General features: G+C 32.8%; 49 protein-coding genes (1 of these 49 running past the window's edge). 19 read left to right on the top strand and 30 right to left on the bottom strand.

Features of this window, described 5'->3' with window-relative positions; all coding sequences use genetic code 11:
• On the bottom strand, positions 1-771 hold the 5' end (the start) of the coding sequence (locus tag RM697_RS10830) for a TonB-dependent receptor domain-containing protein (protein WP_311427913.1). It extends 1,638 nt beyond the left edge of the window; the window shows 771 of its 2,409 coding nt (coding positions 1-771); the start codon lies at positions 769-771; its stop codon lies off the left edge, out of view.
• A gap of 181 nt (positions 772-952) precedes the next feature.
• Between RM697_RS10830 and RM697_RS10825 the strand changes: the two genes are divergently transcribed.
• Together RM697_RS10825 and RM697_RS10820 are read left to right on the top strand one after the other, a co-directional pair.
• A complete protein-coding gene (locus RM697_RS10825; RefSeq protein ID WP_311427912.1) occupies positions 953-1,999 on the top strand; it encodes a sensor histidine kinase in 1,047 nt (348 codons plus the stop codon).
• Entirely contained in the window at positions 1,996-2,721 is a 726-nt protein-coding gene (locus tag RM697_RS10820; RefSeq protein ID WP_311427911.1) for a LytR/AlgR family response regulator transcription factor, read from the top strand. Before RM697_RS10825 ends, RM697_RS10820 begins: the two co-directional genes overlap by 4 nt.
• A 12-nt stretch (positions 2,722-2,733) precedes the next feature.
• Here the strand turns inward: RM697_RS10820 and RM697_RS10815 are convergent, their stop codons facing one another.
• The 5 genes from RM697_RS10815 to RM697_RS10795 are packed head-to-tail and all read right to left on the bottom strand — an operon-like array spanning position 2,734 to position 9,049.
• Positions 2,734-3,234 (bottom strand): YdeI/OmpD-associated family protein, encoded by a 501-nt coding sequence (locus RM697_RS10815; RefSeq protein WP_311427910.1) that lies wholly within the window; start codon positions 3,232-3,234, stop codon positions 2,734-2,736.
• A complete protein-coding gene (locus RM697_RS10810) occupies positions 3,224-3,796 on the bottom strand; it encodes a YdeI/OmpD-associated family protein (protein ID WP_311427909.1) in 573 nt (190 codons plus the stop codon). The genes RM697_RS10815 and RM697_RS10810 overlap by 11 nt, the downstream gene beginning before the upstream one ends.
• A 2-nt stretch (positions 3,797-3,798) precedes the next feature.
• On the bottom strand, positions 3,799-5,457 hold the full coding sequence (locus tag RM697_RS10805; protein ID WP_311427908.1) for a M1 family metallopeptidase: 1,659 nt from the start codon (positions 5,455-5,457) through the stop codon (positions 3,799-3,801).
• A gap of 36 nt (positions 5,458-5,493) precedes the next feature.
• Complete coding sequence (locus tag RM697_RS10800; RefSeq protein WP_311427907.1) at positions 5,494-6,849, bottom strand: M28 family metallopeptidase; 1,356 nt, start codon at positions 6,847-6,849, stop codon at positions 5,494-5,496.
• Position 6,850: 1 nt separating this feature from the next.
• A complete protein-coding gene (locus RM697_RS10795) occupies positions 6,851-9,049 on the bottom strand; it encodes a bifunctional alpha,alpha-trehalose-phosphate synthase (UDP-forming)/trehalose-phosphatase (protein ID WP_311427906.1) in 2,199 nt (732 codons plus the stop codon).
• An 81-nt stretch (positions 9,050-9,130) separates the two neighbouring features.
• On the opposite strand from RM697_RS10795, the gene RM697_RS10790 reads away from it, so the two are divergent.
• Positions 9,131-10,930: a glycoside hydrolase family 15 protein gene (locus tag RM697_RS10790; protein WP_311427905.1), complete on the top strand. Its 1,800-nt coding sequence runs from the start codon at positions 9,131-9,133 to the stop codon at positions 10,928-10,930.
• 49 nt (positions 10,931-10,979) lie between these two features.
• Here the strand turns inward: RM697_RS10790 and RM697_RS10785 are convergent, their stop codons facing one another.
• The 5 genes from RM697_RS10785 to RM697_RS10765 form a co-directional block, all read right to left on the bottom strand.
• Entirely contained in the window at positions 10,980-11,420 is a 441-nt protein-coding gene (locus RM697_RS10785; protein ID WP_311427904.1) for a DUF6265 family protein, read from the bottom strand.
• Between the two features lie 87 nt (positions 11,421-11,507).
• Positions 11,508-12,248, bottom strand: a complete 741-nt coding sequence (locus RM697_RS10780) for a DUF6090 family protein (RefSeq protein WP_311427903.1) — start codon at positions 12,246-12,248, stop codon at positions 11,508-11,510.
• Complete coding sequence (locus RM697_RS10775; protein WP_311427902.1) at positions 12,241-12,978, bottom strand: DUF6090 family protein; 738 nt, start codon at positions 12,976-12,978, stop codon at positions 12,241-12,243. The genes RM697_RS10780 and RM697_RS10775 overlap by 8 nt, the downstream gene beginning before the upstream one ends.
• A gap of 454 nt (positions 12,979-13,432) precedes the next feature.
• Positions 13,433-13,624 (bottom strand): hypothetical protein, encoded by a 192-nt coding sequence (locus RM697_RS10770; protein WP_311427901.1) that lies wholly within the window; start codon positions 13,622-13,624, stop codon positions 13,433-13,435.
• 83 nt (positions 13,625-13,707) lie between these two features.
• Positions 13,708-14,970, bottom strand: a complete 1,263-nt coding sequence (locus RM697_RS10765; RefSeq protein ID WP_311427900.1) for a nuclear transport factor 2 family protein — start codon at positions 14,968-14,970, stop codon at positions 13,708-13,710.
• A gap of 160 nt (positions 14,971-15,130) precedes the next feature.
• Between RM697_RS10765 and RM697_RS10760 the strand changes: the two genes are divergently transcribed.
• The 4 genes from RM697_RS10760 (at position 15,131) to RM697_RS10745 (ending at position 18,711) form a co-directional block, all read left to right on the top strand.
• Positions 15,131-15,781 carry a DUF4331 family protein gene (locus RM697_RS10760; protein WP_311427899.1) on the top strand — a complete coding sequence of 217 codons (651 nt, stop codon included), beginning with the start codon at positions 15,131-15,133 and terminating at the stop codon, positions 15,779-15,781.
• Positions 15,782-15,813: 32 nt separating this feature from the next.
• Entirely contained in the window at positions 15,814-16,371 is a 558-nt protein-coding gene (locus RM697_RS10755; protein ID WP_311427898.1) for a DUF4331 family protein, read from the top strand.
• 78 nt (positions 16,372-16,449) lie between these two features.
• Entirely contained in the window at positions 16,450-17,745 is a 1,296-nt protein-coding gene (locus RM697_RS10750; protein ID WP_311427897.1) for a tetratricopeptide repeat protein, read from the top strand.
• Positions 17,746-18,030: 285 nt separating this feature from the next.
• Entirely contained in the window at positions 18,031-18,711 is a 681-nt protein-coding gene (locus RM697_RS10745; RefSeq protein ID WP_311427896.1) for a DUF2441 domain-containing protein, read from the top strand.
• Here the strand turns inward: RM697_RS10745 and RM697_RS10740 are convergent.
• The 9 genes from RM697_RS10740 to purL form a co-directional block, all read right to left on the bottom strand.
• Positions 18,708-19,499, bottom strand: coding sequence for an anti-sigma factor (locus tag RM697_RS10740; protein WP_311427895.1), 792 nt, complete (start codon positions 19,497-19,499; stop codon positions 18,708-18,710). The two genes, RM697_RS10745 and RM697_RS10740, sit on opposite strands and share 4 nt — an antisense overlap.
• On the bottom strand, positions 19,496-20,026 hold the full coding sequence (locus tag RM697_RS10735) for an RNA polymerase sigma factor (protein WP_311427894.1): 531 nt from the start codon (positions 20,024-20,026) through the stop codon (positions 19,496-19,498). Before RM697_RS10735 ends, RM697_RS10740 begins: the two co-directional genes overlap by 4 nt.
• Before the next feature lie 96 nt (positions 20,027-20,122).
• Positions 20,123-21,925, bottom strand: coding sequence for an acyl-CoA dehydrogenase FadE (locus tag RM697_RS10730; protein ID WP_311427893.1), 1,803 nt, complete (start codon positions 21,923-21,925; stop codon positions 20,123-20,125).
• Between the two features lie 19 nt (positions 21,926-21,944).
• Positions 21,945-23,135 carry an acetyl-CoA C-acyltransferase gene (locus RM697_RS10725; RefSeq protein WP_311427892.1) on the bottom strand — a complete coding sequence of 397 codons (1,191 nt, stop codon included), beginning with the start codon at positions 23,133-23,135 and terminating at the stop codon, positions 21,945-21,947.
• Positions 23,136-23,139: 4 nt separating this feature from the next.
• Complete coding sequence (locus tag RM697_RS10720; protein ID WP_311427891.1) at positions 23,140-25,548, bottom strand: 3-hydroxyacyl-CoA dehydrogenase NAD-binding domain-containing protein; 2,409 nt, start codon at positions 25,546-25,548, stop codon at positions 23,140-23,142.
• The gene (locus tag RM697_RS10715; protein WP_311427890.1) at positions 25,548-26,003 is read right to left on the bottom strand and encodes a MarR family winged helix-turn-helix transcriptional regulator; all 456 of its coding nucleotides are present in this window, start codon (positions 26,001-26,003) and stop codon (positions 25,548-25,550) included. The genes RM697_RS10720 and RM697_RS10715 overlap by 1 nt, the downstream gene beginning before the upstream one ends.
• Before the next feature lie 81 nt (positions 26,004-26,084).
• Entirely contained in the window at positions 26,085-27,860 is a 1,776-nt protein-coding gene (locus RM697_RS10710) for an AMP-dependent synthetase/ligase (protein ID WP_311427889.1), read from the bottom strand.
• Between the two features lie 99 nt (positions 27,861-27,959).
• The gene (locus tag RM697_RS10705) at positions 27,960-28,688 is read right to left on the bottom strand and encodes a hypothetical protein (protein ID WP_311427888.1); all 729 of its coding nucleotides are present in this window, start codon (positions 28,686-28,688) and stop codon (positions 27,960-27,962) included.
• Between the two features lie 47 nt (positions 28,689-28,735).
• Entirely contained in the window at positions 28,736-32,413 is a 3,678-nt protein-coding gene (gene purL / locus RM697_RS10700; RefSeq protein ID WP_311427887.1) for a phosphoribosylformylglycinamidine synthase, read from the bottom strand.
• 221 nt (positions 32,414-32,634) lie between these two features.
• Here purL and trxB point away from each other — a divergent pair, with 221 nt between their 5' ends.
• Positions 32,635-33,615: a thioredoxin-disulfide reductase gene (gene trxB / locus RM697_RS10695; protein WP_311427886.1), complete on the top strand. Its 981-nt coding sequence runs from the start codon at positions 32,635-32,637 to the stop codon at positions 33,613-33,615.
• A 45-nt stretch (positions 33,616-33,660) separates the two neighbouring features.
• Here the strand turns inward: trxB and RM697_RS10690 are convergent, their stop codons facing one another.
• From RM697_RS10690 to RM697_RS10670, 5 genes are all read right to left on the bottom strand, one after another.
• On the bottom strand, positions 33,661-34,491 hold the full coding sequence (locus RM697_RS10690) for a GIN domain-containing protein (RefSeq protein WP_311427885.1): 831 nt from the start codon (positions 34,489-34,491) through the stop codon (positions 33,661-33,663).
• Between the two features lie 199 nt (positions 34,492-34,690).
• Positions 34,691-35,419 (bottom strand): head GIN domain-containing protein, encoded by a 729-nt coding sequence (locus RM697_RS10685; RefSeq protein ID WP_311427884.1) that lies wholly within the window; start codon positions 35,417-35,419, stop codon positions 34,691-34,693.
• Between the two features lie 99 nt (positions 35,420-35,518).
• Positions 35,519-37,393, bottom strand: a complete 1,875-nt coding sequence (locus RM697_RS10680) for a PspC domain-containing protein (RefSeq protein WP_311427883.1) — start codon at positions 37,391-37,393, stop codon at positions 35,519-35,521.
• Positions 37,390-37,731 (bottom strand): PadR family transcriptional regulator, encoded by a 342-nt coding sequence (locus tag RM697_RS10675; protein ID WP_311427882.1) that lies wholly within the window; start codon positions 37,729-37,731, stop codon positions 37,390-37,392. Before RM697_RS10675 ends, RM697_RS10680 begins: the two co-directional genes overlap by 4 nt.
• 80 nt (positions 37,732-37,811) lie before the next feature.
• Complete coding sequence (locus RM697_RS10670; protein WP_311427881.1) at positions 37,812-38,258, bottom strand: DUF4870 domain-containing protein; 447 nt, start codon at positions 38,256-38,258, stop codon at positions 37,812-37,814.
• 143 nt (positions 38,259-38,401) lie between these two features.
• Between RM697_RS10670 and RM697_RS10665 the strand changes: the two genes are divergently transcribed.
• The 3 genes from RM697_RS10665 to RM697_RS10655 all read left to right on the top strand — a co-directional run bounded on the left by RM697_RS10665 (position 38,402) and on the right by RM697_RS10655 (position 40,192).
• Positions 38,402-38,857 (top strand): DUF4442 domain-containing protein, encoded by a 456-nt coding sequence (locus tag RM697_RS10665; protein ID WP_311427880.1) that lies wholly within the window; start codon positions 38,402-38,404, stop codon positions 38,855-38,857.
• A gap of 168 nt (positions 38,858-39,025) precedes the next feature.
• Positions 39,026-39,850 (top strand): TIGR00266 family protein, encoded by an 825-nt coding sequence (locus RM697_RS10660; protein ID WP_311427879.1) that lies wholly within the window; start codon positions 39,026-39,028, stop codon positions 39,848-39,850.
• A 144-nt stretch (positions 39,851-39,994) separates the two neighbouring features.
• A complete protein-coding gene (locus RM697_RS10655; RefSeq protein WP_311427878.1) occupies positions 39,995-40,192 on the top strand; it encodes a hypothetical protein in 198 nt (65 codons plus the stop codon).
• Positions 40,193-40,219: 27 nt separating this feature from the next.
• Here RM697_RS10655 and crcB read toward each other — a convergent pair whose 3' ends face one another.
• Together crcB and RM697_RS10645 are read right to left on the bottom strand one after the other, a co-directional pair.
• Positions 40,220-40,585 carry a fluoride efflux transporter CrcB gene (gene crcB, locus RM697_RS10650; protein ID WP_311427877.1) on the bottom strand — a complete coding sequence of 122 codons (366 nt, stop codon included), beginning with the start codon at positions 40,583-40,585 and terminating at the stop codon, positions 40,220-40,222.
• Between the two features lie 81 nt (positions 40,586-40,666).
• A complete protein-coding gene (locus RM697_RS10645; protein WP_311427876.1) occupies positions 40,667-41,713 on the bottom strand; it encodes a GyrI-like domain-containing protein in 1,047 nt (348 codons plus the stop codon).
• 94 nt (positions 41,714-41,807) lie between these two features.
• On the opposite strand from RM697_RS10645, the gene RM697_RS10640 reads away from it, so the two are divergent.
• Both RM697_RS10640 and priA read left to right on the top strand, forming a co-directional pair.
• Positions 41,808-43,847 (top strand): dipeptidyl-peptidase 3 family protein, encoded by a 2,040-nt coding sequence (locus RM697_RS10640; protein ID WP_311427875.1) that lies wholly within the window; start codon positions 41,808-41,810, stop codon positions 43,845-43,847.
• 144 nt (positions 43,848-43,991) lie between these two features.
• Positions 43,992-46,442 carry a replication restart helicase PriA gene (gene priA, locus RM697_RS10635; protein ID WP_311427874.1) on the top strand — a complete coding sequence of 817 codons (2,451 nt, stop codon included), beginning with the start codon at positions 43,992-43,994 and terminating at the stop codon, positions 46,440-46,442.
• Positions 46,443-46,444: 2 nt separating this feature from the next.
• Here the strand turns inward: priA and RM697_RS10630 are convergent, their stop codons facing one another.
• Positions 46,445-47,140, bottom strand: coding sequence for a LytR/AlgR family response regulator transcription factor (locus RM697_RS10630; RefSeq protein WP_311427873.1), 696 nt, complete (start codon positions 47,138-47,140; stop codon positions 46,445-46,447).
• Positions 47,141-47,341: 201 nt separating this feature from the next.
• Between RM697_RS10630 and rpsF the strand changes: the two genes are divergently transcribed.
• The 5 genes from rpsF (at position 47,342) to RM697_RS10605 (ending at position 49,869) form a co-directional block, all read left to right on the top strand.
• Complete coding sequence (rpsF, locus tag RM697_RS10625; protein WP_311427872.1) at positions 47,342-47,686, top strand: 30S ribosomal protein S6; 345 nt, start codon at positions 47,342-47,344, stop codon at positions 47,684-47,686.
• 2 nt (positions 47,687-47,688) lie between these two features.
• On the top strand, positions 47,689-47,985 hold the full coding sequence (gene rpsR / locus RM697_RS10620) for a 30S ribosomal protein S18 (protein ID WP_311427871.1): 297 nt from the start codon (positions 47,689-47,691) through the stop codon (positions 47,983-47,985).
• A gap of 13 nt (positions 47,986-47,998) precedes the next feature.
• Entirely contained in the window at positions 47,999-48,451 is a 453-nt protein-coding gene (gene rplI, locus RM697_RS10615) for a 50S ribosomal protein L9 (protein WP_311427870.1), read from the top strand.
• Positions 48,452-48,535: 84 nt separating this feature from the next.
• Positions 48,536-49,396: a glycerophosphodiester phosphodiesterase family protein gene (locus tag RM697_RS10610; RefSeq protein WP_311427869.1), complete on the top strand. Its 861-nt coding sequence runs from the start codon at positions 48,536-48,538 to the stop codon at positions 49,394-49,396.
• Positions 49,397-49,398: 2 nt separating this feature from the next.
• Positions 49,399-49,869, top strand: a complete 471-nt coding sequence (locus RM697_RS10605; RefSeq protein ID WP_311427868.1) for a DUF6495 family protein — start codon at positions 49,399-49,401, stop codon at positions 49,867-49,869.
• A 24-nt stretch (positions 49,870-49,893) separates the two neighbouring features.
• On the opposite strand, the gene RM697_RS10600 is transcribed toward RM697_RS10605, so the two are convergent.
• A complete protein-coding gene (locus RM697_RS10600; RefSeq protein ID WP_311427867.1) occupies positions 49,894-51,135 on the bottom strand; it encodes an ABC transporter permease in 1,242 nt (413 codons plus the stop codon).
• Between the two features lie 167 nt (positions 51,136-51,302).
• Here RM697_RS10600 and hisS point away from each other — a divergent pair, with 167 nt between their 5' ends.
• A complete protein-coding gene (gene hisS, locus RM697_RS10595) occupies positions 51,303-53,000 on the top strand; it encodes a histidine--tRNA ligase (protein ID WP_311427866.1) in 1,698 nt (565 codons plus the stop codon).
• 4 nt (positions 53,001-53,004) lie between these two features.
• Here the strand turns inward: hisS and RM697_RS10590 are convergent.
• The coding region (locus RM697_RS10590) for a DUF8693 domain-containing protein (RefSeq protein WP_311427865.1) at positions 53,005-57,671 on the bottom strand (4,667 nt) is incomplete at its 5' end.

Raw genomic sequence — 57,671 nt, 5'->3', positions numbered from 1 at the left:
TCTATTATTAAATGATGCAGAATTGTTTATTCTGGCAAATTCACCATAGGTTAAACCAGAGGAAACTGTACCATTTACACCCAAACTTTTATCGCGTTTAAACTTTATATTTATGATCCCAGCATTACCTTCGGCATCATATCTAGAAGAGGGTTGTGTAATAATTTCAATAGCATCGATGTCACTAGATTGAATGGTTTTTAGATAGTTCACCAAATCTTGACCCCTTAAGACCGAAGGTTTGTCGTCTATGTAAACCAGAACTCCAGTTTTTCCTTCGACTATAAGATTGTCATTATTATCAATAATTACTCCTGGTGCTTTTCGTAATAACTCAAAACCAGAGTCTCCTGCTGCATTTATTGTATTTTGCACGTTAAATACTGTCTTATCTGCCAGGACTTGAACCATTGGCTTTTCAGCTTTAATAACTACTTCATCCAGGGTTTCAGATTCTGAAATCATATTTATATTCCCTAAGTCTTTAAGCGAAGATTTCACTTCAAAAACTGGAGATTGATAATCTTTAAACCCTAAACTGTTGATAGTGATAAGATATCTTCCAGCTTTAATGTTTTCAATGATGAAGCTTCCGTCATTTTCAGCAATAGCTGCTTTTATAAATCTTGATTTGTCTTCATTAAATAGTGATACAATAACTGAAGGTATTGCGTTCACTTTATCATCTAAAACCTTACCTTTTATAGTAGATTGAGAAAATGAAAAGTAAGTTGTTAAAATAATTGCGATAGTAAAAATGTTCGTTTTCATGATTCAATAATTTTATGATGCAAATATGAAGTGCTTAAGCTTTCTTATCAATTCATAATAGTTGAATGGTCCTATTGACTGATGAATTGACCAGGACCATTTATCTGCCTATAGGACCACTCGTCTTTAATAATTATATTGAGTCTACATTAATATTATATTTGATAAATTAAAGTAACTAATGAAGAAAGTAACAAGAAGCGACATTCTATTAACCTTTGTGTTTTATGCGTTTTTTTCATTATTGTATCATATTGTATTATGGTATAATAGAGGAGGCTTTAAAGATGAAGGGTTTTGGGGATGGCTCAATCCCAAAGATTACTGGTATACAGCAGGAATGGCCTATATTTTTTATTTTTTTGCTTCCTTAGCTATTTGGTTTTTTGGAGTTAAGTTATTGAAGAAAAAAAGTATTAAAATACAAATCATTGTTGTTGCATTATTAATTCCTTTGGTTGTACTTTTAGTACGCGAATGTCGATATATGGTTATAGATATAATGGAACTCGGACGTTTAAGAGGAACAGGAGAAATATGGGATTGGTATATACCTACTTTGTTTTTATTAATTCAGTTCGGTTGTTTTTTTGCATATCAATACTTTATAGAAAATCAAAAGAAATTAAAACTTGAAGGAGAGCTAAGAAATTCTGCCTTAAAAAGTGAATTATCTGCTTTAAAAGCGCAACTGAATCCTCATTTTTTGTATAACATGTTTAATACAATTAGTGCTTCTGTACCACCTAAAAATGAACGTACTCGACACCTTATAGCTGAGCTTTCAGATTTGTTTCGTTATCAATTAAAGGCTTCAAAAGTTGAACGTGTAACTTTAGATGAAGAACTCGAATTTGTGAAAAAATACTTGGCTTTAGAGAAAGAACGTTTTCAAGATCGATTAATTATTAAAATAAATGTTGACCATACTATTTTAAATGAAATGGTACCACCAATGCTTTTACAACCATTAGTTGAAAATTCAATTAAACATGGTTTATCATCATTGATTGAAGGTGGAGAAATTTCTATTTCAATATTTAAAAAAGACGATAAGCTCCATTTTGAAATTGCAGATACTGGAATTGGAGTAGAGGATAAAGCCTCTGTTTTTGATAAAGGTATTGGATTAACGAACACGAGGTTACGATTAGAAAAAATTTATAAAACAACCATGAAGCTTTCTGATAATACACCTAAGGGATTAAAAATTAGTTTCGCTATATGAAGAAAGTAATTATCGTAGATGATGAGTCTGCAGGTAGACAACTTATTAAAGAATATCTTGAGGATTTTCCTGAACTTATTTTACTTGGAGAAGCTAATAATGGTGTCGATGCTGTAAAAATGATTAATGAGTTTAAACCAGATTTGGTATTCTTAGATGTTCAAATGCCAGGAATGACAGGCTTTGACGTTTTAACTCATGTAGAAGAGTTGCCTCAGATTATTTTTTCTACAGCATATGATCAGTACGCACTTAAAGCTTTTGATGTACATGCTGTGGATTACTTATTAAAACCCTATACTAAAGATCGATTTAAAGTTGCAATAGAGCGTTTACAACAAAACACTAATAATAATGCTAGACCATTGACAGAAAGTTTATTGATGGATAAAACGCAATATCCAGACCGTATTTTGGTACAATCTCAAAATAAATTGATAACAGTTGGTATAGATGATGTTATTAGAATTGAAGCTTATGGTGATTATTCTAAGCTGATTATTAATGATAAAAGTTATTTAAGTAATTATGGAATTTCAGCTTTAGAGGAAAAACTAAATCCTAAAAGCTTTATACGAGTACATAGATCTTCAATCATCAATCTTAATAAAGTAAAAGAACTAAATAAGTATACTAAAAGTTATGACGTGACCATGCAAAATGGTGATGTAGTTCGTGTGAGCAGAGGTTATATGGATAATATAAAAAAGTTAATGTATTAGCTTCTTCTTTATTTATTGCTGTTTTAATATGGTGTAAGTATTAAGATTTCCCCTTCTAAGATTTTCGCAAACAACGAGAGCCTTATCAATTCTGGTCTGGCTGTTTTTAAATCTTGCAATGGCATAAATAATGCTGCGCTGTTTTCCTTTGGTTAAACTCTCAAACACTTTGAAAGCTTCCGCTTCGCTATCAAAAACAGCGCTTAATTCCTCAGACATATCAACACCATATTTAGAAGTATCTTCAAATAACTGTAATTTAAAATAGTCGTTTAGTAGTAAACCCAATTGTTTTTGCTTCTCCTTGCTAAACATAAACTTATAGTCATCTGTATTCTTGTCTTTTTTAACAGCAGCATAAAACTCAATGGATTTACTTTTATGCGATGCGTTGATTTTTACACGACTTTGTTTGGCTTCCGCAAATGGTCTAAAGATTTCTTCAGGAATAAATAGATGGTATTTATCTAATAAACCAACTTCAAAAATTTGACTTTTCAATTTACCAGGCATCTCTCGATTTTATATTAGCATTACACAATCTAATAATTTCTTTTATTCGTTTTTGTTTAGTTGCCTCACGTTTTGCACTATGAAGCCATGATAAATATGACTTTCTGTAACCTTTTGAGAAATTTTGATAATTTTCAAAAGCTCTAGGATTGACATCAAATGCTTTTTGCAGTTCATCTGGAATCACTCCGTTTTCAACATCATCCATTTCGGTCCATGTACCAGTTTCCTTAGCCAGATTTATAAGTTTCCAACCAGGTTCTTGAATCATACCTGTAGCTTCAAGTTCAACGATATATTTTTTGTTTAAAGCACTCCATGTACTTTTAGGATTACGATGTGTGAAATATTGAATGCGTTTTCCGCCACCAAGACTTTTTACAGTAGCATCTATCCAGCCAAAACATAAAGCTACTTTAACGGCGTCGCTCCAGCGCATGGTTAGTATTCCTGTTTCTAGCTTGTAAAAGACTAAGTAAACAGCTTTGTACTTATCATGGTTTTGTAGTAACCAGTCGTACCAATCTATATCGCGTTCAAAATAGAGTTCTGGAAATTCCAATATTATAATTGTTTAGTATAAATATAGTAATCTCTATCAACTTTAAAATCAGTACCATTAATAGGTTTTGATTGCCATTTTGCACTAGGAAAAATCCATTGGGTTTTACCATTCATGTCAACTTCAATAGGCATATCAAACCCTTTTACAATATCTATATAACGAAATTTCAACTCTCTTTTTTCAATCTTATATTCTAAAGTTGGTATGCGCGTATCACGCAAATACTGATTAAAAAACGCTGATAAATCTTTTTTTGTCCGTTTACTTATGTAATCTTCTATTTGTTTTGTAGTTACAGTTTGGTGATAGAATTCAGAATTTAGACCTCTTAAGATGTCTCGCCATAAGTCGTCATCTTCAATAAGTTGACGCAACGTGTGTAAAAGGTTAGCACCTTTATAATACATATCGCTAGAACCTTCTTTATTAACATTGTATGGTCCTATTAATGGTCTATCATTTTGTATTAATCGTCTTGTGCCAATAACGTAATCTGCTGAAGATTTTTTTCCGTAATAATAATCTAAAAATAAGTTTTCAGAATAGGCAGTAAATCCTTCATGTATCCACATGTCTGCCACATCTTTATTAGTAATGTTATTGGCAAACCATTCATGCCCAGCTTCGTGTACAATTATAAAATCGAACTTTAAACCTTCTCCAGTATCAGAAAGGTCTTTACCTAAGTAACCTTTTAAATATTTGTTACCATAAGTCACTGAACTTTGGTGTTCCATACCTAAATAAGGCACTTCAACGAGTTTAAAACTATCTTCATAAAATGGATAAGGACCAAACCAATATTCAAAAGCTTTCATCATTTTAGGAGCATCTTTAAAATGCGTTTTTGCTTTTTCAAGATTATCTTTTAAAACCCAATAATCCATATCTAAATCTCCTTTTTCGCCTTGGTAAACCTCAGAAAAATTTACATAGTCTCCTATATTTACATTAACGCCGTAGTTATTAATGGGATTTGACACAAACCACTCGTACATTTTATAGCCACCAACCTCATATTCGTAGGTGTCTCGAAGTCTCCCATTGGCAACAGCAATTAAGTCTTTAGGCACATCAATAGCAATTCGCATACTGTCTACTTCATCGTACATATGGTCTTTATTGGGCCACCAAACACTAGCACCTAAGCCTTGGCAAGACGTAGCAACAAAATATTTGCCATTATTATCTTTTTTCCAAGAAAATCCACCATCCCATGGTGCACGAACTGCTTCTCTGGGTTTCCCCGAATATTGCACATACAATTCGTTATATTCTCCAGGTATTTGATCCTTTTTAAGAAAAACAAAATATGCAGGACCAATTTTATTGTAGTTTAAATCTTCATTATCTTGAGAAATAGCAACTATTTCCATAGGTGCTTGCAAATCTATTTGTATAACATTATGCGATTTTAATACCTTATATCTAATTATATTATAACCAGCAATAAATTTTTTGTCTGGTTGTACTTTTATATTTAGGTTGTAATAGTTTAAATCCCACCACTCGCGTTCTGGAGTGATACTTCCTCTCAGTGTATCTAGCTTTGTGAATTTGGTTTTATCTTGAAGTAGTTGTGCTTCGGATATTGAAAACACAAGTAAAAAAGCTATAAGTAAAGTATGCCTCACAATTAATTGATTTTTAAATTTCATATACAATAGTTTCCTGTCTGCACAGGAATGACAACACTAATTTCTAAATATTTGATTTGGGAATACCACTAAACTTTCATGACTATTGTTACCAACAGCAGCAACTCCAAAGAAGAAGTTATCAATAACAATACCATCTAGGGTAAACTCGGTAACATCACCAACATAACGACTGTGATCCCAAGTAGGTGAGGTGGTATCTCTCCAGTAAATTTTATAACCTTTAGCACCGTCTACTTTACTCCATTGAAACTTGGCTGAAGCTTCTACAATACCTCCAATACCAACATCTTTAGGACTTGGAGGCGCAGAAGCAAGACTTGCCATTGTAATGGCGTTTACAGCTGTTAGTTTTTTGCAATACGGAAAGTTAACATGCTCAAAGGTATCGCCATATGCAATACCATCTTCCGTTCTAATATCTTGGTGCTGTTGCGTGTAGTTTTCATGCGCTTCCATGATGCGTATACCTGCAAAGCCTAGGTCACAGAAAGGTCTATGATGACCACCACGACCAAAACGATCTAAACGATATACCATCATTGGACTCATTTCTGGCATATAGGTTTTGGTTGTTTTATACACGTAACGTGCTAATTGACGCGAAATACCATCGACCTCTCCACCATAAAAACGACGCGCTCTTGCTTGTCTTGCTAATTTGGTAGCATCTGTTTCGTCAGTGGTTACAGGTTCTGAAAAGATTCTGAACGTACGATTATCGATCACACCATCTACACCTTCAATATTACCAATCATATCATTGTTTAAAACGCCAATAATGTCCCAATTGTTTTGCTTGGCGTAATTGGCTAGACCTTTACCACCATACAATCCTTGTTCTTCACCAGAAAGACCAACATAGATGATACTATTTTCAAACTTATATTTTGATAGCACTCTGGCAGCTTCTATAGCACCTGCCATTCCTGTAGCATTGTCGTTTGCTCCAGGAGAATCGTCTGTATAGTTATTGGGATCACTTATTCTTGAGTCGATATCACCACTCATTATTACAAAACGATTTGGATATTTTGTACCTCGCTGAATAGCAACCACATTTACGACCCAAACATCTCTAAAAATCCGAGCAAAAGGTTCAGTGCTTTTTTCTACTAAGTCTTTTTGATAAAATACCTCAAGACAATTATTACAATCTTTAGAAATTTTATCGAACTCCGATTTTATCCAACGACGTGCGGCACCTATGCCTCTAGTTTCTGAAAGGGTATCGCTAAGTGTATGTCGCGTGCCAAAATCTGCCAATGTTTTCACATCATTTCTTAGACGTTCTTCTGAAACAGCATCTATAATATCATAGATTTTGGTATCGGTTTGTGCAGCTGTAGAAATGGAAATCCCTAGAATAAATAGTACTATTAATTTGTTCATTTTAAATAAGTTTATTTAGTAATTCTCTTACTTTTTGAGGTCCTTTAATTTTATATTTAGCTTTAGTTTTAACATAACCAACTTTTATTGTAGTTGCAAATTCTGGAGCAGCTTCAAACATATATTCATCAGTCCAGTCATCACCCAAAACAAGCACATAGTCATAATTGTCTTTCATTAATAATTGGGAAGTTACTCTACCTTTATTAACATTACTACTCTTTATTTCTATAACTTTATTGCCTTGTAAAACAGATAATTCGTTATTTGATACCATACTGGTTAAAACTGTATTGAGTTCCAATGTTCTTATTTGAGCCAATTCTGGGTCAGCGGTTCTGTAATGCCAAGCTAATGAGTATTCCTTTTCTTCTATAAACGTTCCTGGAGTTCTATCCACAAAAGTTTCTAGAATTGGTTTTATGTTAGACATCCATTCTGTTTTTAAAATTTCTAATGGTATCCATTTTTTATTTTCTCTTATCCAAACACCATGGTCTGTAATAAGGTCATAATCTTTAAATCCAAACCAATTATTAAAAGTTGCTTTATCTCTTCCGCTAATTAAACACAATTTTGTGTTTTTTTGGTTTTCAAATTTATCAAGGATCGTATACAGTTCTTCATCTGGTTTTGCATCTTGTGGATTGTCTTTAAAACCAACCAAGGTACCATCATAATCTAAAAGGACTAAACGTTTTTTTGCATTTTTATAATGTTCTGAAATAAGATCCTCTTCTTTGTCATTCATTTTTTTTGAAATAACCACTTCTTGTAATTGGTTAGTTTCGTCTAAGGTCTTAAAAAATTCTTTTGCCCATTTTTCTACGTCATAACGCTTTAAACGTTTTTGTAAAATTTTCATTCGACTATTTTGTTCTTCTAAAGGCATCTTCAATGCCTTATTTAATGCGGTGGCAAAATCCTCAAAACTATTTGGGTTGATTAACAAGGCTTCGTTCATTTCTTTTGCTGCACCTGCCATTTCACTTAAAATAAGAACACCATCTTGGTTAGTACGTGTAGCTACATATTCTTTTGCCACTAAGTTCATTCCATCTCTAACAGGCGTAATTAAAGCAACATCAGATGAGGTGTATAAATCGATTAGATTGTTAAAAGGAAGTGATCTGTAGAAATACCATATTGGTGTCCAGCTTACTGTAGAAAATTCTCCATTAATGCGTCCAACAAGTTCATCAGTTTCACTTTTTAATTTCTGATATTGTGGTACATTAGAACGTGAAGGTACTGTAAGCATAATTAGTCTTACTTTCTCTTTATATTCAGGATAAGTATTTAAAAAATTTTCAAAGGCTCGTATTCTATTTGGAATCCCTTTGGTATAATCTAAACGATCTATAGATAGTATGAATTTTTTATCATTATCTTCATTTATATGAGTGTCTAAGCGCTTCTGAAGCTCAGATTTTTCAGTGTTTTGATTATTATGAGCCAGAGCAGCGTCATGAAATTTGTTGTAATCAATTCCCATAGGAAAAGAATCTACTTTTATTATTCTATCATAATATGTGATTTCATTAAAATTAACTTCTAGGCGCATAATTCGTTTTACCGAACTTAAGAAATGACGTTCATAATCATAGGTATGGAAACCAACAAGATCAGCACCCAACATACCTGTTAAGAGCTCTTCTCGCCAAGGAAATGTTCTAAAGATTTCATATGAAGGAAACGGAATGTGTAAAAAGAAACCAATAGTAATATCTGGCCTTACATCTTTTATAAGTTGTGGTAAAAGCAGTAATTGATAGTCCTGTACCCAAACTGTATCACCTTCTTCTACAGTATTTAATACTACTTCAGCAAATTTTTTATTGACGCGTTTGTATGCTTCCCAATGGGATTTTTCAAATTCTGTATATTCTAAAAAGTAATGGAATAATGGCCAAAGCGTACGATTACTAAATCCTAAATAATAATCATCAATATCATCTGAGCTCAATTCAACGGCTCTACATTTAGCATTTTCAATTTTGGCGTTGACTTTAGATTTTAAATCAGAATCTAAATCTTCACTTGTTATACCAGACCAACCAATCCAAATACCATTCCCTTCAGCATGAACAGATTTCATACCTGTTGCAAGTCCTCCAACACTAGGAGTTACATTAAGTTTATCTCCTTCAATTGAAATTTGAAGTGGCAACCGATTTGAAACTATTATTGTTTTATTCATACTAATATTTTGATGGCTTTTTGGATTTTCGTTAATTTAAAGAAATTAGATTTTTTATCATCATTTTTAACCTAAAAATAAATGAATAATTTAGATTACGGCATAATAGGAAATTGCCAAAGTGCAGCAATTATATCAAAAAATGGTTCTATTGATTGGTGTTGTTTGCCAAAATTTGATTCGCCATCTGTTTTTGCAAAACTCTTAGACGAAGAACTTGGAGGCACTTTTGGCTTTAAAACTGATGATAGTTATACCATTTCTCAGCATTATTTAGAGGACACAGCAATTTTAATTACCAAGTTTAGTAATGGGTTAGATTGTTTTGAGTTGCACGATTTTATGCCCAGGTATTATAAATCTCAAAATTTATATCATAAACCTCCTGAAGTAATAAGAGTGCTTAAATATGTTTCTGGTAAACCTAGTTTTAAGGTTGAGTACAACCCAAAGTTAGAATATGCTAAAGGTGTTACAGAAACCTTTATTAAGCCAGATTTTATTGTTAGTCTTAGTGAGGATGAGTCTTATGACACCTTGTTTTTGTATACTAATTTAGATTTTAACTCAGTTGTAAATGGGTCAGAAATTACTTTAGAGAAGGATGGATTTTTATGGTTTAGTTATAATGAAAAATTAGTTACTCCTAGTGCTAAGGATGCTCATAGGGAATATGAACGTACTAAAGTTTATTGGCTTAATTGGATGGAGCGCACTTCATCCTATGAACAGTATAATGATATTATTAGTAGAAGTGCTATAACTTTGAAATTATTGAGCTATGATAAAACTGGTGCAGTACTTGCAGCCGCAACTACTAGTTTACCCGAAACAATAGGAGAAGTTAGAAATTGGGATTATCGATTTTGTTGGATAAGAGATGCTTCAATGGTAATTAAAGTAATGTCTCAGTTGGGTCATAAAAATATTGCTAGACGCTATCTTAACTTTATTATTGGCTTGTTGCCAGATAAAGATGAAAAGCTTCAAATTATGTATGGAATTAGTGGTGAAAAAAAGCTAACTGAAGAAACCTTAGACCATCTTAAAGGATATCATAACTCTAAACCAGTAAGAATAGGTAACGCAGCATACAAACAAAAGCAAAATGATATTTATGGTATTTTAATGGATGTTATTTATCAATTACTTTTCAATTTTAAAAATGATGTAGAACATCGAGAAGAGTTATGGACTCTCGCCAAAGGCATAGTTTGGGTTGTAAGTAAACACTGGACAGAACCTGATAAAGGAATATGGGAATTTAGAAAAGAAGATCGTCATTTTACATTTTCTAAGATACTTTGTTGGACAGCTGTAGATAAAGCTATAAAGGTTGCAGATTTATTAGGGAAAACCTCTAAGAAAGCTCGTTGGCAATTGTTAGAGGAAACTATACACCATGATATTATGACGAATGCATGGAATGATGAAATACAAGCATTTACCCAAGCCTATGGTTTTAAAGATCTGGATGCTTCTGTTCTTTTAATGGAGTCATATGGATTCATAGATGCCAAACACCCAAAATTTGTGAGTACCGTTAAAGCTATTGAAAAAGACCTTTGTTACGAAGGCTTATTGTATCGCTATAAGAATAAAGACGATTTTGGATTACCTTCTTCCTCATTTACCATTTGCACATTTTGGTTTATCAATAGTCTATACAAGATTGGAGAAGAATCAAGGGCTATAGAAATGTTCAATACGTTATTAAGTTATAGTAATCACCTTGGATTATTTAGTGAAGATATAGATTTTAAAACGAAACGTCTTTTAGGTAATTTCCCTCAAGCTTATTCGCATTTGGCGCTTATAGAAACCGCAATTAACTTATCATCTGGTGTAAAAAAGAAAAAATTAAAGAGTATAGTTAGATAATATTTCTTTACTAAGGCTAAAGAGTGATTATTCAAAAGATTATAATGTATTAGTCTTTTTTATAATTAAATTTCATGGTTTCCGTTTTATCATTCTCTTTAATATCTACATAGACATTCATTTCTTTTTCAGATACTTTTTCGAAAGTCATACCTTCAAAAACCACTTTAGTTTTGGTGATATATTTTAAAGGGAAATCAACGGTTTCGTCTTTGGTTTCCCAACCTTTTAGCTCTCCATCAAAATGTTTGAGTTGCAGTACTAAAGAGTTTTCTATCTCTCTTATAATTTCTATTTCGTAGAATTGCACTTTGCCATCTGCAACGAGTTTAAAGGTTGCCATCATAGAGCCACCAGAGGGTTTGCTCCAAATTTCTTCGGTTTGTCCTCCAAAAGCTTCACCATGCCAAGTTCCAGAGATCCAAGCGATGTTTTCTAGTTTAGGTTCTAGTTTGGTTTCTTCTTGAGCTTTACAAGAGAAACTTATCATAAATATGCAATAAGCGAGTATTTGTACTTTCATAATTAAGATAATTTATTTTAAATAGTTCTCGACTCCGCTCGAACAGAAAATTATTTATGGTTTTGTTGCTTCAATGATTTCATCAATTAACTTATCGGTTTCAATACAGCGTTCTTTAAGTTGATATGCATACCAGAGATAATTGTCTATATAATTTTCAAATTCTATATCTTGAAACAAAAGATAATAATCTGGCTTTACTTTTGATTTTCCAGTCCATGAATAACCACTATACACATCCATTTGTTTAAAGGAAATTTTGTCTAATAAATAAGGTATAAACTTGTCATTTGCCCAAGCGTCAAATTTTGTTATACGAGTTTTTCTGATTTCAGAAAGTGAGTTCCACTTATAGAGTAAGTCTGTAATGTTTTCATTTTTTAAAAGGTTTAGTTTTCCGCTTTGCATAATGTTTTTAATGGTATTGTCTGCAAAAGCCATTTCACTACTTCCAAAACACTCATATAGTATACTGTCTAAATTATGTTTATTTAGTTCTTTTTTTGAAGAGCCAATTAAATTCATAACTCTTTGTTGTGATTTACACGTACCATTAATATCAAGCAAAAATTGTTTTAAAGTTTTTTTATTTTCTTTAAAATCGGCATGGAGTTTAGCGATTACATCCTTTTCTTCTTTGTCTTCTAAGCGATTGTTGTTCCAGTTATTGACTTGCAAAGCCAAAAGGATACCAATCATAACTAGGATGATTTCACCAATAGCATATTTTAAATATTTACCCATTTTATTTCCTTGAATTAATGAACGACGTATATGACGGAAGAACTTAATCATTTAATTGATATAAAAGTTTTAAAACTAATTCGGTTTGTTTTAACACATCGTTTGTAAGTTCAATATATCTGTTAATAGTATAGGTTTCTTGGCTTAAAAAGGAAATCATATCTTTTGGTAAGTCTTTAGTATTTGTGTTATCCCAAAGGGATTTATAAATAGCTCCTGAACTAAAACGACCAAATGAATGAGGATACTTTAGACCAATATTTTCAAGATACTTAAATAAGTATTCAGAATTTCCATCTTGCACTGCTTGCTCAAAACCTTGAAGTCTATTTAGTTCCATTAATTCAGTTCTTATGTTTTTATCTAGTAAATCAATGTTTCCACTTGAGATTAATAAATTAAAACTGTTTGTATTATAAACGTTTGTAATTCTAACTCCTGAAAATGCATTTGAAAAGAGCTCAATAATATTTTTGTAATTATTCTTATGGCTTAAGATAATACTGTCGGAAATTGTACCAATACGATCGAGTCTTACGTTATTTCTTAATAGCCTTGCATTTAATTGAGTTGTATCCTTAGTAAAGTCATTTATAAGGGAAGTAACATATTCGTTTTTTAATGTCTTTTTTTTCTGTTGTTCATTCCAATTATTGACTTGTAAGGCGAGAAGTATACCTATCATTACTAAGGTAATTTCGCCAATGGCGTATTTAAAGTATCTGCCCATTTTATTTTGTTCTAAAAGTGATTTACGAATATGTCTAAAAAACTTGATCATGATAGTTTGTCTCCTCGATTGCAGTCGAGAGGTTTTAAATAGGTCTCGACTGCGCTCGACCTGACATTGCGCATATGTCTAAAGAATTTTATCATATAACTTAATTAAAAACTAATCCAGATTTTTCTTTTTCTGTTCTTTAATATACATAGCAATAACTTTTATAAGTACTCGTAAAATTAGTGCTGCTGCAACCAGGTAAATGATGGTTTTGGTTTCCATATAGTTAGTTGTTTTTTATGATTTAGTTTTGAGATGATATCTAATACTTCTAAACAAACTTAAGCATGAGATTGATGCATTGTTCAATTGAGCAATTGCTTTTTAAAAAATTATATACTATAATATCCTATATTGAGATTCCTAATCGTCCAAATAAATTTGTTTGAACTCTATCGGAATGACAAGTTACATGTTTGGCTAGGGTTTATTTTGCAGAATAACTTAATCATCACTAACCAATTTGGCCATCATCATTAATGTCTTTACCAGAGCGCTCTTCTAGGATTTTTAATGTTTTAAGGAGTAAGGCTTTGGTTTTAGATAAATCGTCCTCTAAATCAGCAATTCTGCCTTCTAAAGATTCTGCTTTTCCTTTTTGTTCTTCGAGTTCGTTTTGTTGGATTAAATCCCAGAATAGTCCCATGATGGTTTGTTTTTAGAAAGTAGGGTCAGTGTAAATAGAGTTGGTGATTAATTATTTGTATATAAATATATTGAATTGTTACATCATTGAATGAAAGTAACCTTTATTATCTTTCCGTTTTCTACTTCGTAAATGGCTACAGCATTAAATATTTGTCCATTGGCAGTAACTTGTTCTTCATCTATAACCTTATTACCAATAACAATACGTTTTTTTATAAAAGCGTTTAAATCTGGCGTGCGCTCAAACCAATCTAAGTAGCCTTCTCGCATTGCTTTTTTACCCTCAGTTTGCAGTGTGTTGGGATAAGCATATAATTTTACATTGTCAGCATAGTCTTTCATAAAGGCATCGATATCTCTGGCATTATAGGCATCTAGATTTCGTTGAACAATAGATTCTACATCTGAAGTTGAGGTTGAATTAGAATCTGAATTTGAAACAGATTCTGTGTCAGTATTTTCTTCATTAGAAGTTGGTAATGCTCCAATTTCTGCAGCTACTAATAATTTATTTGATATAGAATTTCCTGTAATTCTGGAAATATTTTTGATTCCATATTCTGATAAATCTATAATTTCTTTCCAGTTATTATCTTTATTTATAGTAAGCTTATAGAGCTTATTGTCTTTTCCCATAAGCATATCACCATTGATCAACCAACACATATCTTCAACACCTTTAATGGTATTTGCTATTACTTTGGTGTCACCAGTTACAGGGTTTAAAGATTTTATGGTCCAAGTGGCATTTTCTTTAGAAATAAAACTCACCAAATTACTATTAGGTATTTTATGGAAAGAGCGACCAACATTGGTAGCATATTTGCGATTCCAACCTTCTTTAATATTTGAAACATAGAGGTTTAGATTTTGTTCTTCAATAACTGCAGATACCACTGTATGCTCATCGTACCATGTGTAATAGGCCACAACTAAGTCTGAAATGAGCTCAGTAGATTCACCATTACTTAGGCTATAACTATATAATCGTTGTTTACCATCTTTATCTAAGCGTACTGCAGAAACTGCATTTTTCTTTGGAATTTTTAGAGGTGTATACTCTCCACCTTCAGTAAAATTAACCCAAGTTTTGGTGTCGTAATTTGCTCTATAAGAAACAATATCTGTTTGTCCTCCACGAGTTGATGCAAATAATATTTGATTATCATTAACAAATGAAGGTTGATTGTCATAACCTTCATTATTGGAAATATTTTTACCTTTTGTAAAGGTGTATTTGCCATTTTTAACCTCGAGATCAAATAGAAAAACTTCGGTGTTTGGTTGTGCAAAAGCAAAAGAAAAACTCAAGAATAAGAGTAATAAAAGAAAGCGTGATTTCATGTTGAATTAGTTTGCTTAAAGTTATAAAATAATAGATGACTTTACCTTAAGACATTCAGCTTCATTTTTCTTTAACAAAATTTTAACAAAACCACCTTCTTCATTTTTTCGTAAGTGTTGGTGAGAACAAAAAATCAATAATTCTAAAATCTCAACTATTATGAAAAAATCAAATTATTTAGTAGGAATTGGATTGCTAGCAGTAATCAGTTTCTTTACAATTGCAGCAGATCATATCGATGCGCCAGCAGTTGCAGGTGGTACAAGTGATATCACAGATTTCTATGCCTTTCAAGGCGAAAGCAACAACAATATTGTATTTGTTGCAAATTTACAAGGCCTTCTGAGTCCAACGGCTACAGCAGGAGCTGCATTTGATGAAAATGTACTTATCGAATTTAATATTGACAACACAGGAGACAATGTCGAAGATTTAGTTATCCAAGCAATTCCTCGTGATGGCATTATGTATTTCTTTGGTCCAATTTCACCATCATCTACAGGATTAAACAGTATTGTAGAAACTACAGATGTACAAGGTCAAGTAGCTATTACACCTTATGGTACAGATGCTATAATTGGTACAAGCTCTGGGATGAGCTACTTCGCTGGCCCAAGAGATGATCCATTCTTTATGGATTTTGCACAATACTCTGAGATTATAATGGGAAATGCAACAGGATTTAACAACCCAGGAAGTGACACTTTTGCTGGTAGTAATGTTATGTCTGTGGTTGTAGAGGTTCCAAAATCTATGATTGGTGGCTCAGGAACAATCAATACTTGGGTTGAAGCCAAAAGAAAACAATAAAAAGAACTAATAAAATTATAAAACAAAAGATTATGAAATCTAATTATATAAAAACACTATTAATTTTTGCACTAGCTGTATTTATAGTAAACTGTAGCAGTGACGATGACGCACCAATGGGTCCAACAGGACCAAATTTTTCAGGAACCTATGCACAAAGTGATCAAATGGGAAGACCAGCAGTAAATACTGTATTTGTGTCTTCTGCAAGTAAAGATCAGTTTAACACCACAATTCCATCACAACAAAACGGATCGTTTCAAGCGATGTTTCAAGCTAATTTAGAAGCTTTGAGTCCTGCTTATGCAAATCCAAGTGATGCGAATGCCTTAGGTTTAGACTCAGCTGCATTTACAGGATTATTAGCTACAGATGTACTTAATGTTTCCTTAGATGGCACTACAACATTTTTTGATGGTACAAATGTGTTAACAGGAAGAGCATTGTCAGACGATGTAATTACTGTAGAGTTACTACTCATTTTTGGAGGTGAAGATTTCTCAGAAAATCCTACACTGTCAAATGATAATGTAGATGCAAATGATAAAACATTTTTAAGTTCGTTCCCATATCTAGCTACACCTTGGTAGTAGCCTATTATTAGAGAAAGAGTGCGATTAACCGCTAAGACTATCGTACTCTTTTTATTAAACTAAAAAATCACACTCATGAAAACAATTATTAACATTCTAATCCTATTCCTTCTAGGTAGCTTATTACAGAATTGCGCTACCGAAAACGAAAAAATTACCTCAAAAGAAGATTATAATACCTACCTAAATTCAGAAAAACAAAAGAGTTTAGAGCAAGCGATTGCTGAATATAAATTTTGGGAAGAAAAGCTAGACAAGACACCTAATCAGTTTCCATATATTGCAAAAATGGCAGCTGCAAAAACACAGTTGTTTACTGCTACAGGCGAAATCAGTCATTTAAATGAAGCTGAAGCTTTACTCCTTAATCTCAATAAGAAAACTAAGTTTGAAAATGCAGGCTACCTTAGAAGCTTAGCAAGAAACTACATTTCACAACATCAATTTAGTAAAGCACTAGAAGCTTTGCTTAAAGCCGAAAAGAACGGCGAAAATCTAGAAGGCACTCAAAAAATGTTATTTGATGTGTATTTAGAACTAGGTAATATCTCACAAGCAAAACATTATTTGTTAACTATTAAGAATTTTAGCGATTTTGATTACCTCATAAGGCTATCTAAGTATAATGATCATGAAGGAGATTTAGATGCAGCTATAACCTATCTTGAAAAAGCTAAGACCATTGCAGAATCCTCAAATATTGATTCGGCTAAACAATGGACATATACCAATTTAGCAGACTATTATGGACATGCAGGACGCATTAAAGATTCTTATAATCATTATTTGAAAGCCTTAAAAATAGACCCTGAAGACGCCTATGCCAAAAAAGGTATTGCATGGATTGTATATTCTTACGAGAGAAATCCAGGTGAAGCTTTGCGCATTCTAAATTCTATTTCTAATAATCATAACACTCCAGATTATGCTTTATTAAAAGCTGAAATACTAGAATTTATGGAAAATGATAAAGGCGCAGAAGAACAGCTTAATACATTTCAAGACCAGGTGGCTAATGTTGCTTATGGCGAAATGTACAATGCTTATAAAATAGAGTTATGGGCAGAAGATCCGAATACAGTAAAGGATGCCATTACTCTGGCAGAGAAAGAAATTAAGTTACGTCCTACAGCCCAAGCTTATGATTTATTGGCTTGGAGTTATTTTAAAAATAATGAAGTAGATAAAGCCTATAAGCTCATAAATGAACATGTTATTGGGCACACCTTTGAACCTGTGGCGCAATTTCATATTGCCAAAATATTAAAAGCAAAAGGTCAAGTTCAAGAAGCAAAGAAAATAAAGAAAGAACTTTTAAGTAGTCTCTATGAATTAGGACCTACTATGGAACAAGATATTAAGAGCATTTAATATACTTTGTTACACTAATATATTTAAATGGATATAAGATTATTTTATGTCAGGAACACCCTTTTTTATCAAAGCAAGCTTAACATATACCTTTTAATTATGAGGGAATTTAAAATTATTTGGGTTGATTGATTAATAAAAATGCTTTGAAAGGGAAATTTTTGACTAAACATTTTTGAGTGATTTTAGAGTTTAGTTGATTGTTAGACACCTGCGCGAAAGCGTAGGTGTTTTTTATTTGATATTAAATTTATTATAATTAGTTACTTATATTAAATTGTTCTTATGAATTACTATCACATTCAAAAAATTAATAGACTTGGAAGAGAATGGTCAATTAATGAAATAATAGATACTAGTATTAATTCTGAAAATTCATTTATAAAAGATATTGTTGATTCATTGTCAGATGATTATTATAAAAAATATGGAGATGAAGATATACTTCTTTTTGCTCGCAGTTTATTAAGCAAGGAAAATTGTGATGAAAAGTTTTCAGATTATAGTACTTACAATAATAAGAAACATTTTGAATTTCTAGATCATTGTCGTGTTTATGAAGATTTAGTTTTTAAATTTTTTAAGACAAATCAGCAGTACCTTAAATGGATAAGGGAAGATATTTTTGAAAAAACTAGACTTAAAATTAATCCTGATTTACCATCAAGAAAGAAGGGTATTTGGATTTGTGATATAAATGAATTGCATAGATGGTGGGAAATTTTAAAATCTCAAAATAGGAAAATTTTTAAGATTGAATTAATTGAAGGAAAGACTTTTACTGCTGATGAGAAATATTGCGAGATAAAGAACTTTTCAATTAAAGAATTCGAGGAAAATGCTAACAACTATTGGAACGGAAAAACATCTAAAAACTCAATTATAGAGGTCATATTTGAAGGAAAACTGAAGGTTCTACAATCATATAATTCATTGGAAGAATTAAATGGAAAAGCTAAGAGTTAAGGCGCAACAGTACCTAACGTATACAACTGCTCAAGCGTAGGCGATTCGCTTCCACCTTCTGGTTCTAGTGTAATACCAAAGGCTTCAGAAGCATTTGCATTTGTAATTTCAAAGATCTTATTAGCATCCTCTTTAAAGTTATTTATAGTACCTAAACTCGTTGGTGTTAACGGGTTTAACGTCAGTGACCAAACTTGGTAGACTTTACCCTCAGGAGGTTCTGGTAAGCCTTGTACATCTAAAAAGATGCTATTGTTGGCTTTATCCCAGTACACATTTGCATAACTTTCTGGCGACACTTGCTGTCCACCTAATGGAATAGATAAGATATCTTTATCTCTAAGAATAGTCAGTAAACGTTTGGCTTCGTTGAGATCCGTTTTGGATAATTCTATTTGTTGTTCTAAGAATTGGTTTTCGTTTTCTACAACTCTTAGATTTTCTTGTAGGGCATTCTTTTGATTTAAGTTCCAGAATAATCCAGCACCTAAAATAATGGCAGCAACCCAACCTAGATGTCTTGTCCAGCTAGATGTTTTAGAATCTAAAGGAATGACCTTAGCGTTATCGTCTCCAATTTTAGTCTTAATAGATGTGTACAATACAGAAGAATTAGGTTTAGCTTGCTCAGCAAGTTTTTTGAGCGCAGTTTCAATGCTCAAAACCTCTTGTAGCAACTCAGGATACTGTTGTATGGCATCGTACACCTCCTGATTTTCTTGTTCAGAAAGAGCACCTGCAACATACAGTTCCAAAATCCCAGATTCTATGTAGTCCTTTAAATTCATACACTAAGCATCTCTCGTAATTTGAGGATACAATTTCTATTTCTTGTTTTTACAGTTCCTATTGGTATTTCAAGTGTTTCAGAAGTTTCTCTCTGAGTATACCCCTTAAAATATAGGAGTTCTATAAGTTGTTTACATGTGTCTGCAAGTTTTCCTACAAACTTTTTAATTCCAATGGCATCAGTCTTTCGATCTAAGTTTTCATTAGAGTTTAGTATATCTACGAAAAATTGAGCATCGAGGTTTTGTTTTGATTGTTTGAAATCTTTAGAACGTGCTTTATCAATGGCAGCATTTCTAGCAATGTTTAAAATCCAGGTAAAAAAACGTCCTTTTTTAGCGGAATAGGTATCTGATTTTTGCCACGCTTTTACGAACACATCTTGTAAGATTTCTTGAGCAATGTCATCATTTCTAACAATGTTATAGATTACGCCATGCATACTCTCACTGTACATATTGTAAAGCGTTTCAAATGCAGCTGAATCTTTTTGTTGAAATTTTTTAATGAGTTGCTCTAACTCCATATTGTAAAAGTAGGAAAATTCAAAGCATAAAAAAAGCCATATCTCTAATAAGATATAGGCTTTTTTATCTTGCTATTAATTGGGAGTGTTTTTAGTTTAAAAGCAATATTTATTTTCTGCTTTAACTTTTTCTGCAATGGTGTTACGCAATGCAACAACATTTGGCTGATTAACGTATTTTGTAAAACGTTTAAGTCCCATAAGCATCATGCGTTGTTCATCACCTTCTGCAAAGGATACAATACCTTCTTTAGCATTCTTTTGAATAATATCTACAGCGTTATATAAATACAACTTAGCCATAGCTATTTGTACTTTTTGAGCATCTTCACCAAAACGTTTTGCGTTTTTCTCAGTTCTTAAGATTGTGGACTCTGCCATATAAACTTCAATTAATATATTAGAAGCAGCCATTAGTAATTGTTGATGTTGTTCTAAATCTGGCCCAAATTTCTGTACTGCAGAACCAGCAACCATTAAGAATACTTTTTTAAGTTTACTAATAAGTTCCTTTTCCTCTGAAAACAATTCAGAATAATCTGGAGTATCAAAGGACGGAATTCCCATGAGTTCCTCAGCAACTTTCATGGCAGGATCTAATAAATCTACATGTCCTTTCATTGCTTTTTTAACGAGCATACCAACAGAAAGCATTCGGTTTATTTCATTAGTACCTTCATAAATTCTTGCAATACGAGCATCTCTCCAAGCAGCTTCCATAGGTGTTTCTTCTGAGAATCCCATACCACCGAAAATCTGAATGCCTTCATCTGCACAGTTTTGCACATCTTCAGACACAGCTACTTTAAGTATAGAACATTCTATAGCGTACTCTTCAACACCTTTAAGCTCTGCCTCTTGGTGTGTGTTGCCTGCAGCAACTCGCATGGCTATGCGATCTTCAATATTTTTGGCTGCTCTATATGAAGCAGATTCACCTGCATAGGCACTAGTAGTCATTTCTGCTAATTTAGCTTTGATGGCACCAAAGTCTGCTATAGGTGTTTTAAATTGTTTACGTTCGTTTGCATATGCAATAGCGCTTGTAGTAATTCGTCTTTGAGAATCTAAACACGCCGCAGCTAATTTAATACGTCCAACGTTTAAAGCGTTCATGGCTATTTTAAAACCATTGCCTCTTTCGGATAGCATATTCTCAACAGGGACCATGCAATCATTAAAGAATACTTGTCGTGTAGACGAAGCACGAATACCTAATTTATGTTCCTCTTCACCTAAAGTGATTCCGTTTTCTTGATCATTTTCTACAATAAAACCTGTGATATTTTTATCGTCTTCAATCCTAGCAAATACAATGAATAACTTACAGAAACCTGCATTAGAAATCCACATTTTCTGACCATTGATTTTGTAATGTTTCCCATCTTCAGTAAGTTCGGCTGTTGTTTTACCTGAGTTTGCATCACTTCCTGCTCCTGGTTCAGTTAAACAATAGGCACCAAACCATTCTCCTGTTGCCAATTGCGGAACATATTTTTGTTTTTGCTCTTCAGTTCCGTATAAGGTAATTGGCATTGTACCAATACCAGTATGCGCACCAAATGCTGTACTAAATGAACCAGTTCCACTAGAAATGTAATCACACACTAACATTGTTGATACAAATCCCATTCCTAATCCACCATACTCTTCAGGTACAGCTACACCTAAAAATCCAAGTTCACCAGCTTTACGCATGCATTCTTCGGTTAAGGCATAATCTTTGGCCTCAAAGCGTGCTTTATGCGGAATAACTTCACGATCATTAAATTCAATAACCGCTTCTTTCATCATTTGTTGTTCCTCAGAAAAATCTTCTGGTGTAAATACATCTTCACAGTTAGTTTCTTTAACTAAAAATTGACCGCCTCTTAGTATATCTTTTTCTAAAGTTTCCATTTGCTTTTATTTTTTATCTTTAATTTAAAAATTCAAATATTCCTGCGGCACCTTGTCCAGTACCAACACACATAGTTACCATACCATATTTGCCTTGCATATTACGTTTACGCATTTCATCAAATAATTGTACCGAAAGTTTTGCTCCTGTACAGCCAAGAGGATGTCCCAATGCTATAGCTCCACCATTTACATTTACAATGTCTTGGTTAAGGTCTAATTCCCTCATTACTGCCAAGGATTGAGAGGCAAAGGCTTCATTTAATTCAATAAGGCTAATATCATCTTGTTTTATACCTGCTTGTTTTAGTGCTTTTGGAATTGCTGCAACTGGTCCTATTCCCATGATTCTTGGTGGTACACCTGCTGCTGCATAACTTACCATTCTTGCAATAGGCTTAAGATTTAATTCTTTAACCATGTCTTCACTCATAACCATAACAAAAGCAGCACCATCACTTGTTTGTGATGAGTTACCTGCAGTAACACTACCTCCTGCAGCAAATACAGGTCTTAATCTTTGTAAACCTTCAATATTAGATCCTTTACGTGGTCCTTCATCTTTAGTTACAGTGTAAGAACGTGTTGAACGTTTACCTTTAGCATCGATGTAAGTTTCTTCGACTTCTATTGGTGCTATCTGATCTTGAAACCGATCTTCTTCTTGAGCTTTTAGGGCTTTTAAATGAGAGTTTAATGCAAACTCATCTTGATCTTCTCTAGATACATTAAATTTTTGAGCAACCTCTTCTGCTGTATTTCCCATTCCCCAATAGTAATCTGCATTTCCTGAAGCTACAGTGTCGTAGTTTAGTTCGGGTTTAAAACCTGTCATAGGAACTGAACTCATACTTTCAACACCACCAGCTATAATGCATTCAGCCATTCCTGATTGAATTTTTGCAACAGCCATTCCTATGGTTTCTAATCCTGAAGAGCAAAAACGGTTTACTGTTACTCCTGGTACATCTTCAATTTTTAATCCCATTAATGAGATTAATCTTGCCATGTTTAATCCTTGAGAACCTTCAGGCATAGCATTACCTACTATGACATCATCTATTCGTTTTTTATCAAATTCAGGTAACTGCTCCATCATATAGGCAATAGTTTCAGCTGCCAATTCATCAGCTCTTTTAAACCTGAAAGCACCTTTTTTAGATTTACCTACTGCAGTTCTATATCCTTTAACTATATATGCTGTTTTCATTTCTTTAGTTTCTTAATGGTTTCCCTTTAGTTAACATATGTTGAATACGCTCTAACGTTTTACGCTCTGTACAAAGACTTAAAAATGCTTCGCGTTCTAAGTCTAGTAAATACTGTTCAGAGACTCTTGTTGGTTCTGATAGATCACCACCAGCCATCACATAAGCTAATTTATTGGCGATTTTTTGGTCATGTTCCGAAATATATCTTGATGCATGCATAGAATCTGTTCCAACCATAAAAGCTCCTAGAGCTTGTTTTCCAAGAACTAGAATATCATTACGCATAGGTTTTTGAGAGTAACCAGCCTCAGCCATCAATAAAGCATGTTTTTTAGCTTCAGCAATTTGTCTGTCTTTGTTAACTACGATAACATCTTTACCTTTTTGGAGCACATTCATATCAAATGCTTCATAAGCCGAAGTCGCAACTTTTGCCATACCAACAGTTAAAAAATGTTCTTGCAATACATTAAGCTGTACATCTCCTTTGTGGAATAGATCTTGAGCTCTTAGAGCCATTTCCTTAGATCCACCACCACCAGGAATAACACCTACACCAAACTCTACAAGTCCAATGTAAGTTTCGGCAGCAGCTACAACTTTATCAGCATGCATAGACAATTCACAACCACCACCAAGAGTCATGCCGTGAGGAGCAGCAACAGTTGGTATTGCAGAATAACGCATACGCATCATGGTATCTTGGAAATATTTTATAGCCATGTTAAGCTCATCGTATTCTTGCTCAACAGCCATCATAAATATCATTCCAATATTAGCTCCTACAGAAAAGTTAGCACCTTGGTTTCCAATCACTAAACCTTCAAAGTCTTTCTCAGCTAAATCGACAGCTTTATTTAAGCCAGCTAAAACATCACCTCCAATGGTATTCATTTTAGATTGAAATTCGCAGTTTAATATGCCATCACCTAAATCTTCTATGACAACTCCGGAATTCTTAAATACTTCGTTTGATTTTCTGATATTATCTAGAATGATAAACGCATCTTGTCCAGGAATTTTTTCTTGTGTTTTAGTAGGAATATTGTAAGCGTAAGTTGCGCCATCTTTGATTGTATAAAATGAGCTACTACCTGAAGCCAACATATCATTTACCCAAGCAGCAGGCTCTAAACCTTCTGCTTTCATAATTTCTATTGCAGCTTCAACACCAATGGCATCCCAAATTTGAAAAGGACCATGTTCCCAACCAAATCCTGCTTTCATAGCATCATCTATCTTATACAAATCGTCAGTAATCTCTGGTATACGGTTGGATACATAAGCAAATAATGCAGCAAAACTTTTTCTGTAGAATTCGCCTGCTTTATCTTTTCCTTTAACTAACACTTTAAAGCGATCAACAACTTTGTCAATAGATTTAGTAAGCTCTAGAGTTGCAAATTTTGCACGTTTCTTTTCTCTGTATTCTAAAGTGTTAAGGTCCAAGGATAAAATTTCTTTTTTACCTTCAGCATTAACAGTTTTCTTGTAAAAACCTTGTTTAGTCTTACTTCCTAACCATTTATTTTCCATCATGGTGTTAATGAAATCTGGTAGTTTAAATAACTCATGACGCTCATCATCTGGGCAATTGTCATATATACCATTGGCAACATGTACCAAAGTATCGAGTCCTACGACATCTACAGTTCTAAATGTTGCAGATTTTGGTCGTCCAATAACTGGACCTGAAAGCTTATCAACTTCCTCAATGGTTAAGTCTAAATCTTTAACAGCATGGAATAAACTTTGAATTGAGAAAATACCTATTCTGTTACCAATAAATGCTGGTGTATCTTTTGCAATTACAGAAGTTTTACCTAAGAATTGTTCTCCATAACCGTTTAAAAATTCTAAAACAGATGGATCTGTTTTTGGTCCAGGAATGATTTCAAATAATTTTAAATAACGCGCTGGATTGAAGAAGTGAGTTCCACAGAAATGCCTCTGAAAATCTTCACTGCGACCTTCACTCATAAACTTAATAGGAATACCAGAAGTGTTAGATGTTATTAAAGTTCCTGGAGTTCTATACTTCTCAAGTTTTTCAAACACTTGTTGTTTAATGTCTAAACGTTCAACAACAACTTCCATAATCCAATCTACATTTGCTACTTTTGCAATATCATCTTCCAAATTACCTGTAGTAATTCTGTTTTTAAATGATTGATGATAAATCGGTGAAGGCTTGGATTTTAAAGATGCTGCTAGCGCCTCGTTTACAAGACGATTTCTAACAACTTTATCTTCTAGTGTAAGTCCTTTAGCTTTTTCTTTGGCATTAAGTTCTCTTGGAACAATGTCTAATAATAGAACATCTATTCCAATATTAGCAAAATGACAAGCGATACCGCTTCCCATAATTCCTGAACCTATAATGGCTATCTTTTTAATTCTTCGTTTGCTCATTATTTAATGACGATTTCTTTTTGGTTATATATTTTTTTATTGGATATCATATTATTAATCAATTCTGCTACCTCATAGAATCCATTAAGCTGATCTTCAGTAATATTTTCCCTAATTGTTTCATTAAAGGTTAAAACACGTTCTCTAGAATACTCACGTTTTTCTTTGCCAAAATCAGTTAAATAAATGAGAACTCCTCTGCCATCTTCTGGATTTGGTTTTCTGATGATTAAGCCTTTTTCTTCCATAGTTTTGAGAGTTCTCGAAAGGCTTGTGGCTTCCATTCCCATTTTAGGTCCAAGAGATGTGGAGGGTGTACCATTTTCAGGATCGATACTTAGTAGGGCAAAACCAGTAGCCATAGTACTACCAAATTTAGCGGCTTCTTCGTTGTACATTTTATTGACTGCTAGCCAAGTTGTACGCAACACGTAGTCTATAGTTTTGTCCTTCATAAGAAAAAATTGAAGTCCAAATATACAAAAATTTATTATGCATGCATAATAAATTTAATAATTAGCAAGAGTTCAGATTAATTAAGGACGATATATTTTATCGTATAGACCTTTGTATATATCTTTTATAACAGAACGTTTCATTTTCATGGTAGGTGTTAGGTGTCCTGCATCAATTGTCCATGCTTCTGGAGTTAGTTCAAAACGTTTTATCTGTTCCCACTTTCCAAACTTGGTATTGTGTTTGTCAACCTCTTTTTGAATACGTTTAATGACTTTTTCAGACTGAGCAATTTCTTCATCAGTTGTGCCTATATTATGTCCTTTATGTTCTATCCAATCTCTTACAAAATCAAAATTAGGTTGTATAAAAGCAGCAGGCATTTTTTCGCCCTCACCAATAACCATAACTTGTTCTATAAATAAGGATTGCTTTAATTCATTTTCTAGAAGTGTTGGGATAATATATTTACCACCAGAGGTTTTAAACATTTCTTTCTTACGACCAGTAATCTTTAAAAACCCATCTTCATCAATTTCACCTTTATCTCCAGTATGAAAGTAATCATCAGTCATTACACTAGCAGTTTTTTCTGGATCTTTGTAATAACCTAACATAACGTTTGGACCTTTGATGAGTATTTCTCCATCCTCGGCAATTTTAACTTCAACATTATCTATTGGTTTCCCTACTGTTCCTATTTTGTAATGTGCATCATCATACATACCAACGGATACTACAGGTGACGTTTCTGTTAGTCCGTAACCTTCCATAACTTTCATTTGGGCTGCACCAAAAATGCGAGCAAGTCTTGGTTGTAAAGCAGCACTACCAGATACCATTGTACCTAGTTCTCCTCCCAAAGCCTCACGCCATTTACTAAAGATTAATTTATTAGCAATTTTGAGCTGAAACTCATACCAAGCTCCATTTTTTCTATAAGGTTCCCAACGTTCTCCTAAACCGACTGCCCAAAAGAATAATGCTTTTTTAATTCCTGAAAGATCTTCGCCCTTAAGCATAATTTTATCAAATACCTTTTCTAATAATCTTGGTACAACGCTCATTAAATTAGGGTTAATCTCTTTGGCGTTATCTCCAATCTTATCTAAGGCTTCAGCAAAATAAACTGAAGTGCCAGCATACTGATAAACATATATTAATACACGTTCAAAAATGTGACATATTGGTAAAAAACTTAAGACTCTGGTTTCACCAGATGGTGGTAATGGAACTCTGGGAGAGCTATCTAAAACATTGCTTGTAATATTCCAATGCGATAGCATAACACCTTTGGGTTTACCTGTGGTTCCAGAGGTGTAAATTATAGTAGCAAGATCATCTGGTTTTACATTATTTTTTCTGTCTTCAACTTCATTTTGATTGCTTTCATCTTTACCTAATTCAAACAATTCTGAATAATGTTTGCAACCTTCTATATGATTAAACGAATAAACTTCCTTGAGTTGTGTATTAGCCTTAACCTTATTGACTTTTTCTAGAACCTCTTCGTCAGAAACAAAACAATATATAGATTCACTATGATTGAGAACGTATTCATAATCTTCTGCACAAATCGTTGGATAAATAGGAATATTTTGTGCTCCTGTTTGTAATATACCTATATCCATAATATTCCATTCTGTTCTATTGGTAGAGGAGATTACAGCAATTTTATCATTTTTCTGAATACCAAGTTTAAGTAAAGCTCTACTGACTGCATTAGCTTTATCTAGGTATTCTTTTGTAGATATCGAAGTCCATTTTCCATTGTACTTCGTAACAAAACAAGAAGCATTAGGTTTATGTTCTAATTGATAATATGGAAAATCGAAGAGTCTTGTAATATCAGTCATTAGTTAGTTTTATTGAAGTATTGCAAAATATGAAATAAATAAGGAATTTCAAATTAGTTAAGTTACTTCAACATCTTTTAACAAAAAGAAGAACTAATTTTAATAATCGTTAAATTTTTCAACTGATTTAATAAACTTCTTGAAGGGTCTTATCCAATTTTTGTTACTCATCATAAGTTTTTTGTGAAGTCTGGGTTCAGGATCAGGATCATAAAGAAAGTTGATAAAGTACTCACCTTTAGTATTTATGATTATTATTCCTGGAATTTTTAAGTTTTTCAGAAAAAGAGATTTTAAAGTACCATAATTATCTTTTTTCCATTCAAAATGTTTTATGCTTTCTGGATGACCTTTATTAATGTAGTAGAAATGATAAATATTGGCATAAGTTTTTCTAGATTCATACTTCTCATAACATCTCTCATAGCCATCCAGAAATGATTTATAAGAAAAGAGGTGTTTATGACTGGTACTATCTTTATTATAAACTATTTTATTTTCTTTTGGATAATCAGTTTTTAATTTAAGTGTATCTAAATAATGAATAACTATGGTTTTTGTAGTATCTACATTACTTCTAGAGTTTAATAGCTTAAAAAGCTGAGATTTATTTGATGAATTTAGTTTTCCAAAAAAGTAAGACCATTGAGATTTGTAAAACACAGTAGTATCACTCTCAATTCTAACATAATAAAAGAGTTTATGTTCAATTTTTTTAGTGAATATTGATTTTGTGATTTCAATATTTTCTTCATCAAAAAAGTAAGTGGGTTTTGTTTCGTGATTGAAATTATTGCTTCGGTACTGAGCGAAACTTTTAGATATCATGAAAACAAAAAAAACAGATATAAAATAGTTTATAGGTTTAAAAGTCATCATCTAATTGTTTTTTCATCAATCCAAAGTCTTGCATTAACAAAAGCTTCAAGCCAAGGTGATACGTCATCTTGTCGACCTTCTGGATAATTTGCCCAATTCCATTGAAAGGTTGAACGCTCAATATGAGGCATAGTTACCAAATGTCTTCCAGAAGCATCACAAAGCATGGCTGTATTAAAATCTGAACCATTTGGGTTATGAGGATAACCTTCATAACTGTATTTTGCAACGATATCGTATTGGTCTTCAGTATATGGTAGACTGAATTTTCCTTCACCATGACTAATCCAAACACCTAATGTTGTTCCTGCTAAAGTAGATAGCATCACAGAATTATTCTCTTGCACTTTTACAGACGTAAATGCACTTTCATGTTTTCCAGAGTCATTATAAGTCATTTTTCCATGCTGCTCATGATCTGGATTTATAAGATCGAGCTCCATCCATAACTGACAGCCATTACATATTCCAACAGATAGCGTATCCTCACGATCAAAGAAATTCTTTAATGCTGTATTTGCTTTTTCATTGTATTTAAAAGCACCTGCCCAACCTTTGGCAGAACCCAGTACATCAGAATTTGAAAAACCTCCAACTGCGCCAATAAATTGAATATCTTCCAGTGTTTCACGGCCCGAAATTAAATCGGTCATGTGTACGTCTTTGACATCAAACCCAGCTAAATACATAGCATTTGCCATTTCGCGTTCGGAGTTTGAACCTTTTTCACGGATAATCGCTGCTTTGGGACGAGATTTCTTGACTACGCTCGAAATGACAGGAAGTTTACCAGTAAAATGCTCTGGGAATTTGTATTGTAACGGTTGATTTTTATAGTTGTTAAATCGCTCATCTGCCAAACCATTAGAAGTTTGTTTACGATCGAGTAGGAGAGACGTTTTATACCATACATCTCTTAATCTAGAAACGGTCATTGTAAAAACTTCACTACCATTAATAATCCCTAAAACATCAGATGAGGTAACCTTTCCAATATTATGAAAGTCTATTCTAGCTTCTTTTAAAATAGTCTCAATTGAAGCATTTTTAGATTGAACAACTATGCCAGCATTTTCGGCAAATAGCACTTTGAAAGCATCTTTTTGATTTAGAGCTGTGATATCTAATTCGGCACCAATGTTATTATCGGCAAAACATAATTCAAGTAACGTAGTAATTAATCCACCAGAAGCAACATCATGTCCAGCTACTATTTGCTCATCTCTTATAAGTTGTTGAATAGTATTGAAAACAGTCTTTACATAATTAGCGGATTTTACTGTAGGTGTATCACTTCCAATTTTATTATTGATTTGCGCAAAAGAACTTCCACCTAATTTAAAATCATCTTGAGATAAGTTGATATAATATATATCACCTTGGTTTCTTTTAAAAACAGGTTCAATAACTTTAGCGATATCATTACAATTGGCTGCTGCTGAAATGATTACTGTTCCAGGTGAAATAACTTCGCCATCAGAATATTTTTGTTTCATAGACAGCGAGTCTTTCCCTGTAGGTACGTTAATACCTAAATCTATGGAGAATTCTGAAATAGCTTTAACTGCTTTATATAAGCGTGCATCTTCACCTTCATTTTTACAAGGCCACATCCAATTAGCAGAGAGTGAAACACTTTTTAGTCCATCTTTAAGAGGTGCCCAAATGATATTGGTTAATGCTTCAGTAATTGAGTTTCTACTTCCAGCAATTGGATCAATTAATCCAGAAATAGGAGCGTGGCCAATTGATGTTGCAATACCTTCTTTACCATTATAGTCTAAAGCCATTACACCAACATTATTGAGTGGCAATTGCAATGGTCCAACGCATTGTTGTTTTGCAACTTTACCACCAACACAACGGTCTACTTTGTTAGTTAACCAATCTTTACATGCGACTGCTTCTAATTGTAAAACTTGATCTAAATAATCATAAAACGCATCAGTATTGTATGATATACCACCATAATAACGCTCTACAGAAATGTCGTTCATAATGGTTTTTGGCGAACTTCCAAACATATCATTCATGGCTAAATCCATAGGTTTATCACCTTTGGTTTTAGATTCAAAAGTAAAACGATCATCACCTGTAACATCACCAACAGTATACATTGGAGAACGTTCACGTTCGGCAATTTTATGTAATGTATTAATATGCTTTTCAGAAATAACTAATCCCATTCGTTCTTGAGATTCGTTACCAATAATTTCTTTTGCAGAAAGCGTTGGGTCACCAACAGGTAAGGCATCTAAATCTATTTTCCCTCCAGTATCTTCAACTAATTCTGACAAGCAATTTAAATGTCCACCAGCACCATGATCATGTATAGAAACAATAAAATTATCTTCACTTTCTACCATACCACGAACAGCATTTGCTGCACGCTTTTGCATTTCTGGGTTGGAGCGTTGTACAGCATTAAGCTCAATACCAGAAGAAAATTCTCCAGTATCAGCTGAGGACACTGCAGCGCCTCCCATTCCGATACGATAATTCTCACCACCAAGAATCACAACTTTATCACCTTCTTTAGGCGTATCTTTTAGAGCTTGATCTGCTTTTCCATAACCAATTCCACCAGCTTGCATAATCACTTTGTCATAGCCTAACTTTCTACCATCTTGTTCATGTTCAAACGTTAAAACAGAACCGCAAATTAGAGGCTGACCAAATTTATTTCCAAAATCTGAAGCACCATTAGAAGCTTTTATTAAAATATCTATTGGTGTTTGATAAAGCCAATTGCGTGCTTCAAATTTTTGTTCCCAAGGTCTTTCTTTTTCTAACCTTGAATATGATGTCATATAAACAGCAGTTCCTGCAAGAGGTAAAGAACCTTTTCCACCAGCAAGCCTGTCTCTAATCTCGCCTCCTGAACCTGTTGCAGCACCATTAAAAGGCTCTACTGTAGTTGGAAAGTTGTGTGTTTCAGCTTTTAGTGAGATAACTGATTCAAAATTTTCAGTGGTATAATAATCAGGAATATCAGCACGTTTTGGAGCAAATTGTTCTACTTTTGGACCTTTAATAAACGCAACATTATCCTTATAAGCTGAAACAATATCATTAGGATTCTGCTTTGAAGTCTCTTTAATCATTTTAAAAAGCGAAGTAGGTTTTTCTTCACCATCAATAACAAATGTTCCGTTAAATATTTTATGACGACAGTGTTCTGAATTCACTTGTGAAAACCCAAATACTTCCGAATCTGTTAAAGGTCTTCCTATGCGTTTAGACACACCTTCTAAATACTCTACTTCTTCATCACTCAATGCTAATCCTTCCTGAGTATTGTAAGCTGCTATATCCTCAATATTTAAGATAGGTTCTGGTTGAATGTTTATAGTAAATGAATCTTGATTAAGACTGTTGATTTTCTCAGAAATCATTGGGTCATAATCTTTGAAATCTTCTCCAACAGCTTTGTACTCCTCAATCCTAACAATGCCTTTAATTCCCATATTTTGGGTTATTTCCACAGCATTGGTGCTCCAAGGTGTTATCATGGCTTTACGAGGACCAACAAAAAAAGCATCGAGAGATGCTTGTTCTAATTTAGGTTGGTTGCCAAATAACCATGTCAATTTTGAGATGGTTTCTGTTGATAATTCTTTTGTTGCTTGAACAGCAAATACTTTACTGTTTTGGTTTCCGAAGAAATGAATCATTTACTTTAAATTTTTGAAAGCACAAATTTACACTTTTTTAGGGTTTAATTGATCACAATAGACCGTCTTATTAACCAGTTTTCAACACAATTATTAAGACTAAAAATTGGATTGTAAAAACCTATTGATAAATGCAATTTCTTGATAATAACTTTTAATAACTCTGATGTAAGTTTTTGCTCAAAAATTCTACTTTTGTCCTGAAATATTATATATAAAACATGTCTGATACAATTGAAAAAGTAAAATGCTTAATTATAGGTTCTGGACCTGCAGGTTATACAGCTGCTATTTACGCTTCTAGAGCTAATATGTTTCCTGTGTTATATCAAGGAACACAACCAGGTGGTCAGCTAACAACGACCAATGATGTTGAAAACTTCCCTGGTTATCCAGAAGGTGTTACTGGACCAGAAATGATGATAGAGTTACAAAAACAAGCTGAGCGTTTTGGTACTGATGTGCGTCATGGCTGGATTACAAAAGTTGATTTTAATGGAGACGTGCATAAAGTTTGGGTTAATGATGAGAAAGAAATTCATTGTGATACTGTTATCATCTCAACTGGAGCATCTGCTAAGTATTTAGGATTAGACTCTGAGCAAAAATATCTAAAGCTAGGTGGTGGTGTTTCTGCATGTGCTGTTTGTGATGGCTTTTTTTACAGAAATCAAGACGTGGTTATTGTTGGTGCAGGTGACTCTGCTTGTGAAGAAGCACATTACTTATCTAAGCTCTGTAAAAAGGTAACGATGTTGGTAAGACGTGATGCGTTTAGAGCTTCTAAGATCATGGAAGCTAGAGTACGAAATACAGAAAACATAGACATTTTATTAAATACCGAAACTGATGAGGTTTTAGGCGATGGTCAAGTTGTTACTGGTGTTAGAGCTAAAAATAATATTACAGGAGATACTATAGATATTCCTGCAACAGGATTTTTTGTAGCTATTGGCCACAAGCCTAATACAGATATTTTTAAAGAGTTTTTAGATTTAGACGAAACAGGTTACATTATTAATGTACCAGGTACGTCTAAAACAAATATTGAAGGTGTGTTTGTGTCTGGAGATGCTGCAGATCATGTTTATAGACAAGCTGTTACAGCAGCAGGAACTGGTTGCATGGCAGCTTTAGATGCTGAGCGCTACTTAGCTGCAAAGGATTCTACGTTTGAAGTTAGTACATCTACTTATAATTAAGATTAGATATTAATAAAAAAAGCCTAAGTGTTACTTCGGCTTTTTTTATTGCATTCGTTTTTGGAGTTTGGCAGTACCTGTAAATTTATCAATAACTATAGATGGTTCTCCATAGAGGTAAACACTAGTATTGCCTGAAGCTTCAAGTGTAATAGATTCCATGACTGTTAAAGTGGCTGAGCTTCTTCCTTCTAAAATTAAGTTGCAAGTCTTGGTCGTAAAATTTTTACCACTTAAACCAGCAGAATTATCTAATTGAAGTTCAGACGTTTCAGAATTACCTTCTAAACTAATATCAGAACGTTGATACAAATCAATTGTAACGGATTTAGAATTAATTAGAGCTTCAACTTTATTATTATCTATTAATTCTAATTTTGAAGAATCTGCAGTAACGTTAAGTCTGGCTTTACCTTTTTCTCTTCCTTGGTAGTTAAAGTTTCCTGTTCTAATGTTAAGGTAAGCTCTAGAATTCCCTGAAGATTTTAAATCTAAATGTTTAAGTTCTAAGGAGGTTAATGATCTAATCTCGGCACCATCATTAAGCTCAATGCTATTAAGGATATTTGAATAATAGACTATGATGTGTAATTTCTTTTTACTGGTAATTTTTTTTGTAGTAGAAAATGACAACGTACCTTCATTTACACCAAATTGAATAACTTCATGTAAATTATCATCTGTTTCAATTTCAACTGAAGGTTTTTCGTTGTAAGCTATTTCAATTTCAAAATCATTACTAATGACTATTTTTTCAAAAGCGTCAACGTAAGATTGTTTTATGGTAACATCTCTGTTTCCTTTAATTTTTTCCTGAGCTAAGATGGTTGTGCTAGTAACCATAATTAGAGCTAGTATCGATAATAATTTTCTCATGTATTAGCGTTATTGTACTATTAATTAGACACATTTATTAGATAATGTCACAATAATACATCGATAACAAATATATACAAAAACCATCCCAAACTCTAAATAAGAGCTTGAAATGGTTTATAGATTGGTTAGATTATTACAGTTAAATTAAAGACTGTAATCGTTTTGGTTGATTGTTTTGATTGATTGATTTAAGTTGCTATCGTTTGCTTATGCTACCAGATACACCGTCGGTTTTTTCAACTTTTTCAGGGTTTCCATAGTATTTTACATCGCCACCACTTGTAGCTTTTGCAACCAATTCTTTAGAGGTGTTTACAGTAATATCAGCTCCACTAGTTGCTTTTACTTTAGATGACATTGCTTTTAAATCACCAGCTTTAATATCACTTCCGCTGGTTGCCTCTGCAATTAGGTAATCTACAGTTCCAGATAATTTCATGTCACTACCACTTGTAGATTTACAATCAATAGTTTCTGCATTTACTGACAATTCCAAATCACTACCACTTGTAGATTTTAAGTTTAATGTTTTGGTTTTAATGGTGTTTGTTGAGTACACATCACTTCCACTGGTAGATTTAATAGAGGATACATCTTTAAATGTTAGCATAACCTTCTGCGATTTAGAGCGTTTTACATTCTCGTCTAAATATACTTTCAATGTATTATTTTCTACTTCTGTGATGATAATATCGTGTAAGTTTTCATCGGCTTCTACAATTACAGAAGTGCTATTTCCTTGAGTAAGGTATAAGTCTATACCACTACTTGCCTGTATAGCATTAAAAGAGCCTTCTACCGAGCGTTCTTTTGTGATAACGTTTCCATTACCAATAACACCTTGTCCTATTCTAAAGTCCATGTTGCAGGAAGTCACCAGAAATCCTAGTAGTATTGAGATGATAATTTTTGTTAGTGTTGTCATGATTTATTTGTTTTTGATTGATTTTTTGATAAAAATAGATTTGATGCTTATTAAGTTTAATATTTAATTACTCAATTGTTATTTAAATATGATGGATTGTTAATTATTATTATGAGATGAAATTTTCACACCATCTTTATCACTTACTTTAACGTTAACACCATTCTTACTTGCTACAATACTATCGTTATTAACAATAACTTCTAGTTTTTCCTCTCTATTACTATTTTGAGTGGACCTATTAGTCTTTACATCTTCAATGCTTTCTAAAGGACAGTTTAAGCATTTTAAATCACCATCAATTACTTCTAGATAGTAATCTTCCATACCATTGTCTAAAATATCGTTGAAGTGGCTTTGATTTCTATGATACGTGTAGGTGTTCTTGTCTGCATTGATAATTGTACCAATTGGGAGATAGAGTTTAATAGTAACTTCTTCAAAATTGAAACCGTTTTCAAATTCAGTTAATAAATAAGAATCTAACAATAAGGTATTGCCATCCATTTTAAAATTATAGATAACATTTTCAGCTTGCTCAGAAGCATTCTTGTAATTACTGCCTTGTGCTCTTTTTTCTAAACTTATATAAGCCATATCTTCATTAGTTGATCTTACAATAAGACGAATATCTGTTGAGTAAATATATTTTTCATCCTCTTCATTAAATACGATATTAAAACCACCATTTCTATAAAACTTATTATCTTCATATCTCCAGTTATCCTCAAACATTCTATGCCTTTCTCCAATAAAAGTCATATTATCTTGAGCAGTCATCTTAATATTTAGTGTATCGGTTGTACTAATAGGTAATGTCGATTTTTTTGTAAAGTTTCCTGTATAAGCATGCTCAGTTGCTTGTCTTACACCGAAGATTACTAATCCAATAATAGCAAATAACCAAAGTCCTAGCAATGAAAACTTAGCAATGTTACCTATTGATTTTAGGTTGGATACTAAAATTCGTAATCCAACATAAAACAAAAAGAAGAATGGAATTCCAACAGCAAGAAATGTTAATATGCTTACTAACCATACAGGTGTATTGGAAGCTATAGCAGCGTAAGCGAAGTCGATTCCTGGAATATGAATAAAATCAAATATTCCTACGGAGAATAAGCCAACAATCATTCCTAATAATGCAGCTGCTCCTGTTATAATTAGTATAATCCCTATAAATTTTCCAATGGCTTTTAAGAAAAACCCGATAACATCACCTAATCCTCCGAAAAAACTTTTTGAGCTCGATTTTAGCTTACTTCCTTTTTTTTGAAAATCAATTTGTTTGACAGAATCTGTAATGCTATCTGTTACATTATTAATCTCTTCTTTTAGTTTGTCGCCATGCTTTTCAAAATCAATATTTTTGGCTGTGTCTACAACACTTTCAATACTGTCTTTAATTTTTTTTTCAATGTTAGAGATCGTCACAGGATCTCCAGCCATGGTCAGTTTTTCTGAAGTTGTAAGAGCTTCAGGAACTAAGGCCCAAAATATTAAGTATATTATAATAAATGTGCCACCAGAACCTAAAGCGAATAGTATCCATAATAATCTTATCCATATTACATCTACTGCTAAATAGTGTGCTAAACCAGAGGCAACACCTCCAATGTAAGAGCTCTCTGTATCTCTAAATAGCTTCTTAGTTGCTTTAGTAGACGAAGTTTTCTTTTTTGGTTGTGGCTCGTCTTCAAAAATTTCATCATCAACTAAATAATCTTCTGGTTGTCCCATGATAGCAATCACATCTTCTACATGCTTAATAGAGACGACTTGTTTATCATTTTCAACGCGTTCACTAAAGAGTTCAGCAACTCTTGCTTCAATATCTGCTATGATTTCTGAACGACCTTGAGAGTCTGTAAATGAACGTCTTATAGCCTCAAGATAGCGCTGGAGCTTTTTGTATGCATCTTCATCTATATGAAAAAATATACCTGCTAAATTTATATTGACTGTTTTATTCATTTTTTTGTGGTTTTTTGGCTTGTTACTAGGTTAACGGCATTCTGTAATTCACTCCAAGTTGTGTTTAATTCTTTTAGAAATAATTTTCCGGTTTCTGTAAGACCGTAATATTTTCTTGGTGGTCCAGATGTAGATTCTTCCCATCTATAGTTAAGAAGACCAGCATTCTTTAATCGCGTTAATAAAGGATAAATTGTTCCTTCTACCACGAGCATCTTAGCTTCTTTAAGTGTGCCTAGAATTTCTGCTACATAAGCATCTTCATCTCTTAATATAGATAAAATGCAATATTCTAATACACCTTTGCGCATTTGTGCTTTTGTGTTTTCTATCTTCATATTTTAATGAGATTTAAATTGTAAACTGTTCATTTTTTGATTTTGATTTTGATTGCCCTTCGATTGAACTCAAGGTGAAATTATTTGATGAAATTGATGGTTAAAGGATACTTATATGAATCTCCATCTCTAGCTGACAAACTGGCCTTAATAATAAAAGCTAATTCTAAAAGAAAGCCTAAGAATGCAATGATTCCAAGACCTCCTGTTATATACAACAGAGGAGACGGTTTACCAAAACTTATATGAAAATTATAAAGGTTGTGAAACCTAAAAATATCTAAGCCATCAAAAATATTAATAGCAAAAAACGGAATACTTAATAATCCAAATAGTATGGCATACAATAAAATACTGATCTGAAAATTAATAGCTTGTTTACCATGTTCATCTACAAAAGATGATTTATCCTTGTTAGCAACCCAAAGTATAATTGGCCCAATAAAATTCCCTAAAGGAATTATAAACCTTGAGAAGGTGGATAAATGAATAAAAGTAGCTAGATTTTTTTGGTGATTATCGATCATGGTTTTAAAACATATAATAGTTTCTTATGCAAATATATATCCAAAAAAAGGTATTATGCAAAACATAGTACTAAAAATTAACATAATATTAACATATATATCTCGTTAAATAATCACTATTTTTATCAAAAATTGAAGACTAAATGACTATTACACCAAAAAAACTAAATACATATACCTTGTTTAAGTTACCAGCTGCTTATTTTACTGGAGTGCGAACAAAAATGATTACTGATACGACTTGTGTTGTTACTGTAAAACATCGATGGATTAATCAGAATCCTTTTAAATCTATGTTTTGGGCAGTACAGGGAATGGCTGCAGAATTAACGACAGGAGCTCTCGTAATGTCTAAAATACAAGAGTCTGGTAAAAAAGTGTCTATGTTAGTAGCTAATAATAATGCTAGCTTTACAAAAAAAGCAACTGGTAGAATTACCTTTACTTGTAAAGGGGGTGAAAAAGTAAATGAGGCTTTGGTTAAAGCTATTACTTCAGGAGAAGGACAAACGGTTTGGTTAAATGCAAAAGGTGTAAATGAACAAGGCGTTCAAGTTTCTGATTTTAATTTTGAATGGACTTTAAAAGTAAAATCTTAGATTATACTTTTAAGTATGAAGTTTGTAGTCTCAGTTTTCAGTAGAATATTTAAAATTATGATGTCATTGCGAAGAATGCGGTACAAATGACGTCGCATTCTTTAGTCTAATGTAACAAAATTCTATTTTAGACAACCAATAGATACATCAATTAAAAAAACTAAAATAATGGAACAACTACCTGATTTTTCTGAACGAAATGCTCACGAAATAGATTACCGTATTTATGGTGAAGAAATGCAATATGTAGAAATAGAACTCGATCCTAACGAAGGTGTTATTGCAGAGTCCGGAAGTTTTATGATGATGGATGATGGTATTAAAATGGAAACCATTTTTGGTGATGGCTCTAAAAAAGATCAAGGGTTTCTTGGAAAGATTTTAGGCGCAGGAAAACGAATTTTAACTGGAGAAAGTTTGTTTATGATTGCCTTTTATAATAACCTAACAGGTAAACGCAACGTATCTTTTGCTTCACCTTATCCAGGAAAAATAACTGCTATTGACCTATTAGAATTTGATGGAAAGTTTATTTGCCAAAAAGATGCTTTTTTATGCGCTGCTAAAGGTGTTAGTGTTGGTATTGAGTTTTCTAAAAAACTAGGTCGTGGCTTATTTGGAGGAGAAGGCTTTATCATGCAAAAACTAGAAGGCGATGGTATGGCTTTTGTACATGCTTGTGGTACGACAGCTAAACGTGTTTTAGCTCCAGGTGAAATAATGCGAGTAGACACTGGTTGTATTGTTGGTTTCACGCAAGATGTAGATTACGATATAGAATTTGTCGGAGGATTTAAGAATACTGTATTTGGAGGTGAAGGCTTATTCTTTGCAAAACTCCAAGGACCTGGTACGGTTTACCTACAGTCTCTACCATTTAGTCGCCTTGCAGGACGTGTATTAAAATCTGTGCCAAGAGGAGGAAAAGGTAAAGGTGAAGGCAGTATTTTAGGAGGTCTTGGAGATTTGCTAGATGGCGATAATAGGTTTTAGTTATTAATTTCATAACTATAATTTATCTGTTAAACTTATGTTTAAGATTTATAAATGATATAATTTTTGAGTATATTTAGACGTTAATCAATATATAAACGCCTATAATAAATATTACTTAATCTTAACCTAATATCAATTACAATGGCAAGAGCAATGTTCGAGTACACCAAAACTGTACTTAAAAAAGTTAGTTTTGATGCTACGTTGTTTTGTAGAGAAGTTGAAAAAGCAGTAAAGCGTTTATTACCTTATGAGTTAGAAGAGCTGCGAATTTTTATTAATTCTCTAGTACAACAAAACCCAGAACTTAATCAATGTTTAATTTATTTAAAACCATAAAAGAAAGCGACTTACGAGTCGCTTTTTTTATTTCGTTAAAAATAAACCTAAGAATACTGCTAAAAAACCAATGATAAAACTTCCAATCGTATATAGTGCAAAACTGGTAAAGTCACCAGATTTTAAAAACACATGGTTTTCATAAGCAAAGCTAGAGAAGGTGGTAAAGCCACCACAAAACCCTGTAGCTAATAATAAGGTTTGGTTTTGGGTTAATGAATCATTTTTTGCTGCCATTCCAAGAATAATACCAATGAATAAACTTCCTAAGATGTTTGCAGCAAATGTTCCATAAGGAATCCCGTCTGCATTAGTATTCCATAATTTACCTATTAGAAAACGTAATACACTTCCGAATCCACCACCAATAAAAACTAAAAATGCTTGTTTCATATTATTTAGAATAGTAACGAAAGTAGCAAAAAATTAAAAAGACCTGCTCTAAAATTAGCAGGCCTTTTATTTTAAATCCTCTTACTTTTTAACAGGATAATAAATGTCTGTTTGTATCTCATTAGGTTTTACTAAAGTCGGATCATTGACATAAAGTTCATAACTTTTTTGATTGTTTGAATATTCGTTAATAGACAAATATTCATTGAGTTTAGTATGTGCTTCCATGTCTCCAATACCATAAGGTCCATATTTAGAAATCTTTAGTGTTTTGCTTGCAGGTATAATAATGGATGTCATCCCTTCGGCAGGTGCTAAATCTTTTTTTAGAAGTAAACCAATATAAAATTCAGCCTCATCTTTTTCGTCATCCCATTTGGTGTAGTAAGCTCCAGGTATATAATCCCCTTGTTCTAAATACTGGGCTGCATGCATTCCTGCTTTAGGCATATATTCCATAAACAACTTGGTCATATCTTCCATTGCTGTTTTTGTAGTTGTTTTTTGTAAATATCCAATAAACTTTTGAGTCGGTAAATCTAATTCTTCTATTGTTCCAAGTTTAAAAGAGTTTGCAATGGTTTTATTGTATGTTTTCACCTCTTCTTTCATCACACCATCCATTTTAGCGAAGCCTTTTTCCATCATTTCTCCGAGCATATTATCCATTCCACCAGATATAGCACCAAACATTTTAAATATAAATGGTACTTGGTCTGCCTTCATATTCCACGTTATTTCGGTTCCTTCAGGGACTTCTTCAAAGGTCCAATGTGTTTCAGTAGGTTCAAAATCACCAAATTGTAATTCTTGAGTGATAGATTTATTCCGTTCTAAGGCTATTGTTTTCATACGTCCAGGACCGTCTTTACTCGTCCAAGTGTAAGAAGCACCAACACCAGAAGTTTGATCAGCATAACTAACCTCAATGGTTGGGTCATCATCCATCCATGGTCCCCAATCTTCCCAGTTTTTAAAATCATTAATGTTGTTAAACACTAATTCTACTGGTGCTTTAATAATTTGTTTTCGTTTTACATCGTACTGATTAGGTTGAACAGCAATATATATAGCTGCACCAATGGTAAGTATAAGTACGATTAATAAGAAGTACTTAAATAGTTTCATTTTAGTAAAAGTTAGGTTGTAATTCCAAATATAAGAATTTTTAACTGTTGCTTATAAATAGTACATTTGTGAATATTACAATAACTTATTTATAATGAAATTAAAAACAATAATTACGTTGGTATTTATGGTATCAATGATGTGGTCTTGTAAAACAGATAAAGCTGAAACTGCCGAAGATGTTACTGAGAACTTAGAAGAAACAAAATTTAACTTTAGTGTTGAGCAATTTGCAGATCTTAAAATTTTACGTTATCAAATTCCAGGTTGGGATAAACTGAGTTTAAAAGAGCAAAAGTTAGTTTATTATTTAACACAAGCTGGATTAGCTGGTAGAGATATTATGTGGGATCAAAACTACAGACATAACTTAAAAATTAGAAAGGCCTTAGAAAATGTATATACTACATATTCGGGAGATAAGTCTTCTGATAATTGGAGTGCCTTTGAAGTTTACCTAAAGCGTGTTTGGTTTAGTAATGGTATTCATCATCATTATAGTAATGATAAAATTAAGCCAGATTTTAATGCTGATTATTTAAGAGATATACTAACAGCTACTAATACCACTTTAGAAGGAGAAGCTTTTGATGTTATTTTTAATGATAAAGATGCTAAAAAAGTAAATAAAGCTAAAGGTGTAGATAATGTTTTAGAGTCTGCCGTTAATTTTTATGGTCCAGATGTTACAACAGCAGATGTTGAGAATTTTTATAAAGCAAAAGTATCACCTAATCCAGACAGACCCTTATCTTTTGGTCTTAATTCACAGTTAGTTAAGGAGAATGGTGTTTTAAAAGAGCGTATTTACAAATCGGGTGGATTATATGGATCTGCTATAGATGAAATCGTAAAATGGTTAGAAAAAGCACAATCAGTTGCGGAAAATAAAGCTCAAGGCGATGCTATAGGTCTATTAATTAGTTATTACAATTCAGGTGATTTGCAAACTTGGGACGATTATAATGTGGCTTGGACTGCTGCAACAGATGGTAACGTAGACTATATTAATAGTTTTATAGAAGTATATAATGATCCTGTAGGTTACAGAGGATCTTATGAGACTATTGTTCAAATTAACGATTTTGATATGTCTCAAAAAATGGCTGTATTATCTGAAAATGCGCAATGGTTTGAAGATAACTCACCATTAATGGAAGCCCATAAAAAAGACAGTGTTGTTGGTGTAACTTATAAAGTAGTTACTGTGGCAGGTGAAGCTGGTGATGCATCACCAAGTACACCAATAGGAGTTAATTTACCAAATGCTAACTGGATTAGAAAAGAGGTTGGTAGTAAATCTGTATCTCTTGGCAACATTACTAATGCTTACAATAACTCAGGGAGTTCTGGACGCTTAAAAGAATTTGTACATGATAGTGATGAGTACGATTTAGAAAAAAAATATGGACAGCTAGCTGATAAGTTGCATACAGCATTACACGAAGTTGTTGGTCATGCTTCTGGTCAGTTAAATCCTGGTGTTGGAGAAACTAAAGAAACCTTAAAGAAATATGCTTCTACTTTAGAAGAAGGGCGAGCAGATTTAGTTGGCTTGTATTATTTATACAATCCTAAATTACAAGAACTTGGACTTGTAGAAGATTGGAAAGCTGTTGGTATGGCTGCCTATGATGGTTATATTAGAAATGGTTTAATGACTCAATTAATTAGATTAAAACTAGGTGATGATGTAGAGGAAGCACATATGGTAAATAGACAATGGGTTTCGGCTTGGGTTTTTGAAAAAGGTGAAGCTGATAATGTTATTGAAAAAGTAACTAGAGATGGTAAAACCTACTACAACATAAATGATTATGATAAATTGCATGAATTATTTGGTCAATTATTAAGAGAGACACAGCGAATTAAGTCTGAAGGTGATTATGATGCTGTTGAAGCTTTGGTTGAAGGTTATGGTGTAAAAGTAGACCAAGCTGTCCATGCTGAGGTTTTAGAGCGTAATAAACAGTTTACATCTGCTCCTTACAGTGGATTTGTTAATCCTGTTCTAGTTCCTGAAATGGATGATAATGGCGAAATTACTGCAATAAATGTAACTCAGCCTGAGTCCTTTCCTGGGCAAATGCTAGAGTATAGTAAAAACTATAGCTTTTTACCAGAAGTAAATTAGATAAAAACAATAATCTTTTAAAAGCTGCTTCTTTTGAAGCAGCTTTTTTTATTAATTAAAAACAGTGATCAATTGTATATTATGTTTCGCGCCAATTTCAAGTATATTTGTGTATACACTTAAAGCTAAAACAACCGTATTTTTTTGAATTTTTTCATAGACGTTATTCTTCCTATTCCGCTTCAAAAATTATACACCTATAGTATAACTAAGGCTGAGTCTGATTTTGTTTCTGTTGGAACTAGAGTTGCTGTACCTTTTGGTAAGTCTAAGATTTATACTGCAATTGTTTCAAAAATTCATCATGAAGAACCAAAGGTTTATGTGCCAAAATCTATTCATCAAATATTAGATGAGTCTCCAGTTATTACAAACCAACAAATAAACTTATGGAACTGGATATCTAAGTATTACATGTGTAGTTTGGGAGAAGTCATGAGAGCTGCATTACCTAGTGCATTTTTATTGGAAAGCGAGACACTAATTTCAAAAATAGAGTTAGAGTTTAATGACTTAGATTTAAGTGATAATGAATTTTTAATTTATGAAGCGCTACAATTTAGACCAAAATTAAAAGTTGCAGAAATTGCTGCCATTACAGATAGAAAGACGGTTTTGCCTCTTATAAAACAATTATTAGAGAAAGGTATTATTGAAGTTCATGAAGAGATTTACGAAAAATATAAGCCTAAACTGGTACGCTATGTTCATTTAAATGCTATTTACAGTAACGATGAAAAACTTCAAGAATTAATAGAACAACTAAAACGTGCTAAGAAGCAACAGCAAATGGTATTGAGCTATTTCTCTATTAATTCTGGTAAAATTAAAGCTACAAAAGTTTCAGATCTTATTAAAGTTTCAGGAGGTTCTTCAACAACAGTAAAAGCTTTGATTGATAAAGGTGTTTTCTTAGAAGACTATATTCAAGAAGATAGAGTTGTTTTTAATGATGATAATCGGTTAGAACAAAAATCACTTAATCAATTTCAAAATAAAGCGTTAGAAGACATTAAATCGGCTTTTAAAAATCATGACGTGGCACTGTTACATGGTGTCACTTCATCTGGTAAAACTGAAGTGTATGCTAAGCTAATTGCTTCTGCTTTATCCAAGCAAAAAAATGTACTTTACTTAGTGCCAGAAATTGCTTTAACAACACAATTAGTTGGGCGATTACAATCTTACTTTGGCGAAAAAGTTATTGTATATCATTCAAGATATAGCTTAAATGAACGTGTTGAAGCTTGGTATAAATTATTAAATAATACTTCTGAAGGTTTTATAGTGCTGGGAGCTCGTTCTTCAGTATTGTTACCATTACCAAATTTAGATTTAATTATTGTTGATGAGGAGCATGAACAATCCTACAAACAATTTGATCCTGCGCCAAGATATCATGCCAGAGACACAGCAATAGTTTTAGCAAAATTCAGTAACGCTAAAATTCTTTTAGGCTCTGCGACACCAAGTTTAGAGAGTTATTATAATGCTTCAAACAAGAAGTATGGTATAGTTGAGCTAAATGAGCGTTTTAATAATTTATTATTACCAGAAATGGAGTTGGTAGATATTAAGGATAAGCTGAAGCGTAAACGAATGACTGGCCATTTTTCGGATAGATTAATAGAAGAAATACAGTTCAGTCTTGAAGAAAAGGGTCAGATTATATTATTTCAGAATAGGCGAGGGTTTGCACCAATTGTAGAGTGTAAAACTTGTGGTCATTCTCCACAATGTCCTAATTGTGATGTTAGTTTAACCTATCATCAATTTAGAAGTGAATTACGTTGTCACTATTGTAGTCATAATATACCTATGATTAAAAATTGTGATGCTTGTGGTAATACTAGTTTAGATACTAAAGGTTTTGGTACAGAACAGATTGAAACAGAAGTAAAACTTTTATTTCCAAACTATAAGGTAGCTCGTATGGATTTAGATACAACGAGAGGTAAACATGGTTATAAAAAGGTAATTAATGCTTTTGAGAGTGGCTCTGTAGATATATTAGTCGGTACGCAAATGCTTACTAAAGGCTTAGATTTTAAAAATGTTCGTTTAGTCGGCATTATGAATGCAGATACATTACTAAATTTCCCAGATTTTAGAGCACATGAGCGTAGTTTTCAATTAATGGCTCAAGTAGCAGGAAGATCTGGTAGACAAGGTAGTAGAGGTAAAGTTTTAATTCAGACATATAATCCATATCATAAGATTTTACAACAAGTAGCTTCTCATGATTATAAATCAATGTACGACGAACAAATAGATCAGCGCCATAATTTTAAATATCCACCAGTTTACAGGCTTATACGTATAACCTTGAGACAAAAGGATTACAATAAAGTTAATTTAGCTTCGGATTGGATGGCAAAATCATTACGTCAAATTTTAGGTTCTAATGTTTTAGGGCCAGAGTATCCATCTATAGCACGCATTAGAAATCAATATAACAAGCATATTTTAGTTAAGATTCCAGGAAATCAATCTATTACTAAAACAAAAGAAGCCATTCTTAAAGTTAAGAATAGCTTCACAAGTATATCAGAATTTAAATCGGTTAGAGTAGTTTTAAATGTCGATAATTATTAGAATTACATATTATTTAATGCATCTACCAATTGTGTCTTTTTATTTCTACTCAAAGGTATTTCATAAGCACCTACTTCAACATTCTTACTATTAAATCTGTCAATTTTATCTAAATTAACAATGTAAGATTTGTGTATTCTTAGGAATTTACCTTCTGGTAATTCTTTTTCAAATGCTTTCATAGTAGATAATACAACCAGGCTATTTTCTTCTGTTACAACTTTTACGTAGTCACCTAAGGCCTCAATCCATTTAATATCTCTTATGTAAACTTTTCTTTTCTTTAAATTACTTTTAACAAAAATATGTTCACCATCTGTTTCATTAAAGTCTAACTTTAACTTGTGTTGTTCTAGGGCTTTTTCAACAGCTGCGTTAAAACGTTCTTTGGTTATTGGTTTTTGTAAGTAATCTGTTGCGTCATAATTAAACGCTTTAAATGCATATTCTGTTTTACCAGTAACAAATATGATTTGGGGTTTGTTGTTTAGTACATCTAGAAGCTCAAATCCGTTTAATACAGGCATTTCAATATCTAAAAAGATAAGATCTACCTTGTGTGTATTTAAACCATTTTTGGTCTCTAGTGCACTGCTGTATTCTGCAATAAGGTTAAGTGAGGAATGATTCTCAATTAACTTTACTATGGATAAGCGTTGGATTGCAGAATCATCAACTACTACACAGTTTAAAGTCATAACATTTATTTCTTTTAGGTTAAGATATCGACAATGTTACAAAAAATTCGGTCAAAAACCAAAAAACATCGACAAAGTGTTGTATTTAACAAAATTTTAACAATACTGTTTAAGCTTTAAATAATTGCTTAAAAATGTTGTTAGATAAGGGATTAATACCTATTTTTGCACCCATTTTTAACAATAAATACATATTTATTTATGAATCATTATGAAACTGTTTTCATCTTAAATCCCGTTTTATCTGAAGATCAGATAAAGGAAACAGTTAAGAAATACGAAGATTTTCTTGTTTCTAAAGGTGCTAAGATGATATCGAAAGAAGATTGGGGACTAAAAAAGTTAGCCTATCCAATCCAAAACAAAAAGAGTGGTTTTTATCACTTATTTGAGTATCAAGTTACTGGAGAAGCTATTGCTCCTTTAGAGGTTGAATTTAGACGTGATGAACGTTTTATGCGTTACTTAACAGTAAAATTAGACAAGCATGCTGTGTCTTGGGCTGAGAGAAGAAGAGAAAAACTTAAACAAAAAGCAAAAGCGTAATTATGTCAACAATAGATCAACAAGCAAAAGGAAAAAAAGAAGGAGAGATTAGATATCTTACACCTCTTAATATAGATACTCAAAAGGCAAAGAAATATTGTCGTTTTAAAAAGTCTGGTATTAAGTATGTAGACTACAAAGATGCAGATTGGTTATTAGGTTTTGTAAACGAGCAAGGTAAATTATTACCACGTCGTTTAACAGGAACATCATTAAAGTATCAAAGAAAAGTATCAGTTGCTGTAAAAAGAGCGCGTCATTTAGCATTGATGCCATACGTAGCTGATTTATTAAAATAATAAAGACATAACAATGGAACTTATATTAAAACAAGACGTTGAGAATTTAGGATTTAAAGACGATGTTGTAACAGTTAAGAACGGTTATGGTCGTAATTTTTTAATCCCTCAAGGCCAAGCTGTATTAGCTACGCCATCTGCTAAAAAAGTATTAGCAGAAAACTTAAAGCAACGTGCTTTCAAAGAAAAGAAAATCATCGATGATGCCAATGCAGTAGCAGAAGCACTTGCTGGTTTAGAGATAAAAATACCTTCTAAAGTTGGTACAGGAGACAAATTATTTGGATCTGTTAATAATATCGACTTGGCTGATGCTTTACAAAAAGCAGGCCATAGCATTGAAAAGAAATTTATTAATGTTATTGGAGGTAACGTAAAACGTTTAGGAAAATATAATGCAGTTATTAGACTTCATAGAGAAGTAACTGTAGATTTTCCTTTCGAAGTTGTTGCTGAAGCAAAGTAAAAGTATATTTTATACAAATAAAAAAGAGCTTTCATTATTGAAAGCTCTTTTTTGTACTACTATATAAATGATTAAACTATCCTTATGAAAAACGTATACGCTCTATTCATCTTAATTGTAGTATTAGGTTGTAAGTCTAATAATACCATAATAAAGACTTCAAAACCCATAGAGGTTTTTAGAGTGTCATCTGAAGGAGTGCCAGTAATAAGTGCTCACAGAGGAGGAAAAGGATTAGTTGGTTATCCAGAAAATTGTTTGGAAACCATGATGCATATCTCAGATAGTATACCTGTAGTTTTTGAAATAGATATTGCTAAAACTAAAGATAATCGTTTGGTTTTAATGCACGATAACTCTATAGTTAGAACTACTAACGGTTCAGGATTGGTTTCTAATCTAACATTACAAACGCTAAAAACATATGTATTAAAAGATGATTTTGGTTCCGGAACTTCGTTTAAAATACCAACACTTGTTGAGGTTCTTAAATGGGTGAAAACTAGTCAGGTGTTTTTAACTATAGATATTAAGCACAATGTAGATGTATCTGAAGTAATTGATGTTATCCGTAATGAAGAAGCTGAGGATCATTGTATACTAATTACTTACGATTTAGAACAAGCAAAAAAAGCTTATGAATTAGCACCAGAATTGTTATTATCTGTTTCGGCCCGAAACTTTAAGGAATGGAATACTCTTATAAACTCTGGAATTCCATTTCAGAATATGTTAGCATTTACTGGAACGCGATTATCTGACACTTCACTTTTTGATGCAATCCATTCAAAAGACGTGCTTTGTATTTTAGGTACTCTAGGAAACTTAGATAGAAGAGCTAAAGCTCGTGGTGATCATTTGTACAATAATTGGAAAAAATTAGGAATAGATATTATAGCTACTGATAGACCGTTTAAAGCAAATAAAGCCTTAAAAAATAACTAAGCATGAAATACGCAAGATTAACCAAAGAACAGTTTGAAGAACTTCACCAAGAGTTCATTAATTTTTTAGCGTCTCAATCTATAACAGCCAAAGAATGGGCAAATATTAAACAAAATCAACCAAAAGTAGCTGAGCAAGAGCTGGATGTTTTTAGCGATTTAGTTTGGCAAGGAGTACTGCAAAATGTGAAATATTTAGAGCATATATCGCCAAACCAAATGCATTTGTTTCATTGTGCTGATGAAAACATGCACCTTATAGCATTAAAACTTAAAAACAATACTCATAATCTTACCACTAAAGAAGGCTATAATTGGTTAAGAGAAAATCTAATGTCTGATGATATAGAATTTTATAATGCTAAAAAAGACTATTCAGAAGATAAACTTCAAGATATGTTTCAATTAATTCAAAAAGGAGCAGTGATTACTAAAGGTGAATTATTTACTTATTTTGAAGACCTTATCAGTTAATTTTTTATACTAAACTGCTAATAACTACTCGTAGCGTAACGACTCAATTGGATCTAATTTTGCCGCTTTAATTGCTGGGAATAAGCCAGAAATAATAGCTACTAAAAAACAAATAGCAAAAGCACTAAACATAGCGAGCCACGGTGTAGTGAACTGAAATTTAGCAATTGCTGAAACGCCCCAACCAACCAAGATTCCTAGCCCAATACCAACTAGACCACCAATTTGACCAATAATTAAAGTTTCCATAAAAAACTGAAAAGCTATAGTTTTACGTTTTGCACCTAAAGCCTTTCTAACACCTATTTCTCTGGTTCGCTCAGTAACAGAAACCAGCATAATATTCATTAAGGCTATAGAGGATCCAAAAATGGTAATAATGCTAATAATCCAAGCAGCAATATATAGATACTGAGTTATAGAACCAATTCTATTGATAAGGTCATCACTACGTTCAATTCCAAAATTATTTTCTTCTATTGGGTTTAATCCACGAACATTTCTAAAGGTCATTATAGCATCATCTTGTGCACCTTCGAGCATGTCTTTTTTATCAACCTTAATACTCAGCGCATAATTTATATTAGCATTGGTAAAAATTGTGCGCGCTTTTTGAATAGGTAATAGCACTCTTAAATCTTGATTATTACCAAACGTAGCACCTTTAGATTTGAGTACACCTACGACTTTAAATTTAGCACCTCTTATACTAATAGTTTTACCAATTGGGTTAACATCAGAAAGAAGAGCCTTTTTTAAATCACTACCAATAATACATACACTATTACTATTGGCAACATCAAAATAATTTAATTCACGACCTTCTGATACTTCTAATCCAGAGTTCTGAATAAAATGTTCGTTAATACCCAAAACTGAGACTTCAGGATCTGTTTTTTCATTTTCGTATTTAACTTCAGCTTGTGAGGTTCCAAAAAAAGAAATAGATGTCTTTGTAAATGGAAAATTATAATTGTCTTCAAATTCTTTTACATCTCTATAACTTATAATAGGATTTATTTTTTGACGTTCTCTACCACTTTGACGTTGCGTATTAAACTCATAACGCTGTAAATTAAAGGTATTGGCACCCATTGAAGAGAAGTCACCAGCAATAGTATTTTCTAGGGCAGATACAGCACTTAAAATACCAACAAGAGCAGTAATACCAATAGCAATGATAAAAACAGTAAGGATGGTTCTAAGCAACTGACTTTTAATAGAACCCGTTGCAATTTTAATATTCTCTTTGACTAGGGAAAACATGAATTTTTTTTCTTGTAGTGTTGATTAGTTTATTATAAGACTATAAACAGTCAATAAAGTTACTATTATTTTAAAATAACTTCTCATGGACTGCTTATTTTATAATATTTTTGTGATTAATTCATTATATCACTAAAAAGAGATTCCTGCTTTCACAGGAAGTGAGTATGGCACAAAAACCAAGTATACCAAAAGGTACCAGAGACTTTAATCCAGAGCAAGTTGCAAAACGTCGTTATATTTTTAATACGATACAAAAACAATTTGAGCGCTTTGGATTTCAGCCTATTGAAACTCCAAGTTTTGAAAACTCGGACACTTTAATGGGAAAATATGGTGATGAAGGCGATCGTTTAATTTTTAAGATTTTGAATTCTGGTGATTATTTATCAAAGTTCACGCAATTTTTTAATCAAAGAACTATTAGGTTTTTTGAAGCCTATGCATTTCGTCTTCATAATGAGAATATAGATGTATTAGAGTTTTTGAAGAATGAAAGAGCTAGTTCAACGTTCTATCAAAGATTTTTTGAATCAGAGCTAGTTGGAAGTGATTTCAAAGGTATTGAAATATTTGATGAGAAGTATGAGAGTGCAATTATGCATACAATTGATGAAAATAAGGATGAAGTTGCTATTCTGTTTAATGATATAGATGATGATTTTAAAAATTTTGACGAAAGCAGAAAATTAGTTGCAAGTAAATTGGCATCTCAAGTTTTTTCTACATGGTTATTTAATTATGATTCTAAAGTTTCATCAATAATCTCAGAAAAAGCCTTACGCTATGATCTCACAGTACCTTTTGCACGCTATGTGGTACAACACCAAAACGAGATAGAGTTGCCGTTTAAACGCTATCAAATTCAGCCTGTTTGGCGAGCAGATAGACCACAAAAAGGACGGTTTAGAGAGTTTTATCAATGTGATGCAGATGTTGTAGGTTCTAAATCGTTATGGCAAGAGGTGGAGTTTGTACAATTGTATGATGCTGTCTTTTCGGCTTTAGGTTTAAAAGGTACTACCATAAAGATTAACAACAGAAAAATACTTACAGGTATTGCAGAAGTTATTGGTGCTAAAGATAAACTCATAGATTTTACAGTAGCTTTAGATAAACTAGACAAAATAGGAGAGGAGAAGGTAAAAGACGAGATGCGCTCTAAAGGTATCCCAGAAGATGGTATCTCTAAACTTCAACCATTATTTGGTATTTCTGGTAGTTTTAAAGACCAAGTTGCACAATTAAAACCCATATTAGCCTCATCGGAAGAAGGCCTTAAAGGTATTGAAGAATTAGAATTTATTAGTGAAGCAATCTCAACGCTAGGTTTAACGTCTTCAACTCTTCAATTAGACGTTACTTTGGCTAGAGGTTTAAATTATTATACAGGAGCAATTTTTGAGGTTGCTGCACCAGAATCTGTTTCAATGGGTTCTATTGGTGGAGGAGGTCGTTACGATGATCTTACAGGAATCTTTGGACTAAAACACGTCAGTGGAGTAGGTATAAGCTTTGGATTAGATCGTATTTATTTAGTCTTAGAAGAGTTAAATCTTTTTCCTGAAACAATAGCAAAATCTACAGATGTATTATTTATTAATTTTGGAGATAAAGAAGCATTATCATGTTTAAAAGCTATAAAAATTTTAAGAGAAATTGGTGTTAATGCTGAGTTATATCCTGACGCCTCTAAAATGAAAAAACAGATGAATTACGCTAATAAGCGAAACATTCCTTTTGTAGTTTTAGTAGGTGAAGAAGAAATGATAACAAATACGTTTACCTTTAAGGAAATGAGTTCTGGCATTCAAGATAGCGTTAACATTGATCAACTTATAGGAAAAATTATCAATCCTAGTTAGTATATTAATTATCTATTATTATTTTTTTGTTATATATTAAGTCGTTACTATATACTTTAACGATATAAGTGCCTTGAGCTACACCAATTACAGGAACAGAAATACTATCTGAAGAATTACTTTCTTTATCCAGCCAAGTTCTAACTTTTTGACCTATAATATTATAGAGCTCTATTTTGTCAACTGGATGACCATGTAGAGTTTTTATAAAAATATATTGAGAATTACTTAAATAACTAATAACAAGTTTGTCTTTTTCTAACGAATTTATACTTAGTGTATCATTATGGAATGTAATAAAAAATCTGTTTAGATATTGATCTGCTATTAGCTGAATTTCGAAATTACTTTCTCTTAAATTGTGATATGTATTTAAAAGACTATCATATATATAAATAGGTGTATTGTCAGAAATGTTTTCTAATTGGTCTATTCTAATAACGATTAAACCTTCTTCGTTTATTACTAATCCAATAGGTAATATCTGATCCTCATCAAAATTATTTACTGCTTGGATAACATATTTCACATCATCAAAGTCCCAGAACATGTCTTCGGTATTAATGTCAATAAGTGGTGCATCAAACCCTAAATCGAAATCAGGGCTTGTTAATTCGTCTACGCCTACTAATAATTGTCTGTGATAACCTGAGGGTGAATCAAACATTAATCTTATTTTTTGTCTTTCGTCTATTTCAGAAATCTCAGTTGTTCTAAACATTACAGAATTATCTATACCTTCTCTTTTGTAAGTTCTTTGACTATTTTTAAATACAATATTACCACCAGTAACAGTAGTTGTAGTATTCGTTAAACTTGGGTCTAATGAAGTCGATACAAAAAATCCTTGATTTACTGGAATGTAACGTCCAGGAACCTTAGTGCCCTCAGAACCATTGTCATTTATACGTATATCATTAGAAATTGCTTTAACACCACCCAATAACGTGTATGTTGCATAACCACCAACATATTCTTGGAGGATATGAGAGCCACCACCAAAATGATCCCAAAAGTATAGTGCACCATTAATAATATTAGTTGTAGCTCTACCACTATATTCATTAATATTATCTAAAATAAATTCATTAGCATCTATTGCTGAAGGATATGGATTTCCAATAAGTCTGTTATTGTCTGTTGAAATGCTTAAAGAAATATTACCATTATTCGGTTTACCTTTAAAGACATAATTTTGAGGTGTTGTTATAGAAAGTAACCCAGAAGTTCCTTTCATAGTGTGGCCTTCTCCAGCTTGTAATGATGTGTTTTGATCAATAGAAATCCAAGAATTGTAATCATTTGCAGTACCATTAAACTTAAATAACCAATATGAACTCAAAGTAATAGGAGAAGTTATCACACCATCAGCAGCTGTGTAAGGAGCTTGAAAGTTAATAGCCGCAGGAATTGTTGAATTTGTGCCATCTCTAATTACATTAGCAATAGAATAATTTGCATTTGTACTTGGTATACCAATACCAAGTTGACCAATTCCAGATGGTGTTTGTGGATTTACAGAGGATGTCCAATAATTATAATTAAAACTATTGCCTGTTCCTTGCTGATCACGTTCTATAGTACCACCACTATCTTGGTCTAAGATACTGCCCTCACTTTGAACGAGTTGAGATTCACCCACCAAATCAATAGTACCATCTAACTCTAAATAATGTGTTATTAATAACTGTTTCCCAGAGTTGTTTTCATTCTCTGTTTCTAAGGAATTTATTATAGTTAATTCTTTTCCTGCTGTATCGGAAACTAATCCTAAAACAACAATATCATTAAGTTCTCGATCTGGATAAATTGAAGTGTTAATAGTTTTAGTATCTCCCTTAGATATAATATTGTGAGATGTCTTTACAATATTCCAGTCGATAATGGTTTCATTATCAAGACCCATACTATTTGGCGCATCCCAAACACCTGCATAAGTCCAAGGCGTTTCTTCGTACCAATTACCGTCACTATTTGTGGTGTATGGTAGAGGTGCAGTTTGTTGCTGAGAGGTGTACATATTTCTTAAACGGCCATTTACACTTCCAGCATTAGTAGTTAATCTACCACAGTTAAGATCCATACGATAATAGCCATCTAGGTTAGTCCAGTTTAACCCAGAAATATCAAGAGGTACTATTTCCCCTCTTACTAAATTACCATTACTTTGAATCTGTTGATTCATCATTTCTCTAATTTGATCAACATTTAGAGCTGTGTTCCAAATTCTAATTTCATCAATCCAACCATTAAAGTAATGTGTTGGCAATGTATTAGTATCCATTGCACCAAATAAAAATTTATTGGTATTTGGTGAAGGTATTGCGCCTCCAGTTGTATTAACTAAAATACCATCTATATAAAGCCTGTAAGCGTTAGATGAAAATGTTACAGCAACATGATACCATCTATTAGTAGTTAAATTATATGGGCAGCTTACAACACCAGAATTATTCCAATTAAAGGATAATACATCATTGCTAAGCCTTAAATCATAACCAGTATTTAAATTGTTAGCATCTCTCTTAGAAATAATGGATTGTATTCCTGAGAATAATTCAGGTTTAACCCAAACCTCGAAAGAAAAGTCAGAACTCCTATCAAAATTATCACCAAATGTGGCATAATCATCAGATCCGTCAAAATCTACAGTATTACAATTGTCAATGGTAACTTCAACATCGTCAAACGAACAGTCGGCTATAGACCATCTTAATGTATAAGTACCAGGGTCTCCAGTGAAATATGCGCTAGGATCTCCTAAAGGGTTTGCTGGTGATAAAGCACTAGAAAATGAATAGTTGCCTCCACAAGAATTGGGCATAGACACTACTGACCAAACACCAGCATCTCCAGTTCCTGGATAATCTCCGGTTGTATAATTATTATTATAAGCACCATTTGCTATATTCTGTGCTGCAGTTAATGTATTATCATAAGCATTAAGAGAAACAGTTGATTTTCCACATTCACCAAGTATAGGAGAAATATCTTTCCCTGCATAAGCGAAGGAAACACTTACATCTATAAATTCTGTTCCTTCATCTCCATCAGATCTACAACCGTTGATTAATGAAGTAACACCATAAGTCTGTACACCAGGTGTTACTGGAGTAATAGTAGTTGTAGATCCTGTAGTCACTACAGTACCTGTTTCGTCAGTCCATTCTATAACTTCGTCAACAGGTGCTTGAGGAATGGTAATATTTTCTAAAGCCCATGTGCTATTTGCTGTACCAGAATAGGTGAAACGAATTCTTAAATTTGTTAACCCAACGTAGTTTTGCAATTCAATAGATACATGATTGTCTATATACGTGCCTGGAGAATTACGACATTGTCCATTAAAGCCAACGTCACCAAAACCTGTATCACTAGGACCAGTATAATTATAGGTTGCACCAGGATCTAAAGTTACAGAATAAGTAGTTCCTCCATCAAGAGAGAGTTCTATTAGGCACCAAGCTCCGGCTTCTAAATAATAGGCTTGATCAAATTCTAAAGAAGCATTAACTAAACCTAATGTATTGAATATAGAAGTTTCTAATGTTGATAATGGAGTAATGGTGTGGTCTGGAGCATCATATTGAGGAATTCCACTTACAATTGCAAATTTATTTCCATCAGGTGAGTCGTAACAACGACCATTAAATTTTTTAGGACCATTAGTTAATTTCCAATAAGTATTATTAGTATTATTTCCACCAGCAGACATTTCAGCAGCGCCATCGACTTCCCAACCTAGATTGTTAAGGTTTGCTTCATTAAACATTCCTCCATTATTAAAATTTGGATTTATACCAAATTCACTCTGAGCTTCTACTGTGACATCATCACCTAAACAAACTGAAAAGCTTGACGATCCTACAATTGTAGGTGGTATGTCTGGAGGTATTACTGAGACAATTGTTATTGTGGAAGTTGCTTGGCATGAACCAATTTGTATAACAGCTCTTAATAAAGTTGTTTCTAAAATATTAGGGTAATAATATGTATTAGTCGTATTTATTATTGATGTCCAGTTAACTCCTCCATCTATTGAAGATTCCCATCTTACAATATTACCTGTATATCCATTAACTGTGAAAGTTGCATTTTGTGGTTCGTCAGGACAAGCGGTAACTTCGACTAAATCATCTGCATCAGCAGGTGTTTCGGTATTATTTAAATAACCTGTTACTGTTCCTCCACTAATTGTTGGGCTAACTACAGTTACATTAGCTGTACATGTATCCGTATTTCCACCAACATCAGTAACAGTTAAAATAATTATATTAGAACCAATATTTGTACAGTCAAACATAGATTTTGATAGAGATAAATTGGCTATGCCACAATTATCTGTTGATCCATTATTAATTTGATTAGGTGTAATTGAAGCTGTACCACTTATATTGTCTAACTGTACTGTTAAGTCTTGACAGTTAGCAACTGGATCTGTAACATCATCAATAATAATATTTTGAATAATATTTATATTGTTGCCATTGCCATCGTCAAAATTCCATGTGATTGCATAAGACCCTTGTGTTGAAAATGTCACTGGATCTGATGTAGTACCCGTAATTGTTCCTCCGCAATTATCGGTAATTGTTGGCGTTGAAACAGTAGTTCCACATTCTGCGTTTATCAACGGTAAACTAATTGTATTAGGATCTTCAGTATCGTTAA

Origin of the sequence: Microcosmobacter mediterraneus (assembly GCF_031846265.1) — a bacterium.
Classification (GTDB): Bacteria; Bacteroidota; Bacteroidia; order Flavobacteriales; family Flavobacteriaceae; genus Microcosmobacter; species Microcosmobacter mediterraneus.
Note: the sequence above shows the minus strand (reverse complement) of the source record. Positions and strands in the feature narration are given on the sequence as shown.

Coding starts and splice junctions, on each gene's coding strand:
- RM697_RS10770 (WP_311427901.1), bottom strand. CDS start 13,624: ATGGGACTATTCTGGGATTTAATCCAACAAAACGAACTCGAAGAACAA.
- RM697_RS10705 (WP_311427888.1), bottom strand. CDS start 28,688: ATGATATCTAAAAGTTTCGCTCAGTACCGAAGCAATAATTTCAATCAC.
- rplI (WP_311427870.1), top strand. CDS start 47,999: ATGGAACTTATATTAAAACAAGACGTTGAGAATTTAGGATTTAAAGAC.
- RM697_RS10675 (WP_311427882.1), bottom strand. CDS start 37,731: ATGAAGATAGAAAACACAAAAGCACAAATGCGCAAAGGTGTATTAGAA.
- RM697_RS10720 (WP_311427891.1), bottom strand. CDS start 25,548: ATGAGCAAACGAAGAATTAAAAAGATAGCCATTATAGGTTCAGGAATT.
- RM697_RS10760 (WP_311427899.1), top strand. CDS start 15,131: ATGAAAAAATCAAATTATTTAGTAGGAATTGGATTGCTAGCAGTAATC.
- RM697_RS10805 (WP_311427908.1), bottom strand. CDS start 5,457: ATGAAATTTAAAAATCAATTAATTGTGAGGCATACTTTACTTATAGCT.
- RM697_RS10755 (WP_311427898.1), top strand. CDS start 15,814: ATGAAATCTAATTATATAAAAACACTATTAATTTTTGCACTAGCTGTA.
- RM697_RS10660 (WP_311427879.1), top strand. CDS start 39,026: ATGGAACAACTACCTGATTTTTCTGAACGAAATGCTCACGAAATAGAT.
- RM697_RS10665 (WP_311427880.1), top strand. CDS start 38,402: ATGACTATTACACCAAAAAAACTAAATACATATACCTTGTTTAAGTTA.
- trxB (WP_311427886.1), top strand. CDS start 32,635: ATGTCTGATACAATTGAAAAAGTAAAATGCTTAATTATAGGTTCTGGA.
- RM697_RS10645 (WP_311427876.1), bottom strand. CDS start 41,713: ATGAAACTATTTAAGTACTTCTTATTAATCGTACTTATACTTACCATT.
- RM697_RS10610 (WP_311427869.1), top strand. CDS start 48,536: ATGAAAAACGTATACGCTCTATTCATCTTAATTGTAGTATTAGGTTGT.
- rpsR (WP_311427871.1), top strand. CDS start 47,689: ATGTCAACAATAGATCAACAAGCAAAAGGAAAAAAAGAAGGAGAGATT.
- RM697_RS10685 (WP_311427884.1), bottom strand. CDS start 35,419: ATGACAACACTAACAAAAATTATCATCTCAATACTACTAGGATTTCTG.
- rpsF (WP_311427872.1), top strand. CDS start 47,342: ATGAATCATTATGAAACTGTTTTCATCTTAAATCCCGTTTTATCTGAA.
- RM697_RS10745 (WP_311427896.1), top strand. CDS start 18,031: ATGAATTACTATCACATTCAAAAAATTAATAGACTTGGAAGAGAATGG.
- RM697_RS10800 (WP_311427907.1), bottom strand. CDS start 6,849: ATGAACAAATTAATAGTACTATTTATTCTAGGGATTTCCATTTCTACA.
- RM697_RS10725 (WP_311427892.1), bottom strand. CDS start 23,135: ATGAAAACAGCATATATAGTTAAAGGATATAGAACTGCAGTAGGTAAA.
- RM697_RS10630 (WP_311427873.1), bottom strand. CDS start 47,140: ATGACTTTAAACTGTGTAGTAGTTGATGATTCTGCAATCCAACGCTTA.
- RM697_RS10785 (WP_311427904.1), bottom strand. CDS start 11,420: ATGATAAGTTTCTCTTGTAAAGCTCAAGAAGAAACCAAACTAGAACCT.
- RM697_RS10780 (WP_311427903.1), bottom strand. CDS start 12,248: ATGATTAAGTTCTTCCGTCATATACGTCGTTCATTAATTCAAGGAAAT.
- RM697_RS10655 (WP_311427878.1), top strand. CDS start 39,995: ATGGCAAGAGCAATGTTCGAGTACACCAAAACTGTACTTAAAAAAGTT.
- RM697_RS10690 (WP_311427885.1), bottom strand. CDS start 34,491: ATGAGAAAATTATTATCGATACTAGCTCTAATTATGGTTACTAGCACA.
- RM697_RS10740 (WP_311427895.1), bottom strand. CDS start 19,499: ATGAATTTAAAGGACTACATAGAATCTGGGATTTTGGAACTGTATGTT.
- RM697_RS10765 (WP_311427900.1), bottom strand. CDS start 14,970: ATGAAATCACGCTTTCTTTTATTACTCTTATTCTTGAGTTTTTCTTTT.
- RM697_RS10735 (WP_311427894.1), bottom strand. CDS start 20,026: ATGGAGTTAGAGCAACTCATTAAAAAATTTCAACAAAAAGATTCAGCT.
- RM697_RS10750 (WP_311427897.1), top strand. CDS start 16,450: ATGAAAACAATTATTAACATTCTAATCCTATTCCTTCTAGGTAGCTTA.
- RM697_RS10715 (WP_311427890.1), bottom strand. CDS start 26,003: ATGAAGGACAAAACTATAGACTACGTGTTGCGTACAACTTGGCTAGCA.
- RM697_RS10640 (WP_311427875.1), top strand. CDS start 41,808: ATGAAATTAAAAACAATAATTACGTTGGTATTTATGGTATCAATGATG.
- RM697_RS10680 (WP_311427883.1), bottom strand. CDS start 37,393: ATGAATAAAACAGTCAATATAAATTTAGCAGGTATATTTTTTCATATA.
- RM697_RS10600 (WP_311427867.1), bottom strand. CDS start 51,135: ATGTTTTCCCTAGTCAAAGAGAATATTAAAATTGCAACGGGTTCTATT.
- hisS (WP_311427866.1), top strand. CDS start 51,303: ATGGCACAAAAACCAAGTATACCAAAAGGTACCAGAGACTTTAATCCA.
- RM697_RS10815 (WP_311427910.1), bottom strand. CDS start 3,234: ATGCCTGGTAAATTGAAAAGTCAAATTTTTGAAGTTGGTTTATTAGAT.
- RM697_RS10775 (WP_311427902.1), bottom strand. CDS start 12,978: ATGATCAAGTTTTTTAGACATATTCGTAAATCACTTTTAGAACAAAAT.
- RM697_RS10670 (WP_311427881.1), bottom strand. CDS start 38,258: ATGATCGATAATCACCAAAAAAATCTAGCTACTTTTATTCATTTATCC.
- RM697_RS10795 (WP_311427906.1), bottom strand. CDS start 9,049: ATGAATAAAACAATAATAGTTTCAAATCGGTTGCCACTTCAAATTTCA.
- RM697_RS10790 (WP_311427905.1), top strand. CDS start 9,131: ATGAATAATTTAGATTACGGCATAATAGGAAATTGCCAAAGTGCAGCA.
- RM697_RS10730 (WP_311427893.1), bottom strand. CDS start 21,925: ATGGAAACTTTAGAAAAAGATATACTAAGAGGCGGTCAATTTTTAGTT.
- purL (WP_311427887.1), bottom strand. CDS start 32,413: ATGATTCATTTCTTCGGAAACCAAAACAGTAAAGTATTTGCTGTTCAA.
- RM697_RS10820 (WP_311427911.1), top strand. CDS start 1,996: ATGAAGAAAGTAATTATCGTAGATGATGAGTCTGCAGGTAGACAACTT.
- RM697_RS10710 (WP_311427889.1), bottom strand. CDS start 27,860: ATGACTGATATTACAAGACTCTTCGATTTTCCATATTATCAATTAGAA.
- RM697_RS10825 (WP_311427912.1), top strand. CDS start 953: ATGAAGAAAGTAACAAGAAGCGACATTCTATTAACCTTTGTGTTTTAT.
- crcB (WP_311427877.1), bottom strand. CDS start 40,585: ATGAAACAAGCATTTTTAGTTTTTATTGGTGGTGGATTCGGAAGTGTA.
- RM697_RS10605 (WP_311427868.1), top strand. CDS start 49,399: ATGAAATACGCAAGATTAACCAAAGAACAGTTTGAAGAACTTCACCAA.